This window comes from Castellaniella sp., from assembly GCF_041675725.1.
In the GTDB taxonomy this organism is placed as follows: domain Bacteria; phylum Pseudomonadota; class Gammaproteobacteria; order Burkholderiales; family Burkholderiaceae_B; genus Castellaniella.
Window position 1 is genome coordinate 1 of the sequence record NZ_JBAYTI010000008.1, and the last position, 55,897, is coordinate 55,897.

At 65.3% G+C, this 55,897-nt stretch carries 55 protein-coding genes and 1 pseudogene (1 of these 56 cut by a window edge); 26 read left to right on the forward strand and 30 right to left on the reverse strand.

Annotated elements, in window-relative coordinates; all coding sequences use genetic code 11:
- Window positions 1–484 (forward strand): annotated as a pseudogene (locus tag WCZ84_RS02580) (UDP-N-acetylenolpyruvoylglucosamine reductase); the annotation flags it as partial.
- 42 nt (window positions 485–526) lie between these two features.
- On the opposite strand, the gene dapB reads toward WCZ84_RS02580, so the two are convergent.
- Window positions 527–1,315 carry a 4-hydroxy-tetrahydrodipicolinate reductase gene (gene dapB / locus WCZ84_RS02585; protein WP_372684694.1) on the reverse strand — a complete coding sequence of 263 codons (789 nt, stop codon included), beginning with the start codon at window positions 1,313–1,315 and terminating at the stop codon, window positions 527–529.
- A complete protein-coding gene (locus WCZ84_RS02590) occupies window positions 1,315–1,860 on the reverse strand; it encodes an outer membrane protein assembly factor BamE (RefSeq protein ID WP_372684695.1) in 546 nt (181 codons plus the stop codon). The genes dapB and WCZ84_RS02590 overlap by 1 nt, the downstream gene beginning before the upstream one ends.
- A gap of 123 nt (window positions 1,861–1,983) precedes the next feature.
- On the opposite strand from WCZ84_RS02590, the gene fur reads away from it, so the two are divergent.
- From fur to WCZ84_RS02620, 6 genes are all read left to right on the forward strand, one after another.
- Window positions 1,984–2,409 carry a ferric iron uptake transcriptional regulator gene (fur, locus tag WCZ84_RS02595; RefSeq protein ID WP_372684696.1) on the forward strand — a complete coding sequence of 142 codons (426 nt, stop codon included), beginning with the start codon at window positions 1,984–1,986 and terminating at the stop codon, window positions 2,407–2,409.
- 76 nt (window positions 2,410–2,485) lie between these two features.
- Window positions 2,486–2,713, forward strand: a complete 228-nt coding sequence (locus WCZ84_RS02600) for a hexameric tyrosine-coordinated heme protein (protein ID WP_372684697.1) — start codon at window positions 2,486–2,488, stop codon at window positions 2,711–2,713.
- A gap of 83 nt (window positions 2,714–2,796) precedes the next feature.
- Entirely contained in the window at window positions 2,797–3,384 is a 588-nt protein-coding gene (locus WCZ84_RS02605) for an NUDIX hydrolase (protein ID WP_372684698.1), read from the forward strand.
- 9 nt (window positions 3,385–3,393) lie between these two features.
- A complete protein-coding gene (locus WCZ84_RS02610; RefSeq protein WP_372684699.1) occupies window positions 3,394–4,224 on the forward strand; it encodes a leucyl/phenylalanyl-tRNA--protein transferase in 831 nt (276 codons plus the stop codon).
- Window positions 4,221–4,955 carry an arginyltransferase gene (locus WCZ84_RS02615; RefSeq protein ID WP_372684700.1) on the forward strand — a complete coding sequence of 245 codons (735 nt, stop codon included), beginning with the start codon at window positions 4,221–4,223 and terminating at the stop codon, window positions 4,953–4,955. Before WCZ84_RS02610 ends, WCZ84_RS02615 begins: the two co-directional genes overlap by 4 nt.
- Before the next feature lie 7 nt (window positions 4,956–4,962).
- A complete protein-coding gene (locus WCZ84_RS02620) occupies window positions 4,963–6,030 on the forward strand; it encodes a quinone-dependent dihydroorotate dehydrogenase (RefSeq protein ID WP_372684701.1) in 1,068 nt (355 codons plus the stop codon).
- Here the strand turns inward: WCZ84_RS02620 and WCZ84_RS02625 are convergent.
- From WCZ84_RS02625 to WCZ84_RS02650, 6 genes are all read right to left on the reverse strand, one after another.
- Window positions 5,994–9,134, reverse strand: a complete 3,141-nt coding sequence (locus WCZ84_RS02625; RefSeq protein ID WP_372684702.1) for an efflux RND transporter permease subunit — start codon at window positions 9,132–9,134, stop codon at window positions 5,994–5,996. The two genes, WCZ84_RS02620 and WCZ84_RS02625, sit on opposite strands and share 37 nt — an antisense overlap.
- Entirely contained in the window at window positions 9,131–10,261 is a 1,131-nt protein-coding gene (locus tag WCZ84_RS02630) for an efflux RND transporter periplasmic adaptor subunit (protein ID WP_372684703.1), read from the reverse strand. Before WCZ84_RS02630 ends, WCZ84_RS02625 begins: the two co-directional genes overlap by 4 nt.
- A gap of 177 nt (window positions 10,262–10,438) precedes the next feature.
- Window positions 10,439–11,017, reverse strand: a complete 579-nt coding sequence (gene phaP, locus WCZ84_RS02635; protein WP_372684704.1) for a TIGR01841 family phasin — start codon at window positions 11,015–11,017, stop codon at window positions 10,439–10,441.
- 144 nt (window positions 11,018–11,161) lie between these two features.
- Complete coding sequence (locus WCZ84_RS02640; RefSeq protein ID WP_372684705.1) at window positions 11,162–11,950, reverse strand: IclR family transcriptional regulator; 789 nt, start codon at window positions 11,948–11,950, stop codon at window positions 11,162–11,164.
- Window positions 11,951–12,138: 188 nt separating this feature from the next.
- Window positions 12,139–12,942, reverse strand: a complete 804-nt coding sequence (locus tag WCZ84_RS02645) for a competence/damage-inducible protein A (protein ID WP_372684706.1) — start codon at window positions 12,940–12,942, stop codon at window positions 12,139–12,141.
- Window positions 12,932–13,756: an EI24 domain-containing protein gene (locus tag WCZ84_RS02650; protein WP_372684707.1), complete on the reverse strand. Its 825-nt coding sequence runs from the start codon at window positions 13,754–13,756 to the stop codon at window positions 12,932–12,934. The genes WCZ84_RS02645 and WCZ84_RS02650 overlap by 11 nt, the downstream gene beginning before the upstream one ends.
- Window positions 13,757–13,840: 84 nt before the next feature.
- Here WCZ84_RS02650 and WCZ84_RS02655 point away from each other — a divergent pair, with 84 nt between their 5' ends.
- Window positions 13,841–14,209 (forward strand): thioredoxin family protein, encoded by a 369-nt coding sequence (locus WCZ84_RS02655; RefSeq protein WP_372684708.1) that lies wholly within the window; start codon window positions 13,841–13,843, stop codon window positions 14,207–14,209.
- Here the strand turns inward: WCZ84_RS02655 and WCZ84_RS02660 are convergent, their stop codons facing one another.
- Window positions 14,210–15,586 carry a DEAD/DEAH box helicase gene (locus tag WCZ84_RS02660; RefSeq protein WP_372684709.1) on the reverse strand — a complete coding sequence of 459 codons (1,377 nt, stop codon included), beginning with the start codon at window positions 15,584–15,586 and terminating at the stop codon, window positions 14,210–14,212.
- A gap of 122 nt (window positions 15,587–15,708) precedes the next feature.
- On the opposite strand from WCZ84_RS02660, the gene WCZ84_RS02665 reads away from it, so the two are divergent.
- Together WCZ84_RS02665 and WCZ84_RS02670 are read left to right on the forward strand one after the other, a co-directional pair.
- The gene (locus WCZ84_RS02665) at window positions 15,709–16,629 is read left to right on the forward strand and encodes a branched-chain amino acid transaminase (protein WP_372684710.1); all 921 of its coding nucleotides are present in this window, start codon (window positions 15,709–15,711) and stop codon (window positions 16,627–16,629) included.
- An 11-nt stretch (window positions 16,630–16,640) separates the two neighbouring features.
- On the forward strand, window positions 16,641–16,850 hold the full coding sequence (locus WCZ84_RS02670; protein WP_372684711.1) for a zinc-finger domain-containing protein: 210 nt from the start codon (window positions 16,641–16,643) through the stop codon (window positions 16,848–16,850).
- 51 nt (window positions 16,851–16,901) lie between these two features.
- On the opposite strand, the gene WCZ84_RS02675 is transcribed toward WCZ84_RS02670, so the two are convergent.
- On the reverse strand, window positions 16,902–18,371 hold the full coding sequence (locus WCZ84_RS02675; protein WP_372684712.1) for a M48 family metalloprotease: 1,470 nt from the start codon (window positions 18,369–18,371) through the stop codon (window positions 16,902–16,904).
- 77 nt (window positions 18,372–18,448) lie between these two features.
- Between WCZ84_RS02675 and WCZ84_RS02680 the strand changes: the two genes are divergently transcribed.
- Genes WCZ84_RS02680 through recQ form a run of 7 tightly spaced genes read left to right on the forward strand, consistent with a single transcriptional unit; the run spans window position 18,449 to window position 25,563 of the window.
- Window positions 18,449–19,630: an FAD-dependent monooxygenase gene (locus WCZ84_RS02680; protein ID WP_372684713.1), complete on the forward strand. Its 1,182-nt coding sequence runs from the start codon at window positions 18,449–18,451 to the stop codon at window positions 19,628–19,630.
- A 20-nt stretch (window positions 19,631–19,650) separates the two neighbouring features.
- Window positions 19,651–20,661: a tRNA dihydrouridine synthase DusB gene (gene dusB / locus WCZ84_RS02685; RefSeq protein WP_372684714.1), complete on the forward strand. Its 1,011-nt coding sequence runs from the start codon at window positions 19,651–19,653 to the stop codon at window positions 20,659–20,661.
- A gap of 14 nt (window positions 20,662–20,675) precedes the next feature.
- Window positions 20,676–20,915 carry a helix-turn-helix domain-containing protein gene (locus tag WCZ84_RS02690; protein ID WP_372684715.1) on the forward strand — a complete coding sequence of 80 codons (240 nt, stop codon included), beginning with the start codon at window positions 20,676–20,678 and terminating at the stop codon, window positions 20,913–20,915.
- Window positions 20,916–20,946: 31 nt separating this feature from the next.
- Window positions 20,947–22,539 (forward strand): bifunctional phosphoribosylaminoimidazolecarboxamide formyltransferase/IMP cyclohydrolase, encoded by a 1,593-nt coding sequence (purH, locus tag WCZ84_RS02695; protein WP_372684716.1) that lies wholly within the window; start codon window positions 20,947–20,949, stop codon window positions 22,537–22,539.
- Entirely contained in the window at window positions 22,539–23,087 is a 549-nt protein-coding gene (ruvC, locus tag WCZ84_RS02700; protein WP_372684717.1) for a crossover junction endodeoxyribonuclease RuvC, read from the forward strand. The genes purH and ruvC overlap by 1 nt, the downstream gene beginning before the upstream one ends.
- 17 nt (window positions 23,088–23,104) lie before the next feature.
- On the forward strand, window positions 23,105–23,695 hold the full coding sequence (ruvA, locus tag WCZ84_RS02705) for a Holliday junction branch migration protein RuvA (RefSeq protein ID WP_372684718.1): 591 nt from the start codon (window positions 23,105–23,107) through the stop codon (window positions 23,693–23,695).
- Window positions 23,695–25,563, forward strand: a complete 1,869-nt coding sequence (gene recQ / locus WCZ84_RS02710) for a DNA helicase RecQ (protein WP_372684719.1) — start codon at window positions 23,695–23,697, stop codon at window positions 25,561–25,563. Before ruvA ends, recQ begins: the two co-directional genes overlap by 1 nt.
- Here recQ and ruvB read toward each other — a convergent pair.
- Genes ruvB through WCZ84_RS02725 form a run of 3 tightly spaced genes read right to left on the reverse strand, consistent with a single transcriptional unit; the run spans window position 25,555 to window position 29,038 of the window.
- Window positions 25,555–26,616 carry a Holliday junction branch migration DNA helicase RuvB gene (gene ruvB, locus WCZ84_RS02715; protein WP_372684720.1) on the reverse strand — a complete coding sequence of 354 codons (1,062 nt, stop codon included), beginning with the start codon at window positions 26,614–26,616 and terminating at the stop codon, window positions 25,555–25,557. The genes recQ and ruvB overlap by 9 nt on opposite strands.
- A gap of 38 nt (window positions 26,617–26,654) precedes the next feature.
- Window positions 26,655–27,710 (reverse strand): cytochrome d ubiquinol oxidase subunit II, encoded by a 1,056-nt coding sequence (locus WCZ84_RS02720; RefSeq protein WP_372684721.1) that lies wholly within the window; start codon window positions 27,708–27,710, stop codon window positions 26,655–26,657.
- Window positions 27,707–29,038, reverse strand: coding sequence for a cytochrome ubiquinol oxidase subunit I (locus WCZ84_RS02725; protein WP_372684722.1), 1,332 nt, complete (start codon window positions 29,036–29,038; stop codon window positions 27,707–27,709). Before WCZ84_RS02725 ends, WCZ84_RS02720 begins: the two co-directional genes overlap by 4 nt.
- Before the next feature lie 32 nt (window positions 29,039–29,070).
- On the opposite strand from WCZ84_RS02725, the gene WCZ84_RS02730 reads away from it, so the two are divergent.
- From WCZ84_RS02730 to minE, 4 genes are read left to right on the forward strand one after another with little or no spacing between them, the layout of a single operon-like run.
- Window positions 29,071–30,828, forward strand: coding sequence for a glutamine--tRNA ligase/YqeY domain fusion protein (locus tag WCZ84_RS02730; protein ID WP_372684723.1), 1,758 nt, complete (start codon window positions 29,071–29,073; stop codon window positions 30,826–30,828).
- Window positions 30,825–31,556 (forward strand): septum site-determining protein MinC, encoded by a 732-nt coding sequence (gene minC / locus WCZ84_RS02735; RefSeq protein ID WP_372684724.1) that lies wholly within the window; start codon window positions 30,825–30,827, stop codon window positions 31,554–31,556. The genes WCZ84_RS02730 and minC overlap by 4 nt, the downstream gene beginning before the upstream one ends.
- 40 nt (window positions 31,557–31,596) lie before the next feature.
- Complete coding sequence (gene minD, locus WCZ84_RS02740; RefSeq protein WP_372684725.1) at window positions 31,597–32,412, forward strand: septum site-determining protein MinD; 816 nt, start codon at window positions 31,597–31,599, stop codon at window positions 32,410–32,412.
- 2 nt (window positions 32,413–32,414) lie between these two features.
- Entirely contained in the window at window positions 32,415–32,678 is a 264-nt protein-coding gene (minE, locus tag WCZ84_RS02745; RefSeq protein WP_372684726.1) for a cell division topological specificity factor MinE, read from the forward strand.
- A gap of 87 nt (window positions 32,679–32,765) precedes the next feature.
- Here the strand turns inward: minE and WCZ84_RS02750 are convergent, their stop codons facing one another.
- The 4 genes from WCZ84_RS02750 to ettA form a co-directional block, all read right to left on the reverse strand.
- Window positions 32,766–33,650: an AEC family transporter gene (locus WCZ84_RS02750; RefSeq protein ID WP_372684727.1), complete on the reverse strand. Its 885-nt coding sequence runs from the start codon at window positions 33,648–33,650 to the stop codon at window positions 32,766–32,768.
- Between the two features lie 70 nt (window positions 33,651–33,720).
- Entirely contained in the window at window positions 33,721–35,532 is a 1,812-nt protein-coding gene (locus WCZ84_RS02755) for an acyl-CoA dehydrogenase C-terminal domain-containing protein (protein ID WP_372684728.1), read from the reverse strand.
- 182 nt (window positions 35,533–35,714) lie between these two features.
- The gene (locus WCZ84_RS02760) at window positions 35,715–35,930 is read right to left on the reverse strand and encodes a glycine zipper 2TM domain-containing protein (RefSeq protein WP_372684729.1); all 216 of its coding nucleotides are present in this window, start codon (window positions 35,928–35,930) and stop codon (window positions 35,715–35,717) included.
- Between the two features lie 207 nt (window positions 35,931–36,137).
- Window positions 36,138–37,811: an energy-dependent translational throttle protein EttA gene (gene ettA, locus WCZ84_RS02765; protein WP_372684730.1), complete on the reverse strand. Its 1,674-nt coding sequence runs from the start codon at window positions 37,809–37,811 to the stop codon at window positions 36,138–36,140.
- 124 nt (window positions 37,812–37,935) lie between these two features.
- Between ettA and WCZ84_RS02770 the strand changes: the two genes are divergently transcribed.
- A complete protein-coding gene (locus WCZ84_RS02770; RefSeq protein ID WP_372684731.1) occupies window positions 37,936–38,370 on the forward strand; it encodes a hypothetical protein in 435 nt (144 codons plus the stop codon).
- Between the two features lie 6 nt (window positions 38,371–38,376).
- Here WCZ84_RS02770 and WCZ84_RS02775 read toward each other — a convergent pair whose 3' ends face one another.
- The 3 genes from WCZ84_RS02775 to WCZ84_RS02785 form a co-directional block, all read right to left on the reverse strand.
- Window positions 38,377–39,357 carry a glycosyltransferase family 2 protein gene (locus WCZ84_RS02775; protein ID WP_372684732.1) on the reverse strand — a complete coding sequence of 327 codons (981 nt, stop codon included), beginning with the start codon at window positions 39,355–39,357 and terminating at the stop codon, window positions 38,377–38,379.
- A 174-nt stretch (window positions 39,358–39,531) separates the two neighbouring features.
- Window positions 39,532–39,660 (reverse strand): hypothetical protein, encoded by a 129-nt coding sequence (locus tag WCZ84_RS02780; protein WP_372684733.1) that lies wholly within the window; start codon window positions 39,658–39,660, stop codon window positions 39,532–39,534.
- Between the two features lie 90 nt (window positions 39,661–39,750).
- Complete coding sequence (locus WCZ84_RS02785) at window positions 39,751–40,311, reverse strand: YceI family protein (protein ID WP_372684734.1); 561 nt, start codon at window positions 40,309–40,311, stop codon at window positions 39,751–39,753.
- 171 nt (window positions 40,312–40,482) lie between these two features.
- On the opposite strand from WCZ84_RS02785, the gene uvrA reads away from it, so the two are divergent.
- Complete coding sequence (gene uvrA / locus WCZ84_RS02790) at window positions 40,483–46,140, forward strand: excinuclease ABC subunit UvrA (RefSeq protein ID WP_372684735.1); 5,658 nt, start codon at window positions 40,483–40,485, stop codon at window positions 46,138–46,140.
- On the opposite strand, the gene WCZ84_RS02795 is transcribed toward uvrA, so the two are convergent.
- Window positions 46,141–46,968 (reverse strand): ThiF family adenylyltransferase, encoded by an 828-nt coding sequence (locus tag WCZ84_RS02795; RefSeq protein ID WP_372684736.1) that lies wholly within the window; start codon window positions 46,966–46,968, stop codon window positions 46,141–46,143.
- 98 nt (window positions 46,969–47,066) lie between these two features.
- Here WCZ84_RS02795 and WCZ84_RS02800 point away from each other — a divergent pair, with 98 nt between their 5' ends.
- Genes WCZ84_RS02800 through WCZ84_RS02810 form a run of 3 tightly spaced genes read left to right on the forward strand, consistent with a single transcriptional unit; the run spans window position 47,067 to window position 48,891 of the window.
- Window positions 47,067–47,708: a gamma-glutamylcyclotransferase gene (locus tag WCZ84_RS02800; protein ID WP_372684737.1), complete on the forward strand. Its 642-nt coding sequence runs from the start codon at window positions 47,067–47,069 to the stop codon at window positions 47,706–47,708.
- A 10-nt stretch (window positions 47,709–47,718) separates the two neighbouring features.
- On the forward strand, window positions 47,719–48,363 hold the full coding sequence (pdxH, locus tag WCZ84_RS02805; protein ID WP_372684738.1) for a pyridoxamine 5'-phosphate oxidase: 645 nt from the start codon (window positions 47,719–47,721) through the stop codon (window positions 48,361–48,363).
- 6 nt (window positions 48,364–48,369) lie between these two features.
- A complete protein-coding gene (locus WCZ84_RS02810) occupies window positions 48,370–48,891 on the forward strand; it encodes a flavin reductase family protein (protein WP_372684739.1) in 522 nt (173 codons plus the stop codon).
- A 44-nt stretch (window positions 48,892–48,935) separates the two neighbouring features.
- Here WCZ84_RS02810 and WCZ84_RS02815 read toward each other — a convergent pair whose 3' ends face one another.
- The 9 genes from WCZ84_RS02815 to trpA form a co-directional block, all read right to left on the reverse strand.
- Window positions 48,936–49,370, reverse strand: a complete 435-nt coding sequence (locus tag WCZ84_RS02815; protein ID WP_372684740.1) for a MaoC family dehydratase — start codon at window positions 49,368–49,370, stop codon at window positions 48,936–48,938.
- Window positions 49,371–49,515: 145 nt separating this feature from the next.
- The gene (locus WCZ84_RS02820; protein WP_372684741.1) at window positions 49,516–50,577 is read right to left on the reverse strand and encodes an L-threonylcarbamoyladenylate synthase; all 1,062 of its coding nucleotides are present in this window, start codon (window positions 50,575–50,577) and stop codon (window positions 49,516–49,518) included.
- Window positions 50,570–51,733, reverse strand: a complete 1,164-nt coding sequence (locus tag WCZ84_RS02825) for a 5-(carboxyamino)imidazole ribonucleotide synthase (RefSeq protein WP_372684742.1) — start codon at window positions 51,731–51,733, stop codon at window positions 50,570–50,572. Before WCZ84_RS02825 ends, WCZ84_RS02820 begins: the two co-directional genes overlap by 8 nt.
- Window positions 51,730–52,251 carry a 5-(carboxyamino)imidazole ribonucleotide mutase gene (gene purE / locus WCZ84_RS02830; protein WP_372684743.1) on the reverse strand — a complete coding sequence of 174 codons (522 nt, stop codon included), beginning with the start codon at window positions 52,249–52,251 and terminating at the stop codon, window positions 51,730–51,732. The genes WCZ84_RS02825 and purE overlap by 4 nt, the downstream gene beginning before the upstream one ends.
- Window positions 52,248–53,135, reverse strand: a complete 888-nt coding sequence (locus WCZ84_RS02835) for a phosphoribosylaminoimidazolesuccinocarboxamide synthase (protein ID WP_372684744.1) — start codon at window positions 53,133–53,135, stop codon at window positions 52,248–52,250. Before WCZ84_RS02835 ends, purE begins: the two co-directional genes overlap by 4 nt.
- 5 nt (window positions 53,136–53,140) lie before the next feature.
- Window positions 53,141–54,205 (reverse strand): class II fructose-bisphosphate aldolase, encoded by a 1,065-nt coding sequence (gene fba, locus WCZ84_RS02840; RefSeq protein ID WP_372684745.1) that lies wholly within the window; start codon window positions 54,203–54,205, stop codon window positions 53,141–53,143.
- Window positions 54,206–54,268: 63 nt separating this feature from the next.
- Complete coding sequence (gene mog, locus WCZ84_RS02845; protein WP_372684746.1) at window positions 54,269–54,913, reverse strand: molybdopterin adenylyltransferase; 645 nt, start codon at window positions 54,911–54,913, stop codon at window positions 54,269–54,271.
- On the reverse strand, window positions 54,906–55,811 hold the full coding sequence (accD, locus tag WCZ84_RS02850; RefSeq protein WP_372684747.1) for an acetyl-CoA carboxylase, carboxyltransferase subunit beta: 906 nt from the start codon (window positions 55,809–55,811) through the stop codon (window positions 54,906–54,908). Before accD ends, mog begins: the two co-directional genes overlap by 8 nt.
- Window positions 55,808–55,897, reverse strand: partial view of a tryptophan synthase subunit alpha gene (gene trpA, locus WCZ84_RS02855; RefSeq protein WP_372684748.1) — the end only. It continues 741 nt past the right edge of the window; the window shows 90 of its 831 coding nt (coding positions 742–831); the start codon falls outside the window, past its right edge; the stop codon is at window positions 55,808–55,810. Before trpA ends, accD begins: the two co-directional genes overlap by 4 nt.

The following is a 55,897-nucleotide window of genomic DNA, read 5'->3' on the forward strand; positions in this document are numbered from 1 at the left end:
CCGTTTTGCGTTGCCCAAAGCCTGGCAGGCCCGGCTTTCATACCCCGACCTGCAGGTCTATTTCAAAGACACGCTGGCCTGCCGGCGTACGCCCTCCCCTCAGCAGATATTCGAAGCAATCTGCGAGATCCGCCGCCATAAATTGCCAGATCCCAGCCTGCTGGCCAACGCGGGCAGCTTCTTCAAGAATCCCGTGATCAGCCCGTCAGAGGCCGCGGCACTCCAGACCCGGTTCGATGGTCTGCGCGCGTATCCACAGGCCGATGGATCCGTCAAACTGGCGGCTGGCTGGCTGATCGAGCAAGCAGGTTGGAAAGGCAAGCGCCAGGGCCCGGTGGGCATGCACGCTCGCCAGGCACTGGTGCTGGTCAATTACGGCGGCGCAACAGCGCAAGACGTCTGGGCCCTGGCCGGCGCCGTACAGGCATCCGTTCAGACGCAATTCGGCATTGCACTCGAGGCCGAACCGCTCGCACTTGAATGACCTTCGAATGGTCCTGGGCCGGCCCGCTGGCTGGCCGTGGGCTCAGGCCAATACGTCCTGCATGTCGAACAGGCCGAATTCGCGGCGCGCCAGATACCGGGCCGCCCGAAGGCTGCCCTGGGCGTAGGTGGCGCGGCTGGCCGAGCGGTGAGTGATCTCGATGCGCTCTCCGGTGCCGCAGAAAAAGACGCTGTGATCCCCCACGATGTCCCCACCGCGCAGCACCGAAAACCCGATCCGCCCCGACTGGCGGGGGCCGGTTTCGCCGTGCCGGGCCCAGTCCGCAATGTCGTTCAGGGACTTGCCCCAGGCACTGGCGACGACCTCGCCCATGGCCAGCGCCGTACCGGACGGCGCATCGACCTTGTTGCGGTGATGGGCTTCGAAGATCTCGACGTCGTAGCCGCTGTCGAGCAGCCGGGCCGCCACGTCGAGCAGCTTGAGCGTGGCATTGACGCCCACGCTCATGTTGGGCGCAAAGACGATGGCGGTTTTTTGCGCCGCGCTGCGAATCGCCTGTTTGCCGGCGCCATCAAAGCCCGTGGTGCCGATGACGCACTTGACGCCATGCTCGACACACGCCTGCAAATGCCGCAACGTGCCTTCGGGACGGGTGAAATCAATGAGGCAGTCGGCCCCCGCCAGGGCCGATAGCTGGTCGGTGATGACGACCCCGGTGTCCAGCCCCAGGGCGGCCCCGGCATCTTCTCCGAGGCAGGGGCTGCCCGGCCTGTCCAACGCCACCGTCAAATTCAGGTCGGCCGCTTCGGATACCGCCTGAACCAGCATGCGCCCCATACGTCCGGAAGCGCCCGCAATTGCAATATGCATCAATTTTCAAAACCTTCTTGAATTTGGGGCAGGACTTCGCCTGCCTGGATTTCTGTGTCGACCACTTGACCGAGATCGGGTGATGTGGCGTCTCGGGCCTCTGTGTCGGCACGGCCTTCCTGTGCCACCTCGGCTGCCGTCGCACCACTGTCGGCGCGCTCGAACGGCTGCCGATCCGGCTGCCTGTCGCCCGCCCAGCGCACCAGCTGGTCGTGATCGAACCATACGGTGAATTTGCGCAGCTCGTCCTGCCCATAACCCGGCTGATTGTAGAAGGGGTAATCCCAGCGATCGGCGTGAAAGATGTCCTGCAGCGTCGGAGTGCCCAGCAGGTAACGGACCTGGTCTCGCGTCATGCCGACCTCGAGCCGGGCCACCTGCTCGGCGGTGATCCAGTTGCCCTGTTGTATGGTGGCCTTGTATGGAAAGCCCCAGTTGGTCGAGCCGCAGCCCGCCAGGCCAAGGGCCAGTACCATGGCCGTTGCACACGCCTTCATGCGTGAAAGATGATGCGCGATATGGATATGCACAAGAACCCCCATCATGGTCTCGGCAGTTGCAATGATCTGCCACCAAAACCGCTATCATAAAGGGAATTCGGAATCTCGCGCGATTGGCCGTGACACTGCCGGCTTGCTTTTCCGGACACAACCCGAGATACTTCAGTCATGAAAGACCAGATCGAACTCAAGAGCATGGGCTTGAAGGCGACCTTCCCGCGCCTCAAGATTCTCGATGTGTTTCGCAAAGCCGAGACCCGTCATCATAGCGCCGAAGACGTCTACCGCGCCCTGATTGCCGAAGAAGTCGACATCGGGCTGGCTACCGTCTACCGGGTACTGACCCAATTCGAACAGGCCGGCATCCTGATGCGCAGCCAGTTCGACGGCGGCAAGGCGGTGTTCGAGCTCAACGACGGCGACCACCACGACCACCTCATCTGCACCAACTGCGGCCGTGTGGTCGAGTTCTACGACACCGAAATCGAAAAGCGCCAGCACCGCATCGCCCGGGAAAACGGGTTCACGCTCGAAAGCCACAACATGATGCTCTACGGCATATGCCCGAAATGCTCACAGGAAAAGAAACCATAACAGCCGCATGGGCTCACCGGGCGCTGTCGGCTTTTCCGTGCGATCCTTGCAAGCCTGACATTACGGAGAACTCACCATGGCCGATACCTGGCTCACCACGCTCACGACCGCCACGCCTCAAGAAGGCTTCGAACTCGCTATCAAGCTGGCCCGCATGGGGGTGAAATACACCCAACCCTCGGCCGAGGTGCGCGACAAGCTGCGCCCCGTCTACGGCGAAGACGCCAATGCCCTGATCGCATCCTCGCAGGTCGTCGCCATCAACTTCCAGACGATCGCCGCAGCCAACGGCTACTGGAAATAACAGGCGGGTGCGGCGCGCCCGCCGACAGGCCGGCGCGGTGATGCCGGTGTTCGGACAGGCATGAAACACGGTAAGATTCCGGCATGACCGCCTCCGATACCGCCTTTTATCATCCCGCGCCGCGCACCCAGCGGTATTGCTCACAATGCGGGCACGCGCTGAGCCGCAAGATCCCGCCCGACGACAACCGCATCCGCGACCTGTGCGTCCACTGCGGTGCCGTGCATTACCAAAACCCGCGCAATGTGGTCGGGATCGTGCCCATCCTGGGCGAACAGGTGCTGCTCTGTCGGCGGGCCATCGAGCCACGACATGGCAAATGGACGCTGCCGGCGGGTTTCATGGAACTCGGGGAAACCACCCAGCAGGGCGCCACACGGGAAAACCAGGAAGAATCCGGTGCCGATATTCGCGTGCAGTCCCTATTCACCGTGATCGACGTGCCTTCCGTCAATCAGGTGCACCTGTACTACCTGGCCGAAGTCCTCAGCCCGAAGCTCGCACCCGGGCCCGAAACCCTGGAAGCTGCATTTTTTGATTTCGATGCCATCCCATGGCGCGAACTGGCCTTTCGTACGGTCAGCACCACGCTCGAACACTATCTGAATGACCGGCCAGCGGGGCGGTTTCCTACGCATCACTATGCCATCGACCTGCGTTTTCCGGATTAGCGTTCGGCCATGAAACCGATCTGGGTCGATGTGCACGCACCGCTCCCCGACCCCCTCAAAGAACCCGTGCGGGATCTCGTGGCATTGGGTTTCGACCTGTCCACCGCACGCCTGCGCGAGGCCTACGCCAAGGGCTTGTTTCCATGGTTCGCGCCCGGCGATCCGGTTCTGTGGTGGAGCCCGGACCCACGCATGGTACTGGTCTGCGCAGACCTGCACATCAGCCGCTCGCTGGCCAAGCGCGTACGCCAGTTCGACCGGCCCGACGGCCGTTTGCGGGTGACGCTGAACCTCGCCTGCGAGGCTGTCATGCACCAATGCGCCCGGCGCCTCGGCAACCGGATCGCCCCCGGTGCCGCGCTGCGGGGCCGGCCGCTGCCCACGCAATCGGCCACACGACGCTGGTCAACCACCTCGACCTGGATCACGCCCGACATCATTCAGGCCTATTTGGCGTGGCATCGACAGGGCCACGTGCAGAGTGTCGAAGTCTGGATCGACGAGCAACTCGCAGGCGGCCTGTATGGGGTCAGCCTGGGGCGTTGTTTCTTTGGCGAATCGATGTTCAGCCGGGTGAGCGACACCAGCAAAGTGGCCCTGGCTTACCTGGCAAGACATCTGCAAGTCCTTGGCGTACCATGGGTAGACTGCCAGCAGGAAACCCCGCACCTGGCCCGCATGGGGGCCCGCAGCATACCGCGCCACCAATTCCTGACCGCGCTGGCCGAACTGGGCCCGGCCCCCATGCCGCACTGGGGGCGCGGGCGCCTGCGGGCAGACGGGCAACTGTGCGATGAACCGTGCGATGATCAGCCGACAGGCCCAACACCCCCGCCATGAGTACCCCACACGAGTCCGTCTTCCGCCATCTGCAGTTCTACGTCACGGCGCCCTATCCCTGCAGCTACCTGCCGGGGCGCATGGCGCGATCCGAGGTGGTGGCCCCCGCCCATCTGGTCGACGCCGGCCTGTACGACCGGCTCATCGAACAAGGTTTCCGACGCAGCGGCCTGTTCATCTATCGGCCGGCGTGCCAAACCTGCAAGGCCTGTGTCCCCATCCGGGTGGATGCCCGGCGTTTTGTGCGCAACCGCACACAAGACAAGCTGTGGCGCCGCATGAACGCACAGCTGCAGGTGCGCCTCGGCCCCTTGCACTGGGACGAGGCGCACTTTCGCCTGTATCTCAGGTACCAGCAGGTGCGTCATCGGGGTTCGGGCATGGACGAAGACGACCCGGCGCAATACACCCAGTTCCTGTTGAACAGCCAGGTCCGTTCCAGCCTGGTCGAATTCCACGACCCCGACGGGATCCTGCGCATGGTAGCCATCATGGACCGCCTCGACCAGGGCCTCTCGGCCGTCTATACGTTCTACGATCCCGACGCCCACGGCAGCCTGGGTACGTACGCCATTCTCTGGCAGCTCGAATATTGCCGCCAGCGCCGCCAGCCATGGCTGTATCTGGGCTACTGGATTGCGCAAAGCCCCAAAATGGCCTACAAGGCAGGGTTTCATCCCCACCAGATCCTGCAGGACGGGCGCTGGATCACACCAGGCCCATCCCACTGAACCCGCCATGCCGCTATTGTCCAGAGCCTATCCGCTGGCCCGCGCCGCCCTGTTTTCGATGGACGCCGAGCGCGCCCACGAGCTGACCCTGGCCGCCCTGAAAAAAACCCATGCCTGCCGCGTGGCTCGCCCCCTGATCCAGGCCAGCCGCCCACCGTCCGGTACCGCCTGCACCCTGATGGGCCTGTCGCTGCCCAATGCCGTGGGGCTGGCTGCCGGCCTGGATAAAAATGGCGCCTATATCGATGCCCTGGGCGCCCTGGGCTTCGGCTTCATCGAGGTCGGCACGGTCACGCCCCGGCCGCAGCCCGGCAACCCCAAGCCCCGATTGTTCCGCCTTCCGGCCGCACGCAGCCTGATCAACCGCATGGGCTTCAACAATCACGGCCTGGACGCCTTCCTGGACAACGTGCAGGCCAGCCGCTGGCGCCGCGAGGGTGGCGTGCTGGGCCTGAACATCGGCAAAAATGCCGACACCCCCATCGAGCGGGCCATCGACGACTATCTGCTGTGCCTGGATGGCGTCTATCCCCATGCCGACTACGTCACGCTGAACATCTCCTCGCCCAACACCAGTCAGCTGCGCAGCCTGCAGGGGCATGATGCCCTGGACGCCCTGCTGGCGGCCATACAGGCCCGGCGCCAGCTGCTCGCCGACCGCCACGGCCGCAAGCCGCCGCTGGTCGTAAAAATCGCGCCCGATCTGCAGGCTGAAGAAATCGATGCCGTGGCCGAGCTGGTACCGGCTCATGGCATCGATGGCATCATCGCCACCAACACCACCCTGTCCCGCACAGCCGTGCAGGGCCTGGCCCACGCCAGCGAGCCAGGCGGCCTCTCGGGCCCGCCGGTGCACGAACTTTCGCTCGACGTCATCCGCCGGCTGCGTACGCGCCTGGGCTCCGAGACCGCCATCATCGGCGTCGGGGGCATCGAACAGGCCACACAGGCCATTGAAAAAATCCAGGCGGGGGCGAACGCCGTGCAGCTGTACACCGGCCTGATCTATCGCGGCCCGGTCCTGGTGGCCGAATGCGTTCAGGCGCTGGCAGCCTTGTCGGCCACCACGGCCTGAGGGCTGCGGCTGAAACGCCGATGCACCTGGTCCAGGTAAAGATAGATCACCGGCGTGGTGAACAGCGTCAATGCCTGAGACAACAGCAAACCGCCCACCATGGCATAGCCCAGAGGCTGGCGCAGCTCGGAGCCTGCCCCGCTGCCCAGCATCAGGGGCAGGCCAGCGAACAGCGCGCACAACGTGGTCATCATGATGGGCCTGAAACGCAGCAGGCAGGCCTGATAAATCGCTTCGCGCGGGCTCAGGCCCTGCCTGCGCTCGGCGGCCAGGGCGAAATCGATCAGCATGATGCCGTTCTTCTTGACGATACCGATGAGCAGCAGGATGCCGATGACGGCGATCACGCTCAGGTCGAAGCCGTTGGCCATGAGAATGAGCAAAGCGCCCACCCCCGCCGACGGCAGCGTGGACAGGATGGTGAGCGGGTGGATGTAGCTTTCATACAATAGCCCGAGCACGATGTACACGGCCACCAGGGCCGCGGCGATGAGATAGGGCTGGGAGGCCAGCGACTCTTCGAACACCTGTGCCGTGCCCTGGAATGAGCCCTGCACCGACAGCGGTACGGCCATTTCGCGTTCCGCCGCATAGATTGCGTTCACGGCCTGGCCCAGGGCCACGCCGGGCGCCAGGTTGAACGAGATCGTGACGGCCGGAAACTGGCCCTGGTGGTTGATGGACAGGAACCCCGGACGGCTGGTGTCCACCTGTACCAGGCTGGACAACGGCACCTGCTCGCCCGTGACGGGCGACCGAATGTAGAGCCGCGAGAACACGGCCGGATCCGATTGCCAGCGCGGGTCGATCTCGAGTATGACCTGGTAGCTGTTGATCTGGGTGGAATACTGGGCCACCTGGCGCTGGCCGAGCGCATTGTAGATCGTGCTGTCGATCATGGCCGGCGTGATGCCGAACATCGCGGCACGCTGCCGGTCGATGGTGACCATCACCGTATTGGCGCCGCTTTGCTGGTCGGTGGCCAGGTCCGTGAGCTGCGGCAGCTGGTGAAAGCGCTCGAGCAGCCGCGGCGCCCACGTGTTCAGTTCTTCCAGGTCGGCACTGGTGAGGGTGTACTGGTACTGCGAGCGCGACATGCGGCCGCCCACGTTGATATCCTGCCCCGCCTGCAGGAACAGCTGCACGCCGGGGATTTCCGCCAGCTGCGTGCGCAGGCGCGCGATGACCTGGTCGGCTGAAGCCTTGCGACCCTCGCTGCGCGGGCGCAAGCTGATGAAGAACCGCCCGGTGTTGAAAGTGGGCGCATTGCTGCTCATGCCGAATGCCGCGACGTCCGGATCCTGCCGGATCACCTCGGCCAATGCCATCATGCGCTCGTTCATGGCCTCGAAGGAACTGTCCTGCGAGGTCTCGGCCACGCCGAAGATGGCGCCGGTATCCTGCTGCGGGAAGAACCCCTTGGGGATCACGACGAACAGCACGGCCGAGGCCACGACCGTGGCCAGAAACACCAGCAGGGTCGCAAGGCGGTGGTCGAGCACGAAATCCAGCCCCCGCCGATAACCCGCCAGCAAGTGCTCGAAACCCGCCTCGAAGACCCGATACAACCAACCATGGCGCTGCCCGGACACCTTGCGCAGGTAGCGCGAACACAGCATCGGCGTCAGGCTCAGCGTGATGGCCACCGAAATCATCACGGTCATCGTGACCGTCATGGCGAACTCACGGAACAGCCGCCCCACCATGCCGCTCATGAGCAGCAAGGGGATGAACACCGCCACCAGCGACACTGAAATCGACACGATGGTGAAGCCGATCTCGGCCGAACCCTGGAGCGCCGCCTGCATGGGCGGCTTCCCGTCTTCGACGTGGCGCCAGATGTTTTCCAGCATGACGACCGCATCATCGACAATGAAACCGACCGAAATCGTCAGCGCCATCAGGGACAGGTTGTCCAGGCTGTAGCCCACCAGATACATGAGCGCGAACGTGCCCATCAGCGCCAGCGGCACCGTGGCGCTGGCGATCAGCGTCCCGGCCACATTGCGCAGGAACATGAAGATCACCAGCACGACCAGGGCAATCGAGAGCAGCAGCGTGAATTCGACCTCGAGCACGGAGGCCCGGATGTTCTGTGTGCGGTCCATGAGCGTACTGACATGGATGCTGGCCGGCATCGAGGCCATCAGGCGCGGCAGTTCGGCGCGGATGCGTTCGACCGTGTCGATGACGTTGGCGCCCGGCTGCTTGGTGATGCCCATGACCAGCGAACGGCCATCCAGCGCCGCGTCTTCGGCATCCGCCCCGGCGCCGGCAAAGGCCCATCCCGCCTGCTTCATGTCTTCGGGGCCTGGTACGGCCCGGCCGATGTCACGCACCCGGATCGGCGCACCATTGCGCCAGGCGATGATCACGTCATTCCAGGGCTCGACCTCGAGGATCTGGTCGTTGGTGTAAATGGTATAGCTTTGGCGCGAGCCGTCGATGATCCCCTTGGGCTGGTTCACCGTCGTCGTGGCGATCACGTTGCGGATGGCATCCAGGTCCAGGTCCAGCGCCGCGATTTTTTCGGGGTCGACCTGAATGCGCACGGCCGGCTTCTTTTGCCCCCAGATGACGACCTGGCCCACCCCCTCGATGCGCGACAGCTGCTGCGCCAGGATGTTGTCGGCAAAATCGTTGACTTCGGTGATAGGCAGCACGTCCGACTGCACGGACATGATCAGAATGGAGAAATCCGCCGGATTGATCTTGCGAAACGTGGGCGGGCTGCTGAGATTCGACGGCAGTTGGCGCGAGGCAGCGTTGATGGCGCTTTGCACGTCCAGTGCCGCACCATCGATGTCGCGATCCAGATCGAACTGCAGCGTGATCCGGGTGGAGCCCAGTGCATTCTCGGAGCTCATCTGCTGCAGCCCGGGAATCGTCGAAAATTCGCGCTCCAGTGGCTGGGCGACGCTGGTGGCCATAGTTTCCGGGTTCCCGCCCGGCAGGCGGGCCATCACCTGTATCGTGGGGAAATCCACCTGCGGCAAGGGGGCCACCGGCAGCAGCGGAAACATGGCCAGCCCCACCAGGAAGAGCGCCATGGCCAGCAGGGAGGTCCCTATGGGCCGGCGGATGAACGCGGCAGACACATTCACGACGTCTCCTCGATGGCTTCGATGCTGAGCCCCGGACGCAGCTTGTACTGGCCATCGATCACCACCTGTTCGCCGGCCTGCAGCCCCGCCGACACCAGCGCCATGCCATCCTGAACGACCTCGACCTGGACGGGCTGCAGGCGCACGCGACCGTCGGCCTCGACCACATAGACCTGAAGGTTGTCCACCCCGCGCTGTATGGCCTGCTCAGGCACCACCAGCGCCTGCGGATGGTGCCCGAGGATCAGGCGCACATCCACGGTCTGACCCGGCCAGAGGCGCCGTTCGGGGTTGTCCAGCCGGGCTTTCAGCCGCAAGGTGGCACTGGCCTCGTCGATCTGGTTGTCGACCAGCACCAGCGAGCCCACACCCAGCGATTCACCGCTCGCCCGATCGAATACCTCGACGCGCAGGGCCCGATCCTTGTGCAGGGCTGCCTGGATCCGTGGAAATTCCGTGTCCGGCACCATGAACCGCACGGCCATGGGATCGATCTGACGGATCGTCACCAGCCCCTGCGCATCGGACACCCTGACCTGATTGCCTGGATCGTAATTGATCACCCCGGTTCGCCCACCCAACGGGGCCAGGATGCGTGTGTCGTCGAGCACGGCGCGCGCGCGTTCGACCTCGGCGTTGTCCGCCTGTACGGTCGCTTCCAGCACGGCGACCTGCGCCGCCTGCCGATCGAGCACCTGGCGCTCGATCGCCCCACGCTTGGCCAGCTGCTCATAGCGCCCCAGGTCCGCGCGCGCGTTCTCCAGTTGAACCTGATCACGAGTCAGCTGGGCCTGGGCCAGGTCGAACTGGGCCCGCGGGATCCGGTCATCCAGGCGCGCCAGCAGCTGGCCTTGCTGAACCATATCGCCCTCGTGGAAACCGAGTTCTTCGAGCTGACCATCGATGCGCGGGCGCACGACCACGTTCTGCCAGGCCTCGCCCGTTCCCAGGGCCTGTATGCGCATCGGCACATCGCGGACCTCGACCGTCGCCAGACGCACCAGGACGGGTGCGGGCGCCGCAGGGCCCGGCGCCGCCCGGGACGGATGCTGCTGCCACCAATACAGCCCCCCCAGCCCCAGAAGCAGCGCGGCGGCCAGAAGCAAGATGCGTCGAATTGAACTCATCGCTGAAGTATACGGTCTGACGTGCGGATTGGCTCAATCCGCCACGCGCGCGCAGCACGATTCCATGGCCGGATCCACGAAAATCTGTGGCGACATGTAAACAAAAACGCCCCGGCACGAGTCCGGGGCGGTCAGGGCGGCACCAGCCGCACAGGGCCGGTGCATGGGAATGCCGTATCAGTTGGCGGCGGCGCGGCTGCTGGCCTTGGTGGCCTTGGTGGCGGCCTTGCTGACATCGGTCGCGGCCTTCAGGGTGGCGTTGGTGGCCGCCTGGAAGTTCGACTCGGCGGCACTGGCAGCCTGGCGGGCGGCCTTGGCGGCCGATTCGTAGGCGTTGGTGGCCGTGGCCAGCGACGACTTGATCAGGGCCACGGCGCCTTCCGAACCCGTGGGGGCATTGCGCGCGAACTGCTCGACCGCTTCGGCCACTTGTTGCTGGCCTTGGCTCAGGTGCTCATCGGCCAGTTTGCTCAGGTCGCCGTGAATGTCGGCGAAGATCTCGTAGACGTCCTTGCTGTAGGCTACGGCCTGCTCGGGGCGTACCAGGGCAGACGTGAAGCTGAGCAGTTCCTGGGCATCCTTGAGTTCGATGGCATCCTTGGATTTCTGGGCGATGTCTTCCAGCGCGGCCTTGGTGGCCTTGAGGTTCAGGTCGACCAGCTTTTCGAAACCGTTGAAAAAGGTTTCCTGGACGGCCAGCAGATTTTCGAGGGCCGCCTTCTGGGAAGCCTGCAGGGGTTGTTGGGTTGCGCTCATGATGACTCCTTGTCGTTGGCGAGAAGGACGTCGTCGGTCACAGGCCGCTACCCTTCTCTGGCACAGCACGATTGCTGCATTGCACAAAAGGAATTGTACCTGATTGCACAAGGCTGTCAAGAAATTTTGTTGCGGCGCAACAACTCAGTGTTCGCCGTCGTGACCCAATGCTGACGAGATGCTGGTCGCCGTCTCGGTGAGCAGCGGAATCCAGTCGTCGCGCATGCGTTCGGCAGGTGCCGACAGCGACAAGCCGGCCTGCAGCGCCCCGGCTTCATCGTAGATCCCGGCGGCAATGCAGCGGACGCCCAGCTCCAGCTCTTCGTTGTCGCGGGCATAGCCGTGGCGCCGCACCAGCGCCAGTTCGCGCTCGAGTTGATCCAGTTGCGTAATGCTGTTGCGCGTATTGCCCGCCAGGCCGGTGCGCATGGCATAGCTGCGCACGCTGCGTGCATCCCAGACCGACAGGAACAGTTTGCCGGTGGACGTCAGATGCAGCGGGGCCCGCCCACCGATCGCCCGCACCACCTGCATGCCGGAGCGCTCGCTCCAGGCCCGCTCGACGTAGACGATTTCGTCGCCCTGGGCCAATGACAGGTTCACGGTCTGGCCGGTCTGGCGATGCAGCTCGCGCATCAGGCCGATGGATGCGGTGCGCACGTCCAGCCGGCCCTTGACCAACGAGCCCAGTTCGAGCAGGCGCATGCCCAGCCGGTACAGGCCGCTGTCGACCCGTTCGACATAACGCCCCACACACAGGTCGGCCAATATGCGATGCACCGTGGATGCATGCAGCCCGGTCGCGCCCGAGAGTTCTTTGAGGGTCACAGGGTCGTTGCGTGTGGCCAGCACGTCGAGCAGGCGCATGGCCCGGTCCAGGACCTGGATCGTAATGGACGCGTGCTCGTTGGCGTGTAGAGAGGGATAGGGCATGATCGGCAGCTTGTTTTTTCCATCATATGAAAAATCAAACCACATGACAAGAAACAACGGGCGATAGGGACGAACTAGATGCCCATTCAAGATGCCCGCTCAGATGCCCGTTCGCGCCTGCGCGCATGGCCGCGCGCGAGCCTATGCACGGGCAAAGCCCATGCGCGGGCGAATTCACACGGATGGACTCAGGCGGGCGGGCTCAGGCGACCGCCGGCCGCCAGTACCTGGGCGCGCAGCCACTCGAGCGCCTGCGCGCAGGCCTCGGGCGGGCCTTTCACGCCAAGCTCGGTATGCGGGTGCCCCCCCCGGTCGCCCACGTTGGGCAGGCTGAACACCCGCACGCCCGGCCACTGCGCCTCGAGCTGCTCGAGCGATGGGGTGATGCGGGATTCCGGCAGGCCGAACACCAGAAAGGAGTACTCTGCGCGGCGTTCGCAATGGTGCCAGCGCGCATAGCGCGTATCCAGGGTCCAGGCCATCATGGCATGCGCCATCACCGGAAAACCGGGCATGAAGCTGTGGTTATGAATAAAAAACCCGGGAATGCGATTGAAGGCATTGGGAATGATCTCCGCGCCCTCTGGAAATACCCCCATCTGCAGGCGCTGCTGGTTTTCGGGGTCGTTCATGTCGGCCGTGCCCTGCCCCTTGGCGGCCATTTCGGCGCAGCGCTGCGCAATCAGGCGTTCGGCCTCGGGGTGCAACACCAGCGGGATGCCCAATGCCCGCGCCGCGGCCTGCCGCGTGCGGTCATCGGGCGTGGCCCCGATGCCGCCGCAGCAGAACACCAGGTCATCGGTGGCGAAACTGCGCTGCAGGCAGGCCGTGATGTCATCTTCATCGTCCGAAATGAATTCGGCGGCGTGCAGCCGCATGCCGCGCTTTTGCAGCAGCTCGATCAGCTTCGAGAAATGCTGGTCTTGGCGCCGGCCGGAAAGGATCTCGTCGCCAATGGCGATCAGGCGTACGTGGGGGGGGTCAACTTGCATGAGAGAATTCCTGGGGATCAATCAGTGTCTGTGCGCGCAATTCGCGTAGCGCATCCAGGCAGAAGTGGGCATACGCCAGCGCTGAAAACACAGGCATCACCAGCCAAAACAGCGGGATCAGGTTCAACAGAGACAGGCAGCCGGCCAGGAGCCACAGAAGTCGGCTGTTGCGCCGCCACAACAAACGCCGCTCGGGCGGCGACGCGTGTTCGATCAGGGCATCGACGCGCAACATGCGATTGACGGCAAAAGCCCACCAGAACACGGGCAGGACCAGGGCGAAAGGGGGCAGCAGCCACAAGGGCATGGTCAGCAGCCAGCCCAGGCAAAACAAGGTCCCCACCCAGATGGCATTCCAGGTGCCCAGGACGGTGACATGGCGTCCCTGGCGTTTCAGGCCTGGATAATTGTGGCGCTCCAGGTGCCGCAGCACGATGGGCATCACGAAAATGGCGGCGATCACCAAGCCAAGAATCCCAGCCATGGGCAGCAGAAGCCCAGCCGCCATGACCGGCACCAGCACAGGCAACATCCACAGCTTGAGCGAAAACCAGCCCACGGCGAGCAGCCACTGGTCCAGTGCATCCAGCGGCCCCCAGGCCGAGATGAACTGATCGATCCAGAGGGTCAGAGGAGACCAGAACAGCCACAGCAGGATGATCGCGCCCAGCAGGGCAATGAAAAACGGCAACAGCAGGGCCAGCAGCATGCGCGGATGCAGCTGGCTGACCACGGCCCTGCGAAAGGCTTGCCCAACCTTGGCAAAGCCCGGTTCGGCAGGCGCGTGGTATGAGATGATCTCGGTGGCGGACATGACGTGAAGTTTCCACGAACGGCCGCGCCAACGCAAGCCCCGTACAATCGATCAGACGACGAACGTGGAACCCGCCCGCCCACCATGAGCCTCTACAACCCCCATATCGACAAACCCGCCCTGCTGGCCCGGCTGGCAGCCGACCAGGGCCGGCGCGTGGTCTGCTACTGCGCCGCGTGGTGCCGCACGTGCGACGCCTGGCAAGCCATTTTCGAACGCCTCGCGCAATCGTATCCAGACTGGACCTTCATCTGGGTGGATATCGAAGACAGCCCAGAGTGGCTGGGCGATGAAGATGTGGAAGATTTTCCTACCATGCTGATCCAGGATGCCGCCGGCACCCGTTTCTGGGGCCCCCAGCCGCCATTGGCCGAGGCGCTGCAGCGCCTGCTGCAGCACGCCGGTCAGTTACCCGTGCAGCAAACGGGCCCGGGCCGGATCGAGCGTTTCTGATCAGACTGGCTTGCGCCGCCCGCCCAGCAGCACGCCCACACAGGGCTTGCTGGAGGCCGGACCAACCGCCGCGGGCTCGGCGGGGCCGGCGGGCGCTGCGGCCGAAGGTTCGTAAGGCTTGGTGAAGAACTCGTCCAGGGGCGCCTCAGGCGTGAAACGGCTGGCCCTGCGGCCCGACAGGCGCGCATGGCGGCGCGGTTCGCGAGGGAGTTCGAGCTCGCCGCGCGGGATCGGGGTCTTGATGAGCTTTTCGATGTCGATCAGGTAGCGTTCCTCGTCGGCCGTGTACAGGGCAATGGCATCCCCTTCGGCCCCGGCACGGCCGGTGCGCCCGATACGGTGCACGTAGTCTTCGGGGTTGCGCGGCAGATCGTAGTTGATCACGCAGGGCACACCGGCGACGTCCAGGCCGCGCGCCGCCACGTCGGTGGCCACGAGGACTTCGAGGGCGCCCGACTTGAAGGCTTCGAGGGCTTTCATGCGCTCGATCTGCGACTTGTTGCCGTGGATGGATTCGGCGCGCACGCCATCGAGCTCAAGCTGGCGCGCCAGGCGGCTGCAGCCGATCTTGGTGTTCGAGAAGACGATCACCTGGTTCAGGTGGCGCGACTTGACCAGGTGGGTGACGGCCCGCCGCTTGGCGTCGCTGTCCAGGCGATAGGCGATCTGGGTGACGGTATCGGCCGCCGCGTTGGGGCGCGCCACCTCGATCTCGACCGGGGTGCGCAAGAAGGTGCGCCCCAGCTTGCGGATTTCGGGGCTGAACGTGGCCGAGAACAACAGGCCCTGGCGCCCTTCGGGCAGCAGCCTGATGATGCGATCCAGATCCGGCAGGAAACCCATGTCGAGCATGCGATCGGCCTCGTCCAGCACGAGAATGCCCACCTGGCCCAGGTTGACGTTGCGCTGCTCGACGTGGTCGAGCAGCCGCCCGGGCGTGGCGATCAGGATCTCGCAGCCCTCGCGCAACTGATCGCGCTGCGGGCGGATGTCGACCCCGCCAAACACCACCGCCGTGCGCAAAGGCACATGACGGCTGTACTGCGCCACATTGGCATGCACCTGGTCCGCGAGCTCGCGCGTGGGCGTGAGAATCAGGGCCCGCACCGGATGGCGCGCCGGCGACGCGCTGGTGTTGGCAAAAGGCATCAGGCGGTGCAAGATCGGCAGGGAAAATGCGGCCGTCTTGCCCGTGCCCGTCTGGGCAGCCCCCATGATGTCGCGCCCTGCCATCGCCACGGGAATGGCCTTGGACTGTATGGGCGTCGCAGAAACATAGCCGGTGTCCTGGACGGCCTGCAAAATGCCGGGATGCAAGCCAAACTGACTGAAGGGCAAGGTGGATTCGGTCGAATCGGAGGTGGGGGATTGGGTCATTCGAATAGGAAAGGGTACAGGCAAAACCTTGCCTGCACAGGCATGAACGGACCATTTTAACCCGCATCGCGACTGGCTGGGCAATTGGTACAATATTCGCCTGATCAATTGAGGAGACAGCAATGTCCATGTCTGACCGCGACGGGCTCATCTGGTACGACGGCAAGCTGGTGCCCTGGCGCGATGCCACCACCCACGTGCTGACGCATTCATTGCACTACGGCCTGTCCGTTTTCGAGGGGGTGCGGGCATACAAGACCCAGAACGGCACGGCGATCTTCAGGCTCGAAGAACACACCAGGCGTCTGCTCAATTCCGCCCACATCTACCAAATGAAGATCCCGTACTCGCGCGAAGCCCTGCAAGACGCCCAGATCGAGGTCGTACGCCGCAACGAACTCGAATCCTGCTACATCCGCCCAGTCGCCTTCTACGGTTCCGAGAAAATGGGGGTCTCGCCGCGGGGCGCGTCGGTGCACGTGGCCATCGCAGCCTGGCCCTGGGGCGCCTACCTGGGCGAAGAAGCCCTGCGCCGCGGCATCCGCGTCAAAATCTCCTCCTTTGCCCGCCAGCACGTCAACGTCACCATGCCGCGCGCGAAAATCGCCAGCACCTATGCCAACTCCATCCTGGCCAATGCCGAAGCCATCGATCACGGCTACGACGAGGCGATCCTGCTCGATACCCAGGGGTTCGTGGCCGAAGGTTCGGGCGAAAACCTGTTCATCGTGCGCGACGGCATCCTGTACGAACCCGATATCGCTTGCGCGCTGACCGGCATCACGCGCGCCTCCGTCCACCAGCTGGCGGCCGACCTGGGCCTGCAGGTGGCGTCGCGCCGCCTCACACGCGATGACCTCTACATCGCCGATGAAGCCTTCTTTACCGGTACCGCCGCCGAAGTCACCCCCATCCGCGAGATCGACGGCCGGCAAATCGGCATCGGCGAACGGGGCCCGGTCACCACGCAATTACAAAAAGCCTTCTTCGATGCGGTATCCGGCAAAACGCCCAAATACCACCACTGGCTTACCAAGGTCTGAAAGGAATCACCATGAGCAGCACGCCAGAATCCAGCCAGGACGACATCATCCGGGTCGGGGCCGAAGACCTCCCGGTGTACTGCCCTGGGCCCAAAGCGCCCCTCTGGAGCCAGCACCCGCGCATCTACATCGAAGTCGTCAAGAACGGGGTGGCCCGCTGCCAGTACTGCGGGGCGCGCTATGCCCTGCGCGACGGCGAGACGGTTCACGGGCATCACTAGGCACCATCGTTCAAAAACGGCCTGCAGCGGCCCCGCAGGCCACGCACACCATTACCGCTTAAAGGGCGCCAGCAGCGTCCGCTGCGTATCCAGGCGCTCACGCAACGCACGGATGCGCACGTCGATACGCGATTGCGCGTAAAAATCCCGGCTGTGGTCGCGGGCCTGTTGCAGGTGCTCCACGGCCGTGGACACGGCACCCCGCAGTTCGTAATACGTGGCCATGGCCTCGTGCGCCTCGGTCACATGGCCGGTGCGGTCCAGTTCCAGGGCCAGCATTTTCTGGAACTCGGCCACGTGGGGCCACCTGCGCACCAGTGCCTGCAAGAGCCGCACGGCGTCTTCCGATTTGCCCGCCTGTTGCAGGGCACGCGCCCGCTCATAGGCCACCCCCTGGCTGTCTGGCCAACGGGCAAAGGCCTGCTCAGACACCCGGAGAGCCTCCCCGGGACCATGCGCCGCCGCAAGCTGGATGGCCAGCACGTCGATTTGCGGCGCGGGCTGCAAGGCCCGGGCCTGCTCCAGATCCTTGCGCGCCTGGTCGGGCTGGCCTGCCGCATGGGCCAACAGGGCCAGGCCATACAGTGCAGCGGCCTTGCGAGCCCCCTGCTGCTGGGCCGCCTGGCTGCGCAAGCTCTGTTCGAGCCGCTGCCGGGTCGCATTATCGCGCGCCTGCAGCAATGCCAGCCGAGTCCGCACGAACCAGTATTCGGGGTTCGAGACCACAGCGGCGCCCGGCAGGCGATCCAGCCGATTTTCGATATCGGACAGGCGCTGGATCGACAGCGGGTGCGTCGCCGCATAGCCCCCACCCACGCCTTCGTTCAGGCGCGAGGCCTGCATCAGCCGCCTGAACATCTCGAGCATGCCGCGCGGGTCGAAACCCGCTTGCTGCATCATCTGCAGCCCGACACGATCTGCTTCTTGTTCGGCGCCCCGGGAAAAACCCAGCTGGCGGTCGATGGCCGCCGCCTGGCCGAACGCGGCAACCCCCATGGCCAGATCGCCTTGCCCGGCCATGGCCGCCAGCAGCGCGCCCACCAGGCTGGCCACCATGATCCCCGTGCCCTGCGACTGCTGCTCGAGCCCGCGGGCGATATGCCGCTGCATCACGTGACTGATCTCGTGCGCCAATACACTGGCCAGCTCGGATTCGCTTTCGGTCGCGGTCACCAGGCCGCTGTTCACCCCGATGTACCCGCCCGGCAAGGCAAATGCATTGATGGCGGGATCACGCACGGCAAAAACGGTGATGTCCTGCTCGAGCGGCTGCGGCGCATGCACGGCCAACCGCTGCCCCAGTGCACTCAGGTACTGGTTGATGTCGATGTCGGCCACATAGGTGGGGTCCTGGTAGCCCTGCTCCATGATGGCCTGCCCGAGCAGACGCTCGAGCGCGGGCGAGAGCTCGATCGCCGAAGCGGCGCCCATGGACGGCAGCCCCACGGGCTGGGCATGGATCCCCGGATGACCCGCCAAGAGCGAGGCGGCCAGACACAGGCTCAAACCGGTTTTACGCATGGTGCCGATGGCGCCCGCCCACTGCGAGGCCGGCTGACGCCGGAGAATTTCGATGGCCTAGTGTAAAGCATCCTAAAATGAGCCTTTTGCCCGACCACCAGGACGCCATGACCACACCAAGCTACGACATCGCCATTCTGGGCAGCGGGCCGGTCGGTTGTGCATTGGCGCTGGCGCTGGCGCGCCACGCGCCGGATCCCGGGCGCATCCTGCTGGCCGGCCCGATGCCCGCCCCACGGCCAGCGGGCCAGGCCATCGATCCACGGGCGCTGGCCATGAACCACGGCAGCCACCAGTTTCTCGACAGCCTGAATGCATGGCCCGCCCATGCCGCCGCCATCACCCACGTGCACGTGTCTCAAGCCCACCACGTCGGCCAGACACAGATCGACCATGCCGACCTGGGCGTTGCCGAACTGGGCTGTGTCGTACGCTACGACGAGCTCCTCGAGCGTCTGCACCAGGCGCTCGAGCACAGCGGGGTACAGCGCTTGCTCGAGCGCCCTTCCAGGCCACTGGCGGGCACGCCCGTTCAGCTGCCCCTGAAGACACAGACGTTGACGACCCGCGTCGCGCTGCTGTCCGACGGGGTCGCACCGAGCGGCCTGCGCCGTGAATACGGGCAGCGGGCGGTCCTGGCCACGATACGGGCCAGCCGCCCACGGCCTGGCTGGGCATTCGAACGCTTTACCCGCGAAGGCCCGCTGGCCCTGCTGCCCCACCCGGCCGACCCGGCACTATACAGCCTGGTCTGGTGCGTGCCGCCCGCGCGGGCCGAAGCGCTGCTCGCAAGCCCGGCAGCCGCCTTTGCCCAGGCGCTGCAACAGGCCTTCGGGCAACGCCTGGGCACGCTTCGGCCCGTCGGCGACAGCCATACATTCCCATTGTCCCTGCACGTGGGTCCGCAGTACCTGGGCCCCGGTGTGATGGCATTGGGCAATGCCGCCCAGACCCTGCATCCAGTGGCTGGACAAGGCCTGAATCTGGGGCTGCGCGACGTGGCCCAGCTGGCTCATGCGCTCGGGCCCTGGCTGGCCCGCCCGCAATCCGAGGTTTCATTCCCGCTGCGGCACTACATGCACAAGCGCCGCCTCGACCGCGGTCTGACCGTCGCCATCACGGACACCCTGCCACGCGTCTTTGCCACAAAATGGGCCCCGCTGCGACACGCCTGCAGTCTCGGGCTGATGGCGCTCGAACTCCTGCCGATGCTGCGCAGGCCACTGGCCCGTCATCTCATGCAGGGTCAGCGACGATAAGAACGTCCTAAAATGCCGGCATGATGATAGGATCCTGGACCCTCCCGCATCCGGTCTGCGCCGCCCCTATGGCGGGCGTCACAGACCGGCCCTACAGGCGTTTGTGCAAAGCGCTGGGCGCCGCATACGCGGTCTGCGAAATGGCCGCCAGCAACCCGCGCCTGTGGAACAGCGTCAAAACGGCGCAACGCCTGAACCATCACGGCGAACCAGAGCCACTCGCCGTGCAGATCGCTGGCGCCGACCCCGACATGATGGCCGAGGCGGCCCTGTTCAATGTCCGCAAGGGGGCCTGCATCATCGACATCAACATGGGGTGCCCCGCCAAGAAGGTCTGCAAGGCCGCATCCGGCTCGGCCCTGCTGCGCGACGAGACCCTGGTGGCCCGCATTCTCGAACGGGTGGTGGCGGTCTGCCGACCCCTGGGTATTCCGGTTACACTGAAGACCCGCACCGGCTGGGACCGCCAGAGCCGCAATGCCGTACGCATCGCACGCCTAGCAGAAGACTGCGGTATCGCCGCCCTGGCTCTGCACGGCCGCACGCGCTGCGATCTGTACACGGGTGAAGCCGAATACGACACCCTGCGTGCCGTGCGCAACGCCATACGGATACCGCTGATTGCCAACGGAGACATCGACAGCCCTGAAAAAGCGCGGCAGGTCTTGCTCACCACGGGTGCCGACGCGGTAATGATCGGCCGGGCCGCCCGGGGCCGGCCCTGGATATTCCGGGAAATCGCCCACTACCTGAAGCACGGCAGCCATCTGCCGCCACCCACTTACGGAGAATTGCGCGAACTCCTGCTCGGTCATCTCGAAGACCACTATTCCTTTTATGGCGAACACGTCGGTGTGCGCACCGCGCGCAAGCACATCGGCTGGTATCTCGCCGGCCTGCCCGAAGCCGGGCCGCTGCTCACGCGTATCATGGCGCTGGACAGCACCGATGCGCAGGCCCGCGCCCTGCGCCACTGGCTCGAACAACAGCCCGCCGAGAAGGCGGCCACCCCTGAGACAACCCCGCATTGAAACCGTTCTTGGACATGAGTACCACAACCCCCTTGGAACAAGCCGTACGTGAACAGCTCGAGCGCTACTTTGCCGACCTGGGCGATTCCGCACCCCACGACATGCTCGCCATGGTGAACCGCTGCGTCGAACGCACCGTGCTGCAGGTGGCCATGGAGCGCACCGCGGGCAACCAGACCCGCGCGGCCGACATGTTGGGCATCACCCGCGGCACGCTGCGCAAGAAGCTGCTCGCCCACCAGATCGCCTACTGAATCCTTTTCCTGCCAAACCCACTGCCTCATCATGACCACACAGACTGCCCTGATCTCCGTGTCCGACAAATCCGGCATCGTCGATTTCGCCTCGGCTCTCGCGCAACGCGGGATCGCCCTGCTCTCCACGGGGGGGACGGCTCGCCTGCTGCGCGAGGCCGGTCTCGAAGTCACCGAAGTGGCAGCGCACACCCGATTCCCCGAAATCCTCGATGGCCGCGTCAAGACCCTGCACCCGCGCATTCACGGCGGCCTGCTGGCCCGGCGCGACGATGCCGCCCACCTGCGCACACTGGCAGAGCACGACATCCCGACCATCGACTTGCTGGTGGTCAACCTATACCCCTTCGGGCAAACCGTGGCGCGCCCCGACTGCACCCTGGCCGAAGCAATCGAAAACATCGATATCGGCGGGCCGGCCATGCTGCGCTCGGCCGCCAAGAACCATGGCGGTCCGGGCGGCGGCGTCAGCGTCGTGATCGATCCGGCCGACTATGCACGGGTGCTGGCGGACCTCGATGGCCCCGGCCACCGCGTCTCCTATGCCTTGCGCCTCGAGCTGGCTGCCAAGGCGTTCGCCCACACGGCCGCCTACGACGGCGCCATCGCGAACTGGCTGGCCAGCCTGACCGAGGCCGAACCGGCGCCCGAGCAGGTGCCTGCGCGCGAGCCCTGGCCGCGGGTGCTGTCGTTCCAATGGCAGCGCCAGCAGGTACTGCGTTATGGCGAAAATCCCCACCAAGGGGCCGCCTTCTACCGCGACCCGGCCGTCGGCGCAGGGCTGCTGGCCAGCTACCGCCAGATCCAGGGCAAGGCGCTGTCTTACAACAACATCGCCGATACCGACACCGCCTGGGAAAGCGTGCGCCACTTCGCGACGCCCGCCTGCGTCATCGTCAAACATGCCAATCCCTGCGGCGCCGCCCTGGGCGGCAGCGCTCTGGAGGCCTACGAGAAGGCCTTCAGGACCGATCCCACTTCGGCTTTCGGCGGCATCGTGGCCTTCAACACCACCGTAGACGAAGCTGCGGCACGGGCCGTCAGCGGTCCTTTTCTCGAAGTCCTCGTCGCCCCGGCCTACACGGGCGCCGCCCTGGCGATCCTGTCCGCCAAGAAGAACGTACGCGTGCTCGAAATCCCGCTCGGACCGGCACACAATGACTTCGACGTCAAGCGGGTCGGGGGCGGCTGGCTCGTCCAGGACGGCGATCTGCATACGGCCGATCCGGCCGCCATCCAGGTCGTCACCCGGCAGGCGCCCAGCCCCGAGCAAATGCAGGACCTGCTTTTTGCCTGGCACGTCGCACGTTATGTCAAATCGAATGCCATCGTCTTCTGCGGGGCCCAGGCCACACTGGGCGTTGGCGCGGGCCAAATGAGCCGCGTGGATTCAGCGCGCATCGCGTCCATCAAGGCCACCCAGGCGGGGCTGGACCTGCAGGGCTCGGTGGTGGCATCGGACGCCTTCTTTCCCTTCCGCGACGGGCTCGACGTCGTTGCGGATGCCGGCGCGACCTGCGTGATCCAACCAGGCGGCAGCATCCGCGACGACGAAGTCATTGCAGCCGCCAACGAACGGGGGGTGGCGATGGTCTTTACCGGCTTTCGACATTTCAGGCACTGATGCGAATATTGGGGGTGGATCCAGGATTGCGCCGCACGGGCTTCGGCATCATCGAAACCCAAGGCAGCCAGCTGCGGTACGTGGCCAGCGGCACGATCGTGGTTCCGACCCAATCGCCACTGGCTGAACGCCTGCAGGTGATACTCGACAACCTGCGCGAAGTCGCGCGCGACACCCGACCCGATGTCGCCGCGCTCGAGAAAGTGTTCCTGAATGCCAACCCCGCATCCACGCTGCTGCTGGGGCACGCGCGCGGCGCGGCGGTGTGCGCCCTGGCCGACAGCGGCCTGGGCGTATTCGAGTACACCGCCCTGCAGGTCAAGAAGTCCGTGGTCGGTACGGGCCGAGCGAGCAAGACACAGATCCAGGCCATGGTGCGCCACCTGTTGTCGCTCGATGGCGAGCCGGCCGCTGATGCCGCCGATGCGCTGGCCTGTGCGATCTGCCACGCGCACTGCGCCCCACTGGCCGAGCGCCTGCAGCACCTGGCCCCCGATACGCTGTCCCGGCGCGGCCGCCGGTTGCGCACCGGGCGCCTGATCGCCTGACGTTCACGGAGTCCACGATGATTGGTCGTCTCACGGGTACCCTGGTCGAACTGGCACCACCGAGCCTGTGCGTGCTGGTCGGCGGGGTGGGTTATGAACTCGACGTGCCGATGAGCACGCTCTACAAGCTGCCCGCGGTCGGGCAAAGCGTGAGCCTCTACACCCATCTCGCCATCCGCGACGATGCGCATGTCCTGTATGGGTTCGCCTCGGCTGCCGAACGCAACACGTTCCGGGCCCTGATCAAGGTCACCGGCATCGGCGCGCGCACCGCGCTGGCGCTGCTCTCAGGCCTGAGCGTGGAAGACCTGGTCGACGCCATCCAGCAACAGGAATCCGGCCGGCTCATCAAAGTGCCCGGAATCGGCAAAAAGACCGCGGAGCGGCTGCTCCTCGAACTGCGCGACAAGCTCGATGCGCCCGGAGAGCGGCTGTCAGCCAGCCAGGCCAACCCCACCGCGCCCTCGGCCGATCACGACGTCGTGCATGCCTTGCTGGCCCTGGGGTATTCCGCCCAGGAAGCGCGCAAGGCCGTGGGGGGCCTGGACCGCAGCCTGAGCGTGGCTGAGCGCATTCGGCAGGCCCTGAAAAGCCTGGCACGCGCCTGATGCAGGTCGACACCCCCACCGGCGTGGACGCTGCCCTGCACGTCCTGCGCGATACATTCGGATACGAGCAATTTCGCGGCCAGCAGCACGCCGTCATCGAACACGTCACTCAGGGTGGCCACGCCCTGGTATTGATGCCCACGGGCGGCGGCAAATCGCTCTGCTACCAGGTACCGGCGCTGCTGCGGCCCGGCGCGGGCGTGGTGATATCGCCGCTGATCGCGCTGATGCAGGACCAGGTGGACGCCCTCCAGGAACTCGGTGTGCGCGCGGCCTTTCTGAACTCGACCCAGACCCTGGCCGAGTCGCAGGCGGTGGAGCGCGATTTCCTTCAGGGCCGCCTGGATCTGTTGTACGTTGCGCCTGAACGCCTGCTCACGCCCCGCTGCCTGGACCTGCTCGCCGCCGGGCCAATCGCCTTGTTCGCCATCGATGAAGCGCATTGCGTATCGCAGTGGGGCCACGATTTCCGCCCAGAATATCAGGCGCTGGGCGTTCTGGCCGAGCGCTGGCCGGACGTCCCGCGGATCGCACTCACCGCCACGGCGACGGCTGCGACACGCGCGGACATCGTCCAGTGCCTGGCCCTGCAGAATGCGCCGCAGTATCTGGCCAGTTTCGATCGGCCCAACCTGTACTACACCATCGTCGAAAAGCATGACGTCCGGCGCCAACTGTTCGATTTCATCCGCGAGGCACACCGGGGGGAATGCGGAATCGTCTACGCGCTGTCCCGCACGCGGGTCGAGCAGACCGCACAATACCTGTGCGACCACGGCATGACGGCACTGCCCTACCACGCCGGCCTGAGCGCTGCCGTGCGGGCAACCCATCAGGCGCGTTTCCTGCGCGAAGACGGCGTCATCATGGTCGCCACCATCGCCTTCGGCATGGGGGTGAACAAACCGGACGTACGCTTCGTGGCGCATATCGACATGCCGAAGTCCATCGAAGGCTATTACCAGGAAACCGGGCGCGCGGGCCGGGATGGCTTGCCCGCCGATGCCTGGCTGGCGTATGGCCTGCAGGATGTGGTCCAACAGCGGCGCATGATCGACGAGTCCGAAGGCGACAGCCTGCACCAGCGGCGCCAGGTGCGCCAGCTGGATGCCATGCTGGCCCTGTGTGAAACCGTGCACTGCCGGCGCCAGGCCCTGCTGGCGTATTTCGAAGAAACGATCGAACCCTGCGGGCACTGCGACACCTGCCTGGACCCCCCCACGGCCTGGGACGGGACGGTGGCCATGCAGAAGCTGCTCTCGACCGTATACCGGCTGTGGCGCGAACGCGGGCAACGCTATGGCAGCGGCCACCTGATCGACATCCTGCGTGGGCAGCGCACCGAGCGGGTGCTGCAGCAGGGCCACGATACGCTCAGTGTATTTGGCGTCGGTGCGGCTCTGTCCGTGGACGCCTGGCGCAGCGTATTGCGCCAGGCCCTGGCGCTGGGCCTGCTGTCGGTCGACCTCGAAGGCTACGGCACTCTGGCGCTGACCGAAGCCAGCCGGCCGGTGCTCAAGGGCGAGCGCACGCTGATGCTGCGCCCGGTGGCACGAGCCCCAGCGCGGACGAAACGCACGCAGCGCACCACGACCCGTGCCCAGCTCGAGGACCTGCCCGCCCAGGCGCGCCGGTGCTTCGAACGCCTGCGCCACTGGCGCGCCCAATTGGCCCGAGAACACGGCAAGCCGGCCTATGTGATTTTCAATGATGCCACGCTGCGCGAGATCGCCCTTGCAAAGCCCGAGACACTGGAGGCCCTGAGCCACATCAGTGGTGTGGGCGCCCACAAGCGCACGGCGTATGGCCCGGCGGTACTGGCATGCGTGCGGGAAGCCGACGAGCCAGAGGCCGGCGAATCAGAATAATTGCGCCGCGCCGGGCCCGGCGGACGGCGCCTGCAACCCCAGGTGCTGCCAGCACCGCCGAGTGGCCATGCGCCCGCGCGGCGTACGCTGCAGATACCCGTGCTGGATGAGATAGGGCTCGATCACGTCTTCGATGGTGTCCCGTTCTTCGCCAATGGCCGCGGCCAGGCTGTCGACCCCGACCGGACCGCCATCGAACTTGTGCACCACGGCTTCGAGCAGCTTGCGGTCCATGAGGTCGAGGCCGCTGGGATCGACCTCGAGCAGGGCCAGGGCGGCCTGGGCGACCGGGACGTCGATCTGCCCCTGGGCCCGGACATCGGCATAATCGCGCACGCGGCGCAACAGACGGTTGGCGATGCGTGGCGTGCCGCGCGAACGCCGGGCGATTTCGGCGGCGCCGTCCGGACTGGTCTGTACCCCAAGCAGGCTGGCACTGCGCTGCACGATATGGGTAAGGTCTTCGGGCGAATAGAATTCGAGCCGTGAAACAATGCCGAAGCGGTCGCGCAGGGGATTGGTGAGCATGCCCGCCCGGGTGGTGGCCCCGACCAGCGTGAACGGCTGCAGATCGATTTTGACGCTGCGGGCCGCGGGCCCTTCGCCAATGAGAATGTCGATCTGGAAGTCTTCGAGGGCTGGATAGAGGATTTCTTCGACCACCGGCGACAGGCGGTGGATTTCATCGATGAACAGGACGTCGTTGCGTTCCAGGTTGGTGAGCATGGCGGCCAGGTCGCCGGGGCGTTCGAGCACCGGGCCCGAGGTTTGCCGCAACTGGACCTGCATTTCATGGGCCACGATGTGTGCCAGCGTGGTCTTGCCCAGCCCTGGTGGGCCAAACAGCAGCACGTGATCGAGTGCCTCGCCGCGACCGCGCGCCGCCTGGATGAAGATGTCGAGCTGATCGCAGACCCGGCGCTGACCGACGTAGTCGGCCAGCGCCTTGGGCCGCAGGGCGCGTTCGAGGGAGTCTTCGGCGGGCGAGACCAGGTCGGGGGCCACCAGGCGCGCCTGGGCGGTGGTGGAGAGGGTGTCGGCCTGTATGACCATGGAAAGACTGTATCGATATCCAGTAGATTGAATCTATGCTACCACTTGCCGGAAAAATCGGGAAGATCGGGCGGGCGGGACTGCCCCAGCACCCGCCAATAGACGCGCAAGTTGAAAATGATCGCCACCGGCAGGGCCACTACGGTTGCGCTCAGGGCAAGCTGCAAGATCGCCACCGGCGCGGCCGCATCCCACAGGGTGATCTCGTCGAGCACCAGGTAGGGGAAGAAACTGTATGCCAGCCCGCCCAGCATCAGCACCAGAATGACCAGCACCAGCCCATACGGCAAGGCCGTGGCCCGATAGCTGTGGTTGATCATGCGCTGCAACAGCATCTCTGCCAGCACGAAGCAGGCCAGCAATATCCCCCAGACCAGGCCGACCGCCCCCCAATGCTGGCCATCCCCCCACTTGAGGAACACACCCGCGTTGGAAAAATCGAGCACGACGGAAATCCCCATGACGCCCACGGCCCCCCAACGCAGCGTGCGCCGGGCCCAGCCCACCGCCCGGATCCGCAGCTCGCCCGCCTCGCGCATGATGAGCCAGGCCGCCCCCAGCAGCGCGTAGGTCGCCAGCGAACACACCCCCATGAGCAGGGCGAAGCCGGCCGGGCCCACCCCGGCCTCATAGGCCGATACCACCCGGGCCAACAGGTAGCCATGTGAAAACGCCACCATCACCGCGCCTGCCGCGAACCCGAACGACCAGGGCCCTTGTTGCTCGACCGGCGCCCGCAGGCGGCATTCGAAGCAAACCGAACGCAGCAGGGTACCGATGGCGAGCATGGAGAGGGGCAGATACAACTGGCCCAACGTCCTGGACCAGGCCCCCGGAAAGGCGGCCGCAAACAGCCCCAGGCCCAGCAACAGCCAATATTCGTTCGCGTCGCGCCAGGGGCTGAGCAGCGACAACATGCGCCCCCTGAGACGGGCCGGTGCCACCCAGAGCAGGCACCCGACGCCGATATCGAAACCATCGAGCAGCACGCCGGCCACCACCGTCACCATCAGGACGCCCATGAGCGCCAGGGGCATCCAGAAGGCTGGATCCGTAGCCCCCAGACCCAGCAGACCCGCCAGAGAGTCGATCATGCGTGCCCCCTGTGGCGGACCACCGGCACCACGCCATAGCGTGACGCATGCTGCAGCAGCTGGCGAAAGCCCAGCCCCAGAGCCCCATACACCAGTATCTGCAGTATGAAGACCAGCCACAGCAGGGATTCACTTACGGATGCGGCCGCATCGCGCAGCATCAGGCTGCCCTGCACAGCATAGGGCAGGTTGCCGATCAGCAAATGCCCCCAGCCCACCAGCTGCAGGCCCAGCGCCAACCACACCAGCGCCCGCAGCACACGGCGGTGACCCCGGGACAGGCCATCGGGCTCATAACCAAGCCGGTGGCCCCGCCATAAGGCGGCCACCGCACACAGCAGCAACAGACCAGACAGGATCACCGCCAGGCGCGCCGAAAAAAAAGTCAGCCCCCAGGGGGGCGCCAGGCCGGCCAGATCGTTCAGGCCGGCAATGCTGGCCTGGGGCGTAAACCCCAGCCAGGGCGTCCAGTCGCGCAGGAAAATCCGCGCATAGACGTCGCTGGCGGTGCGGGTCGGCCAAGACCACCACAACACCGGCTCGGGCAGGCCGCTGGACCACTGGGACACCACGGCTGCCAGCCGGGCAGGCTGCACGGCCAACAGGATACGCCCCAGCTGCGCGGCCCACAGCGCCTGCAGGATGATCATCACCGGCAGCCCCCACAGCCCCGCCGCAAAGACGCTGCGGTCGCCTTCGTCGCTGGGGCGCCGGAGCGTGCGCACGGCCGTCAGGGACAGCATCAACGTCAGGGCCAGCAACAGGCCGCCGGCCAGAAACAGCATGAACAGAGTGGGCGCAGCCCCCCCCGTGGACAGGGACCACCAGCCGGCCAGCTGCCACACGCCGTCATCCACACTGGCACCGACGGGCCACTGCAGCCAGGCAAGCAGCACCATCACCCACCAGGCCGTCAGGCTGGATCCCAGGGCCACCATGCCGACCACCAGCACATGGGCGGTATACGACATGCGCCGCTGGCCGTAGAGCATGGCGCCCAAAAAACAAGACTTGAAAAAAAAGGCCGTCAGCACGGCCATGCCTGCCAGAGGCCCGATGACAGCCCCGGCCCGATCCATGAGCCCGGGCCACAAGGCCCCCAACTGCAAGAGCAGCGGCAGGGCCGCCGCAAACCCCATGACCAGGGACAAGGCGAACACCCGTACCCAGAACCGGTACGCGAGCATCGCCGCACCGCCCCGGCGGGCCCGCAGGCGCAAGGCAAACAGTATCCAGGCCAGCCCCAGTTCGAGCGCCAGAAAAAACAGCATGAAGCCAAGGCTCAGGAAAAACTGGGACAGCGACAGAACCCAAGCGGTTTGCGTCATAATGTGCGCTAGTTTAGAGCCAGTTGAGCACCATGACCACAGAAACAGCGCCCAGTACGAATTTTCTACGCAATATCATCGAAAATGACCTGAAATCCGGCCATCTTGAAAACCGTCGCTGGGCGCCCCCGCCTGCCACCGCCGCCCTTCGCCAGGCGGCAGCCCCCGACCCGGCGCGGATCCGCACGCGGTTTCCGCCCGAACCCAATGGCTACCTGCATATTGGCCACGCCAAAAGCATCTGCCTGAACTTCGGCCTGGCCAAAGATTACGCCGGCATCTGCCACCTGCGCTTCGATGACACCAACCCCGAGAAAGAAGAAGACGAATACGTGCGCGCCATCATCGAGATGGTGCACTGGCTGGGCTTCGAATGGTCCGTCGACGGCACCGAGCACTGCTACTATGCCAGCGACTACTTCGAGACCATGTATGCGTTTGCCGAGGCGCTGGTGCAGGCCGGCCACGCCTATGTAGACGAGCAATCCGCCGAACAGATGCGCCAAACGCGCGGTACCCTGACCGAAGCCGGCACCGACTCGCCCTGGCGAAACCGCCCGGCCGCAGAATCCCTGCGCCTGTTGCGCGAGATGCGCGCAGGGCGCCATCCCAACGGGCGCATGGCCTTGCGGGCACGCATCGACATGGCGTCGCCCAACATCAACCTGCGCGACCCGGTGCTCTACCGGATCCGCCACGCAGAGCACCATCGCACGGGCAACACCTGGTGCATCTATCCCATGTACAGCTGGGCCCACCCGGTCGAAGACGCCCTCGAGGGCATCACGCACAGCATCTGCACGCTCGAGTTCGAAGACCAGCGGCCATTCTACGACTGGATCCTGCAACGCCTGGTCGAACTGGGCCAGCTCGCCGAGCCTCTGCCCCATCAATATGAATTTGCCCGCCTGAATCTCGAATATGTCGTGACCAGCAAGCGCAAGCTGCGCCAGCTGGTGCTCGAAGGCCACGTCGCAGGCTGGGACGACCCCCGCCTGCCGACGCTGGCCGGGCTGCGCCGGCGCGGCTACACGCCCGCATCGATCCGGCTCTTCTGCGAGCGCCTGGGGGTCACCAAGGCCGATTCACGCATCGGGTACCACGTGCTCGAGCAGGCCCTGCGCGATGATCTCGACCCAACCGCCGACCGCGCGGTGGCCATTCTCGATCCGATCCGGCTGGTGATCACGAACTTCCCGGCCGACCACGCCGAAACCTGCAGTGCGCCTCTCAACCCGCACGATCCCGATGGCCCCCGACGGCACTTTCCGTTCACCCGAGAACTCTACATCGAGCGCGACGACTTCCGCGAAGACCCGCCGAAGAAATACTTCCGGCTGTTCCCGGGCAACCTGGTGCGCCTGAAGTACGCCTGGGTGGTACGGTGCACCGGCTGCACACGAAACGAACACGGCGAAGTCATCGAGGTTCAAGCCGAGTACCTTCCGGACACCCGCAGCGGCACCCCGGGCGCCGATGCCGTCAAGGTCAAGGGCACCATGACGTGGATCAGCGCGGCACACGCCATTGCGGCCGAATTCCGCCTCTACGACCGGCTGTTCCTGGATGCGCACCCCGACGCCGGCCAGCGCGACTTCCTGCAGCTCATCAACCCCGATTCCTATCGCGTCGTCCAGGGCCTGCTAGAGCCGGGTGTACGCGCCACGCCAGGCGCCGCCTGGCAGTTCGAGCGTCTGGGCTATTTCGTGGCCGACCGCGAACTGTCCACCCCCGAGCAGCCGATCCTGAACCGTTCCGTCACCCTGCGCGACACCTGGGCCCGCACATGAACAAAACCGCAACCGCACTGGACTTCAAAAGCGCCACCCTGCACACGCTGCGCGCCGTCCTGCATACTTCCGACACCGTCGAACTGATCGCCGCCCTGAACCAGCGCATGCGTGAAGCCGGCAGCTTCTATGAGCACGAATCCGTGGTCCTGGATGCCACGACGCTCACCCAGGCGCCCAACTGGGCTGCGCTGGTGGCGGCCATGCGCGCCGCACAGCTGCATCCGATCGGCGTGCACGCCGCTGCCAACCTGCAAGACGACGCCTGGCAAACCGCTGGCCTGGCACCGCTCGAACTGTCGGCGTCACGCACGGCCGCACCCGCCGCCACACCCGACCCGACCGATACCGGCAAGACCGGCCAGCCCCGGGCGGCCGACCCCGGCACAGCCGCCGAGACCCTCATCGTGCGCCAGCCGCTGCGTTCGGGGCAGCGCATCTATGCCCGCGGCTGCGACCTCATCGTGCTGGGCATGGTCAGCCAGGGGGCCGAAGTCATCGCCGATGGCCACATCCACGTCTACGGGCCGCTGCGGGGCAAGGCCATGGCAGGGGCGCGGGGCAACGCACAGGCCATGATCCTGACCACCTGCTTCGAACCCGAACTGCTGGCCATTGCCGGGGTATACCGGGTCTTCGAGACCCAGACGCCCGATTCACTGCACAAGCAGGGGGCCCGCATCGAACTGGATGGCGAGACCCTGCGGATCCGCGCCCTGACCGGCTGATTTTCCTTTACCATATAAAATTTTCACTACGGGGTATTCCATGTCGCGCATCGTCGTTGTCACATCCGGCAAGGGAGGGGTGGGAAAAACCACCACCAGCGCCAGTTTCTCGGCCGGCCTCGCGCTACGCGGCCACAAGACTGTCGTCATCGACTTCGACGTCGGCCTGCGCAACCTGGACCTGATCATGGGCTGTGAACGGCGGGTCGTGTACGACTTCGTCAACGTCATCCAGGGCGACGCCACCCTCAATCAGGCGCTGATCCGCGACAAGCAGCTCGACAACCTGTACATTCTGCCGGCCTCGCAAACGCGCGACAAAGACGCCCTCACGCGCGAAGGGGTGGAAAAAGTCCTCGAAGACCTGGCAGCCATGGATTTCGAGTACATCGTCTGTGATTCACCGGCCGGCATAGAAACCGGCGCCATCATGGCGGCCTACTTCGCCGACGATGCGCTGGTGGTCACCAACCCCGAAGTCTCCTCGGTGCGCGACTCCGATCGCATCCTGGGCATCCTGTCAGCCAAGTCCCGCCGAGCCGAACGGGGCGAGCAGCCGGTGCAAGAGCACTTGCTGCTCACGCGCTACAACCCGAAACGGGTGTCCGAAGGCGAAATGCTGTCGCTGCGCGACATCGAAGACATCCTGCGCATTCGCCTGATCGGCGTCATCCCCGAATCCGAATCCGTACTGCAGGCGTCCAACCAGGGCATCCCGGCCATTCACCTGAAAGACTCCGACGTCGCCCAGGCCTACGCCGACGTGGTGGCGCGCTACCTGGGTGAAGAAAAGCCCTTGCGATTCGTCGACTACGAAAAGCCGGGCCTGTTCAAACGCCTGTTCGGGAGCAAATGAGCATGTCCTTTTTCGATTTTTTTCGCGGGCAGAAAAAGGCCTCGGCCAGCATCGCCAAAGACCGCCTGCAGCTCATCCTCATCAACGAGCGCAGCGGGCGCAACGGCCCCGATTTCCTGGCCGACCTGCAAAAAGAACTGATCGCCGTCATCTCGAAATACGTGCACATCAACCCCGAGGACATCACGGTCAACCTCGAGCGCCAGGACGCCCTCGAGGTACTCGAAGTCAAGATCGAGATGCCGCAACAGGCCGAAGCCCGCTGACGGCGGGGCACGCCCCGCAGCGGCACGATAAGGCCCGGCCCGCGGCGGCACCGCGCCAGCAGCCGCGCCTTGGGTGGCCGCCTTGGGTCATATACAGGTCAGGGTCACCCAGACCACCAGCGGGATCGTGACCACCGACATCACGTTGCCCAGCAATACCACGCTTGCCACCACGCCGGGATCGGCCTGATACTGTTCCGCCAGCAGATAATTGAGCACGGCCGGCGGCAGCATGATGCACAAGACCAGCAGACGGGTCCATTCGGGCGTCAGGGGCAGCAGCAGCAGAATGACCGGCAGCGACAGCAGGCTGGCCACCAGATACAGCACGTTGACGTACAAGGCCAGCCGGATGTGCTGGATCCGGTCTTGCGCCAGGCGGACCCCCAGGCCGAACAACATCAGCGGGATGGCGATCTGCCCCGTCAGGTCGACGGTGGTGACGAAGAACCCCGGCAGCCAGTCTTTCAGGGGCGCTGCGGCAATGCCGGCCAGAGCCGCCCAGATATTCGGATTGCGCAGCCACATCCAGCGGCTGCGGCCGCGCGAAAGCAGGTACAGGCCGATCGAAAAATTGACCAGGTTCGACAGCACGAACAAGATGACGATATCGCCCAGCATGTGCCGGCCGTAGGCCAGCATCATCAGCGGAATCCCGATGTTGCCTGTGTTGCGGAACATGCCCGGCACCAGGAAGGCGGGCCGGCTCATGCCGCGCACGCGAATGAACGCCAGCAGCAAGCCGGGCAGCAGAATGATCAGCACCCCGGCCACGATGAGCGGCCAGCCCCGCGTGAGGTCCATGGGATTGTCCAGCAATGCGCTAAACACCAGCGCCGGGCAGAACACCATGACATTGGCATGATTGATGAATGCCATGTCGGGCTTGCGGGCCGGCTTGCGGCCAAACAAAAAGCCCAGCGTTGCCACGGCGAACACGGGCAATACGATATTGAGCAGGGTGAGCAGCATGGTTCGGAAACAGGGTCGGATAGCGGCAGTGTACCCGTACCAGCGGCTGGCCGGCGCCGGTGGCCGGCGGTTACAGATCCGCCCCGAGCGCGAAAGATGCTTCGGGCAGGCCCATCAGCGGTGCCGGCCCGGCGAGCATGGCGGCCGCGTGGGCGCGCGTGCGCGGCAGGATGCGCGCGTAATAAAAATGGGCCGTGTCCACCTTGGCTTGGTAGAACACAGGCTCTTCGGTACCAGCGGCCAGCCGGGCGGCCGCCTCGCGGGCCATGTCGGCCCAGAAATACGCCAGCACCGCATAGCCCGAGTACATCAGATAATCATAGGCGGCCGCACCCACGGCTTCCCGGTCGGCCAGCGCCGACATCCCGATCTGCTGCGTGAGCTCGCCCCACTCCTTGTTCAGATCGGCCAGCGGCGCGATAAGCCCCGACAACGCCGGGTTGCCCGCCTGTGACTGGCAGAACTTGTGCACGATGCGGGTGAACAGGCGCAAGGATTCCCCCTGCGAGAGCAGCACCTTGCGGCCGAGCAAATCGAGTGCCTGCACCCCGGTCGTGCCCTCATAGAGGCAGGATATGCGGCTGTCGCGCACGTTCTGTTCCATGCCATTTTCGGTGATGTAGCCATGCCCGCCCCAGACCTGCAGCCCCAGATTGGCGGCTTCGAAGCCAGTCTCGGTCATGAAGGCCTTGGCGATGGGCGTGAGAAAGCCCAGCAGCGTTCCAGCCTGCTCGCGCTGCGCTGCATCCGCGCAGAAGCGCTGGAGGTCGACCTGTTGCGCCGCAAAATACAACAAGGCCCGGTTGCCTTCGGCAAAGGCGCGGATGGTCAACAGCATGCGACGCACGTCTGGGTGCACGATGATGAGGTCGGCCGGTTCGTCGGGTTGCGCCGGACCACCCAACGCACGCCCCTGGCGGCGCTGCAGGGCATAGGCGCGCGCCCCCTGCCAGGCGACCTCGGCGTGAGCCAGGCCCTGCAGTGCCGTGCCCAGCCGCGCCATGTTCATGAAAGTGAACATGGCATGCAGGCCCCGGTTGGGCTCGCCGATGAGAAACCCCGTGGCCCCGTCGAAATTCATCACGCACGTGGCGTTGCCATGGATGCCCATCTTATGTTCGATCGCGCCGCAGGTGACCCGATTGCGCTCCCCTGGACGGCCCTGGGCATCGGGCAAGTGCTTGGGCACGATGAACAGCGAAATCCCCTGCGTTCCGGCCGGCGCATCCGGCAAGCGCGCCAGCACGATATGGACGATGTTTTCAGCCAGATCGTGCTCGCCCGCCGAAATGAAGATCTTGCCCCCCGTTACCCGATAACTGCCGTCGGCCTGAGGCTCGGCGCGCGTGCGCAGCAACCCCAGGTCCGTGCCGCACTGCGGCTCGGTCAGGCACATGGTCGCGGTCCAGCGCCCCGCCACCAGCGGTTCGAGATAGGTTTTCTGCTGCTCGGGCGTACCATGTGCCTTGAGGGTGTTCATGGCGCCCTGCGACAGGCCCGGATACATGCCCCAGGCCCAATTGGCCTCTCCGATGAGTTCGCGCACCGCCATGTCGAGCGAATCGGGCAGGCCTTGTCCGCCATGGACGGTCTCGTGCGAGAGCGACGGCCAACCCCCGGCCACGTACTGCTCGAAAGCCGCCCTGAACCCGGCCGGGGTCTGCACCCCGTCGGCCGACCAGGTGCAGCCTTCGCGATCTCCCACGGCATTCAACGGCGCCAGCACCTCTTGGGCGAAGCGCGCGCACTCGGCCAGGATGGCGTCGACCATCTCCGGGCTGGCTTCTTCGCAACCGGGCAGTTGCCGATAGTGCTCGGCATAGCCCAGCAGTTCATCGCGCACGAAACGGATGTCGCGCAAAGGGGCTTTGTAGTCGGGCATATGGGGTCTCCTGGTAGCGTCCGGTGCCGTGCGGCGCATCGCCACCCCAGCGCCGGACCGATGCTCCATTATGCGCCTTCCGGCGAGGCCCCAATACCCATGCGACGACCCCCACCATCCGCTGCGCCAGCCGATCGGCCTTGCGGCGGACCGCCAGGCTGACAACCCGTCGCACCTTGCGGCTATTTCCCGATCTGGTCGCCAATCACGCCGCCGATGGCAGCGCCCCCCAGAGTGCCAAGGACCCCGCCATCCGAGACCACCGCCCCGGCGACGCCACCGATGCCGGCCCCCGTGACGGCCGACTTCTGCCGGCGACTCATGCTGTCCCAGGACGAGCAGCCGGCCATGGCCACCACCAGCAAGAAGCCCACGCCCCATTTCATCCATTGGGTCATGCCATTCTCCTTATCGAATACACGCTTTGAATACACACTTTCTTTATAAGGCTTTATGACACACAAAGCTGTGAGGCATGCTGTCCAAATCAGACATTTGTAACAACAGACTCAAAGCGCTTTCACCCAAGCGAGAATTTCTCGAAAGGCTGGATGCGCCGGGGTCTCGAGCCATTCGTAGAGCACCATCTCTATCGTATACGCCTTCTATCTCAGTGCCTTGTACCGAATGCGCCGTGGGCGGGCGCCATCCTCCCCGAGCCGGCGCTTCTTGTCGGCCTCGTATTCCTGATAGTTTCCATCGAAGAACACCACCTGGGAATCGCCCTCGAAGGCCAGTATGTGCGTGGCGATCCGATCCAGAAACCAGCGGTCATGACTGATGACCAGCACACTGCCGGCGAACTCGAGCAGCGCGTCTTCGAGCGCGCGCAAGGTTTCCACGTCCAGGTCGTTCGAGGGTTCATCCAGCAGCAGTACGTTGCCGCCCGTCAGCAGGGTCTTGGCCAGGTGCAGGCGCCCGCGCTCGCCGCCCGACAGCTTGCCGACCTGCTTGTTCTGGTCGCCGCCCCTGAAATTGAAGCGGCCCAGATAGGCCCGAGCCGGCATTTCGAACCGCCCGACCGTCAGCAGGTCGGCGCCATCGGAAATGGCCTCGAAAACGGTCTTTTCATCAGGCAGGGACTCGCGCGACTGATCCACGTAAGCCAACTTGACCGTCTGCCCGAGCGACACCTCGCCCGAATCCGGCGCTTCCTGGCCCGCAATCAGGCGAAACAGCGTCGACTTGCCCGCGCCGTTGGGGCCGATGATACCCACGATGGCGCCGGGCGGAATGCGAAAACTGAGGTCTTCGAACAACAAGCGGTCGCCAAACGACTTGGAGACGTTCTTGAACTCGATGGCCTCGTTGCCCAGGCGCTCGGCCACCGGAATGAAGATTTCCTGCGTTTCATTGCGCTTCTGGTATTCGTGAGATGAAAGTTCCTCGAAACGCGCCAGACGCGCCTTGGCCTTGGCCTGGCGCCCCTTGGGATTTTGCCGCACCCATTCGAGTTCTTTGCGGATGGTGCGCTGGCGCGCCGATTCGGACGCTTCTTCGTGCCGGAGACGGTCTTCTTTTTGTTCGAGCCAGGAAGTGTAATTGCCCTTCCAGGGAATCCCATGCCCGCGATCCAGTTCGAGAATCCACTCGGCGGCATTGTCCAGAAAATAGCGATCGTGGGTCACGGCCACGACCGTGCCTGGAAACTGGCGCAAAAAGACCTCGAGCCACTCGACCGATTCGGCATCCAGGTGGTTGGTGGGTTCGTCGAGCAGCAGCATGTCGGGCTTGGACAGCAGCAAGCGACACAGTGCGACACGCCGTTTCTCGCCGCCCGACAGATGGGCCACCTTGGCGTCCCAGGGCGGCAGCCGCAAGGCATCGGCCGCGATCTCCATCTGGGTCTCCAGATCGTCCGCGCCGCTGCTGGCCGCAGCGGCGATTACAGCCTCCAGCCTGGCCTGCTCGGTCGCCAGGGCATCGAAATCGGCATCGGGATCCGCGTAGGCGGCATACACGTCATCGAGCCGCCGGCGGGCTTCGAATACCTCGCCCAGCCCTTCTTCCACCGACTGGCGCACGGTATGCGCCGGATCCAGGCGCGGTTCCTGGGGCAAATACCCGATGCGCAGACCGGGCATGGGAATCGCCTCGCCCTCGATCTCTTTGTCTTCGCCGGCCATGATGCGTAGCAGCGTGGACTTGCCGGCCCCGTTCAGGCCCAGCACGCCAATCTTGGCGCCCGGAAAGAAAGACAAGGAAATATCACGCAAGATCTGGCGCTTGGGGGGTACGATCTTACCCACCCGATTCATCGAATAAACATACTGTGCCATCGTGCAACCCTGCAAAAATGAACGCAGCCCCGATTGTAGGCCGAGCCCGAAAAATCGGCCCGAAGACGCCCCCGCCGCAGCGTACAATGGGGCGACCGCCATCCTGAGCCAACCGATATTTCACATGCTGGGATTCACCGCCGCCGACGCCGACCTCCTGGGCCGCACTGCCGATGCCCTGACCGCCTGGATGGGCAAACCCGTCATCGCCGAGATCATTACCGAAACCGAGGCCGGCTACGAATGGGCGCTGTTCGCCATTCCGCTCCAGCCGGGCGAAGCGCCCGAGGCACCCGTCCAGGTGGGCGGCCCGGGCGCGCACTTTGCGGGCAGCTGCGGCGGGCTCGACCTGACCGACGGCCAGATGATCGAATGCACGCTTCTGTGGGCGATACAACGCTGCGACTACAGCGAGATCCGCTACATCAAGGTCAGCGCCCAGGGCGAGGAAACCGGCTGGTCGGACAACCTGGCCAGCCTGCTGCCATTCGCCGTCGCCGAACCCGAAACCGAACCCGAGACCCCAGAAGACCCGGACGACGCCGACGACCTGGCCTGAGCAGCGTCACGGCCTGCCCGGATGGCGCGGCCTGGATCGCATCCCATATCGCGGCGCCTGGTCGCGCAGAAACAACCCCAAGCCCAGCGGCCAGGCCAGCGCCACCAGCAGGCGCGCCGCCGGTCGGGTCAGGCGACAATCCAGCGGCCGGGGCAGGCCCAGGCTGCGCCAGTGCAAACCAAAGCGCGTATAGCGCGCGGCCGCAGAAAAAAATGCCCAGGGGCGCTGATAAAACCAGCCCAGGCACTGGTCCAGGGTGTCGTGCGCCAGCAACCAGAGCCCCGGCGCGAGAACACGCATGTCGCCCGCCGTCGTCTGCCGTGTCAGGCTGTCGGGGCTGTCGTGGTAGACCCTGAACACCTGGTTGACGAAACGTGTCTGGTAGCCGGCCCGGGCCATGGCGCGCCAGACCAGGCTTTCGGGCACGAAACCGGCCACGCCCTCTGGAAATGGAAAGCCGCGCACGATATCGGTACGCAGGCAGCCGAATTTCTCGCCGCGGACGCGATGGCGAAAATACATCTCCAGGGGGGTGGCATCCATGACGTCGAGCGGATAGGGATCGCCCACGACCTGGCCGTCAGGCCGCGCGCACAAGCCGGTAATACCCACAAACAGCGCGCGCCGATCCAACGGGATTTCCTCCCAGGCCCGCGCCATGTGGCACAGGGCGCTGGAGTCCAGCTCGTCATCACTGTCGAGCAGGACCACCCACTCGCCGCGCGCCTGACGGATACCCGTATTCAGCGCCGTTTTTTTGTGTTGCTGCGCCTGCCAGACGTAGCGAATGGGAAAACCCGCTTCGGCCTGCCACGCCTCGACACGCTGCCGCGTGCCGTCGGTGGAGCCATCATCGACCACCACCCACTCGAAATCCTGATAGGACTGCTCTTGCAGCGAACGGTAGACCCGCTCTAGCGTATGTGCACGATTGTAGGTGGGCGTGACGATGGAAAACAAATGGCGCCATGTGGTGTCGCTACCCATGATACCCCTGCTGTAGACCCAAGCGGCCTGCGGTCCAGAAAACGGCAGCGGCTGGGCGAACCAGCCGATCCGTATCATGATAGCCATAAAAAAACCACGAATCTCGCGATTCGTGGCGTGTGGCAGGGCTGAATTGTATGCAAACCATACGCCCCTGCGGGCACGGAGAAGGGATCAGGCGCGCTTGACCTTTTCGAGCATCTTGAAGACCCCTTTGGGCGAACCGACGAACAGGCGTTTGAAGGACTTGCCCAGACACCGGCGTTCGAGGGTATTGCGCCGGTTGCGTTTGATTTCTGCCATGAATTGACTCCTGAATGATGGGCGGGCACAAAGACGACACCCGCCATTTTAGCAAAATGGCGGAAATACCCCCGCATGCACCCCGAACCCTCAACCCTGGCGCACCCCTTCGATCTCGATCTGGAGGCGCACGGTATCCGGAATCCCGGGCAAGCCGAACCCCATGCCCCACTGGCTGCGCTGCAGATCGACCTGGAAATCGCCGCCACAGACTTCGCGCTGGATACGTGCGTTCTGGTAACAATTGAAACGCACTGCTTGCAGGGTGACGGGATGCGCCTGGCCCAGCAAGCGAAGAGAGCCCTCGACCGCGCTCAGGGTGTCGCCATCGAACACGAACGCGGTCGACTCGAACACCGCCGTGGGGTACTGCGCCACATTGAAGAAGTCGGGGCCCTGGAGATGCTGGTCGAACCCGGCCGAGCCCGAATTGATGGAGGCCATGTCGATCTGGATCGCCGCATGGCCGGCCCGGGCCTGGCGATCGAACTGGATCTGGCCATCGATGGCGTCGAAGCGCCCACGCACCGTGGACGTGCCATGGTGCAACACTTCGAACGTGACATACGTATGGTCTGGATCAACGGCGTAGTCGGCCGCCTGAGCGTAACCCGCCAGGCAGAGCAGTGGAATCAGGCAAAGACGTTTCATAGTGAGCTCCTGTGGGATCATGCCGCCTGTTCATTGTAGGGACGCCACCGTACGCCCGGACCCCACTCTCTTCACAGGGTCTGATGCAAATCAAAGAACCTGTTCATGACGATCCTTCTGCCGGCAGGGCCTTGGCGCGCGAACGCGACAGGGCCAGATTATGATGACGCCATGAACGCACCGATACGCATCACTGGCGCGCGCCAGAACAACCTGAAAAACCTCGACCTGACCATCCAAACCGGTCAATTGCTGGTCATCACCGGGGTATCCGGCTCGGGCAAGAGCTCGTTGGCCTTCGATACGCTCTACGCAGAAGGACAGCGACGTTACGTCGAAACATTTTCACCCTACGCCCGGCAGTTTCTCGATCGCATGGACAAGCCCCAGGTAGAGCGCATCGAAGGCATCCTGCCGGCCATCGCCATCGACCAGGTCAACCCCGTGCGCAATTCGCGCAGTACGGTGGGGACCATGACCGAACTCAACGATCACCTGAAGCTGCTCTTTGCACGGGCGGGGCATCTGCACTGCGCACAGTGCGCCCGCCCAGTGGTGCAAGACAATCCGGCCAGCATCCGACGTCAGCTCGACGCCTGGTGCGCAAATCGCAACCCGCGGCTGGTCGTCACGTTTCCGGTAAAGGTGCCGGCCAACTTCACAACCGAAGAAATCCGCGGTTATCTCGAGCAGCAGGGTTATACCCGCACCCACCCACCCGCCGATGAACGGACCGCACCCGACACGCCGAAAGCCGCTACCGCCAGTGCGGGCAAGGCGCGCCGCCAGGCGGGCGAACCGATGCCCGAGCGGGTGCTGCACGTAGTGCAGGATCGCTTTCGCCCGGCCACGGCAGAACCCGCGCGCTTCCAGGAAGCCCTGGAGATCGCCCTGCAGCAAGGCAAGGGCCACATCACGGTGTACGCTCTGTTCGACGACGCCCCCGAGGAAACCTGGCGCTTCAGCAACCGCCTGCACTGCGCACAGTGCGACTTGGCATACAAGGCCGCCACGCCCAGCACCTTCTCGTTCAATTCTCCCCTGGGGGCGTGCGAGCACTGCCGGGGATTCGGCCGGGTCATGGGGATAGACTACGGCCTGGTGGTACCCGACGAATCGCTCAGCCTGCGCGATGGCGCCATCAAACCCTGGCAGAGCGCCAGCTACAAAGAATGTCAGGATGACCTGGAACGCTACGGACGCAAAGCCGGGATCCGGCTCGACGTGCCCTGGCATGATCTCAACGCAGCGGAAAAAAGCTGGATCATCGACGGCGCGCCCGACTGGAAAGGGGGATCCTCCGCCTGGAAGCACCAGTGGTACGGAATACAGCGGTTTTTCGACTGGCTGGAAACCAGGGCTTACCGCATGCACGTGCGGGTCCTGCTGTCGCGCTACCGCAGCTACAGCCCCTGCCCACATTGTCGTGGGGCCCGCCTCAAGCCCGCAGCCACTCTCTGGCGGCTCGGGCAGGACACGCAGGCCATCGCGCACCACCCCCGCTTCATGCCCGCCCAGGTCCGCTGGAGCCCGGAACAGCTCGCCGCCCTGCCTGGCCTGGGCCTGCACGACCTCATGATTCTGCCGCTGGACATCGTGCGTGACTGGTTCAGTCAGCTGCAGACCGGCACCGCCATCGATGCCGCCCTGCAGGAACTGCTCGACGAAATCCGTGGCCGGCTGCGATTCCTGTGCGACGTGGGCCTGGGCTATCTGTCCCTGGACCGGCAGAGCCGTACGCTTTCCGGTGGTGAAGTGCAGCGCATCAACCTGACGACGGCACTGGGCACGTCACTGGTCAACACCCTGTTCGTGCTCGATGAGCCCTCCATCGGGCTGCATCCGCGCGACATCCACCGCATCGTGCAGGTCATGCACCGCCTGCGCGACCATGGCAACACGCTCGTCGTGGTCGAACATGATCCCCAGGTCATGCAGGCCGCCGACCGTATTCTCGACATCGGCCCCGGGCCTGGCGAGCGGGGCGGCCGGATCCTGTTCGACGGCACACCAGCCGAACTGGCCCAGGCCGATACGCTCACCAGCCGGTACTTCAGCGGCCGCCTGCGCATCGAGGCGCCACGCCCGCAGGCCGTCGAGGCAGGCACCCCGCGCCTGCTGCTGCAGGGGGTGCGCGCACACAACCTGAAAGGGATCGATTTCGCCCTGCCGCTCGGGCGCCTGGTGTGCCTGACCGGCGTGTCGGGGTCCGGCAAGTCGACGTTGGTCCAGGACGTGCTGTATCCCGCGCTGCGCAAGCACTTCGGCCAGGCGACAGAAGCACCAGGCGCCCACGACGCGCTTCTGGGCGCCGAGCAGATCGAAGACGCGGTACTGGTCGACCAAAGCCCGATCGGGCGCACCACCCGCTCGAATCCCGCCAGCTATGTCGGCGCGTTCGACGCCATACGCAAGCTGTTTGCCGCCGCCGACCGTTCGCGCGAGCGAGGCTATACCGCAGGCACCTTCAGCTTCAACACGGGCGACGGCCGCTGCCCGACCTGTGGCGGCACGGGCTTCGAGCACATCGAAATGCAATTCCTGTCCGATGTCTATCTGCGCTGCCCAGACTGCCAGGGCCGCCGCTATCGGCCCGAAATCCTCGAGGTGCGCATCGAGCACCTGGGCCAGAGCGCCTCGATCGACGAAGTGCTCGACATGACGGTGCATCAGGCGCTCGAATTCTTCAAGGGGTTGCGCGACGTGCAGTGGGGGCTGGCGCCGCTGGCCGACGTGGGCCTGGACTACGTGCGGCTGGGCCAGCCAGTGCCGACGCTCTCGGGGGGCGAAGCCCAGCGCCTGAAGCTGGCCGGCCATCTCGCCGAGGCGGCGCGCTCGAAGCCATCGAAAAAGCCGCACAAAGGAAAGCTGCTGCTCTTCGACGAACCCACCACCGGCCTGCACTTCGACGACATCGCCCGGCTCATGCAGGCGTTTCGCAAACTGCTCGCCGCCGGGCATTCATTGCTGGTCATCGAGCATAACCTGGACGTGATCCGCGCCAGCGACTGGGTGGTCGACCTGGGCCCCGAAGGGGGCGACCGGGGGGGATGCATCGTCGCCCAAGGCAGCCCCGACGAGATCATGCGCCAGGGCGATACGCACACCGCGCAGGCGCTGGCCGACTACGACCGCTGGTACCAGGGCCAGGGGCTGCAGCTGCAGGAGACCGGCCCCCGGACCCTGGCGACGGCATCCAGCCCGGACATCCACATCGTGAACGCGCGCGAACACAACCTGAAAGGGATCGACGTGCACATCCCGCGCGACGCCTTCACTGTCATCACCGGGGTATCGGGCTCGGGCAAGTCCACGCTGGCCTTCGACATTTTGTTCAACGAAGGGCAGCGGCGCTACCTCGAATCCCTGAACGCCTACGCCCGCGCCATCGTGCAGCCGGCGGGCAAGCCGGACGTCGACGCGATCTATGGGATTCCACCCACTGTGGCCATCGAACAACGCACCAGCCGCGGCGGCCGCAAGTCGACCGTGGCGACGATGACGGAAATCCACCATTTCCTGCGTCTGCTGTACGTGCGCCTGGGCACCCAGATGTGCCCGAACTGCCACGTACCGGTCCGCCCCCAGACGGCGGAACAGATCGTGGCCCAGATCATGCACGATCTGAAACACGAACACATTGGGCTACTGGCGCCGCTGGTGGTGGCCCGCAAAGGGTATTACACCGACCTGGCCAAGTGGGCGGCGGGGCATGGCCACACGCACCTGCGTGTGGATGGCGCATTCGTGGCGACCCACCCGTGGCCGCGGCTGGACCGCTACCGGGAACACACCATCGAACTGCCCATCCGCGACGTGCTGGTCGTGCCCGATCAGGAAGCGGCACTGCGCGAAGCCGTGCACGCCGCTCTGGCGCAGGGGCACGGCACCATCCGGGTGTTGGCTGGCCTGACGCGCCCGGGGCCCGACACCCTCGAAGCCCGGCGCGCCAAGGGGCTGGCCCCGGCGCCGCGCGAATTGACCTTTTCCGTGAAGCGGGCCTGCCCCGGCTGCGGCACCAGTTTTCCGGAACCGGATCCACGGCTCTTTTCATACAACTCGCGCCACGGCTGGTGCCCCACCTGCTTTGGGACGGGGCTGGAACTGCCGGGCTTCGACGCCCAGCAAACGGGCGAAGAGGCCGCCTGGCAGGACGATCCGGAACATGCGTCCCGGCCTTGCCCCGACTGCCATGGCCAGCGCCTGAACGCCGTGGCGCGGGCCTTTCTGTGGCAAGGCCGCTCCATCGCGGAACTGGCGGCCCTGGCGGTGGATGACGCCCGCCCATTCTTCGCCCACCTCGAATTGAGCGGGCGCGACGCCGACATCGCACGCGACATCCTGTCCGAGATCCGGGCCCGGCTGGATTTCATGGCCGACGTGGGGCTGGGCTATCTCGCACTCGACCGCGCAGCCCCCACTTTGTCCGGGGGGGAAGCCCAGCGCATCCGCCTGGCCGCCCAGCTGGGATCCAACCTGCAGGGTGTCTGCTACGTACTGGACGAGCCCACCATCGGCCTGCACCCACACGACAATCGCATCCTGCTCGATGCCCTGGGCCGCCTGGAAGGCCACGGCAACACGCTGGTGGTGGTCGAACACGACGAAGACACGATACGCCGGGCGGATCACGTCATCGACATGGGCCCCGGTGCCGGGATACGGGGTGGTCGCATCATTGCCCAGGGCACCGTGCAGGAAATCGCCCGGCACCCGGACTCGATCACGGGCCGCTATCTTCGCCAGCCGCTGGTCCACCCCATGCACGGCTACCGAACGGTCAGCGAGGCCCACGACTCACTCCACGTCATCGGTGCAAACAAACACAATCTGAATCATATCCAGGTGCGTATCCCGCTGGCCCGGTTGTCGGTCGTCACAGGGGTGTCGGGTTCCGGCAAGTCCACCCTGGCCCGCGACGTGCTGCTCGAGAACCTGGCCCGCAGGCGAGCCGATCCATCCAGTCCGTGGCTGGGCTGCACAAAAATCCGCGGCTGGGAAGCCATCGACCGGGTCCTGGAAGTCGACCAGACCCCGATCGGCAAGACGCCGCGCTCCTGCCCGGCTACGTATGCCGGCTTCTGGGACGACATCCGCAAGCTGTATGCCAGTACCCACGAAGCCCGCGTGCGCGGCTGGAACGCATCGCGCTTTTCTTTCAATACGGGTGCCGGGCGTTGCCCCGAATGCCAGGGCCAAGGCATGCGCACCGTGGAAATGAATTTTCTGCCGGACGTCAAAATCCCCTGCGAGACGTGCCATGGTGCCCGCTTCAATGAAGAAACGCTCGAAGTCCTCTGGAACGGCCACACCATCGGCGACGTGCTGCGCATGGAAGTCGATGACGCCCTGCCCCATTTTTCCGCGCATCGCAAGATCGCCCATGCGCTACAGCTGATGCAGGACGTCGGGCTCGGCTATCTCACGCTGGGCCAGGCCTCGCCCACGCTATCCGGCGGCGAGGCCCAGCGCCTGAAGCTGGTGGCCGAACTGTCCAAGGCCCGGCTCGACGAAGGCCTGCTGCGCAGCGGGCGCGCATCACGAACCGCGCGCACCCTGTACGTGCTGGATGAACCATCGGTGGGCCTGTCCACGGCCGACGTCGAGAAACTCATTGGGGTGCTGCATCGCCTGGTGGATGCAGGCCACACCGTCGTGGTCATCGAGCACAACCTGGACATCATGGCCGAAGCCGACTGGCTCATCGACCTGGGGCCCGAAGGCGGCGCCGGCGGTGGCCAGGTCGTCGCCCAGGGCGACCCGCAAACGATCGCCCGGCAGCACAGCCATACCGGTCGCATCCTGGGCGAATTTCTTCAGCGCCGGTAATCAGGGGGCTGCGGCCAGAGCATGCTGCAGCGCCCAGTTGGCCGCTGCCAGCCCCATGGTGGCCGTGATGGCCACCGCCGAACCATAGCCGGCGCACGACAGACCCGCCGCGCTGCCCGGCCCCCATTGCGCCGGCAGGAGGGTCTGCTGGCCAAACCACAAGCAGGGCACGCCCATGCGCGGCACCCGCCTGCGGCTGCGTCCAGATCCGGCCAGCGCCGACGGCCAGCCATGGCGCTTGCGCAACTGCTGGCGAACCCGGGCCAGCAAAGCGTCGTGCGTGGCAAGAGACAGATCCCCCGCCTGCAGTGCCAATGGGTCCGTTTTGCCGCCCGCCCCGCCGCACACCAGCAACGGCACGCCTTGCGCGCGCGCCTGGAGGACCATGGCCACCTTGGCCGCCACCTGATCCGTGCAGTCGATCCAGACCCCTGGATACTGCTGCATCAGGGCCGCCACGTTCTCCGGCGACACGAAATCATCCACCGGCTGCACCGCGCAGGCGGGATGGATGTCGCGGATCCGGGCGGACATGGCCTCGATCTTGGCCTGGCCCAGCGTACGGCTGCTGGCCTGGACCTGCCGGTTCACATTCGATTCTGCCACGTGATCCAGATCGACCAGTGTCAGGCGGCCCACCCCCGAGCGGGCCAGGGCCTCGAGCGCCCACGATCCGACGCCGCCCACCCCAGCCACCACCACGTGCTGAAGGGCCAGCCGGTCAACGGTCCCCGTACCATAGAGGCGATCCAAACCCCCGAAACGGCGCCCAGGGTCGAAAACATCCGGCGACGAGGCCGGCACGGGCGAGGAAACAGGTGAGGACATGGATGGGCCCTGATGGCTTGAGAGCCCTCATTTTAATGAAACGACGGCAAGTCTTTTACAATGGAGGGTCTCACTCTGTTTTGACGCCCTCCAAGAACATGCCGACTGGTCGATTCCCTGCCCCCCCCACACCCGAGACCTTGCATCTGCGCGACGCGGCCTGGCACGAGCGCTCCATCGCCCAGGCGCTGGATCACTGGGACGGGCGTACGGATCTTTGGGTCTTCGGTTACGGGTCCCTGGTCTGGCGCCCCGAATTCGAATACCTCGAAGCCCGCCTGGCTCAGATCCACGGATACCATCGGGCGCTGTGTATGTGGTCACGCGTCAACCGTGGCACGCCAGAGCACCCCGGCCTGGTGTTCAGCCTGGATCACGGTGGCCTGTGCCGCGGGCGCGCCTATCGCATCGCGGCCGACCACGTGCCGCAGACCATGCGCGCGCTGTGGGCCCGGGAAATGCCCAGCGGCTCATACATCCCCCGCTGGCTGCCCTGCAAAACCCCCAACGGGCCGCTATCGGCCCTGGTCTTTACCATGGACCGCAGCGACCCCAGTTACGTCCCGGGCCTGTCCATCGAACAGATCCTGGGCATCGTACGCACCAGCCGGGGCCGGTATGGTCCCTGCAGCGAATACGTGTTGCAAACGGCACAGGCCCTGGAAGCCGCCGGCATCCTCGATCCAGAACTGGACGCGATCGCACGCGCGCTGCAGGCCCCCTCTTCCGAAACCCTCTGAACCGTTCCCCATGTCTCTTGCCGATATCCGCCAGACGTACCAGAAGTTCGAACTGCTCGAATCCGCCGTACTTCCCGATCCGTTTCAGCAGTTCAACCAATGGCTCGAACAGGCCTTGCACAGCGAAGTCCGCGAACCCACGGCCATGGCGCTGGCCACCGTCGACGCCGACGGCCAGCCTGCGGCGCGCATCGTCCTGCTCAAAGAGGTCAGTGCCAGCGGGTTTGTTTTCTACACCAACTACGAATCCCGCAAAGGTCTCGCACTGACGGCACATCCACAGGCGAGCCTGCTGTTTTTCTGGCCCGAGCTCGAGCGCCAGGTGCGCATCGAGGGGCGGGTCACCCCGCTCAGCCCCGAAGAATCCGATGCCTATTATCAAAGCCGTCCTCTGGGTTCGCGCATCGGCGCCTGGGCCTCGCCGCAGAGTCGGCCCATGACCCACGAAGCCCTGGCTGAACAGGTCCAGGCGCTGACCCGCCGCCTGGGCACGGATCCCGAACGCCCCCCCTTCTGGGGCGGCTACTGCCTGTGCCCGCAGCGCTTCGAATTCTGGCAAGGGCGCCCTTCCCGCCTGCACGATCGCCTGGTCTATACGCACGACGCCGAGGCCAAGGCCGTGGCGTCGTGGCACATCACGCGTATTGCCCCCTGAAACGGTATGGCCCGACGCCCGCGCCCAGCCGACTTTTCCGCCGCCGATTTCCGCAAGGCCCTGGGGCGCTTCCCAACCGGGGTCACCGTCATTACGGCTGAAAACCCTGTCACGACCCAGCCCATCGGCCTGACCATCAGCTCGTTCAGTTCGGTTTCACTGGCGCCGCCCATGGTGCTCTGGACGCTGACCGACAACGCCGCCTCGCTGGCTGCCTTCAGGCAACTGGATCGCTACGTGATTCATGTGCTGTCGGCCAGCCAAGCCGCGCTGGCCCGCCGATTCGCCCATGGGCCGCAGCCGGCCCGTTTCGGTGGTGTTTCCCTGGCGCGCGCCCCTTCAGGCACGCTGAGGCTGGGCGATGGCCATTGTGCGGCGTGGTTCGAATGCTTCAATGTCCGCCAGCACCGGGCGGGAGACCACTGGATATTCATCGGCCAGGTCGAGCACTGCGGCCACCGCCAGATCGCCCCGCTCATTTATCATGCCGGCGACTTCGACCTGACCCCCACCGGCACCCCTTTGTAACAGCCAGCCGGCCTGCGCGACCGGCCCCAAACGGTGCAAAGGGCTTAGCGTTCGAGTTCGAACAGATTGGTGACTTCGATCTCGAGCACCTGTTCATCGGACTGGTTGAACAGGCGCCACGTCCAGCGCATGATGCCCAGGTCATCGCGCGACGAGGAGACGCGCTTCGAATCGATGGTGGCCTCGAGGCGCAGGGCGTCGCCCGCGCGCACCGGTGTCATCCAGCGGATCCGATCCAGCCCCGGCGAACCGAAGCATTCAGACCCTTCGAGGGACTCGGCCGCCAGGCGCATGGCCAGCCCGCAGGTAAGCCAGCCGCTGGCGATCAGGCCCCCCCAGCGCCCCTTCTTGGCGCGTTCTTCATCGACATGAAACCACTGTGGATCGTACGCGCGAGCAAATTCGAGCATGGTGGTCTTATCCACGACGATCGGACCATATTTGAGAACCATGCCGGGTTCGAATTCCTTGAATTTCATGAGTTGTATTCCTGACAACGGGCGCCTTGCAGCAAGCCGTACGAGATAAATTGGACAATCGCCTAGTGTAACGACATATGGCTATATTTCAAGCCCTGCACAGCGCTGCGGCCGCGTCCCCTGACACCTGGCGGCGGGCGCTGGATCAGGAAAACGCCGCCGCCGCACGGGTGATGCGGTCATTCACGCCCTGCCAACGCGCATCGTCGGGCGGCGCCTGCAACACAATCTGCTGCAGCCCGGCGTCGTCGAGTTCGCGCAGCAAGGCATAGAGGCGGTGGGCGTACACCGCTGGATCGGACGGCAGCGTCACCCACTGCACCCCGGCCGGCAGGGGCGCCGGCGTCGGCCCGAGGCCGATAACGGCCACCCGCGGTGGATCCGCCAGCCCGCCAGATAGCGCCTGGCCCGATCGCGGCGCATCCGGATCGGACCAGGCCTCGAGCCAGCGCTGCAGCGCGGTACGCGACCAGATGCGCACCGGGGTACGCGGCGCATAATGTGCCCTGAGCGACCCGGACACCCGCGGCGCATCGCGGTCCGGCTGGGCTGGCAACTCACCCAGCACTTCTGCCAGTTGCAGGCTGCTGATCTGGCCAGGCCGCAGCAGCACGGGCGGGTGTCCCGACGCCATGCGGGACACGTCCAGAATGGTCGATTCAATGCCGACTTCGGCGTCACCCCCGTCCAGGATCATCAAAGCCTGTTCATCGAGGTCGGAAAATTCACGCCGTACGTGTTCTGCCCGGGTGGGGGACACCCGGCCGAACCGGTTGGCGGACGGCGCCGCCACCCCCCCCTGGCCATGGGGCTTGAGCCCCGCAAAGGCATGCAGCAGCATCTGTGCGACCGGGTGCGAGGGACACCGCAGGCCGACGCTGTCCTGCCCACCGCTGACGACGTCCGGCACGTGCCCGGCACGCGGCAGGATCAGTGTCAGGGGGCCTGGCCAGAAAGCTGAAATCAGGCGCTGGGCCACCGGGGACAGGTGGGTGACCCAATAGGCGGGATCCGCCTCGGGCGACAAGTGCACGATGACCGGATGGTTGGCGGGCCGGCCCTTGACTGCAAATAGACGGGCCACCGCCTGCGGATTTTCGGCATCCGCCCCCAGACCGTAGACGGTTTCTGTCGGGAAGGCGACCAGGCGCCCCTGCTGCAGGCGCTGCGCCGCTTCGAGTATGCGCATGGAGTCGACTTCAGGCATTCGGCAAGCCCAATATGTCGACCACCCGGGCCACCCGCTCGCGCAGGCGGGCGGCCGTGGGCGCAAGAACGTTCACGTGGCCCATCTTGCGCCCTGGACGGGCTTCGTCCTTGCCATACAAATGCAGGCGGGTGCCTGGAACCCGCAACAAGGCCGCCCAATCCGGTTCGCTGGGCTGGCCGGCAGCATCCTGCCAGAGGTCGCCCAGCACGTTGACCATGGCAGCCGGGCACAGCAGGCGGGCATCCCCCAGCGGCAAACCGGCGAGTACCCGAGCCTGTTGCTCGAACTGCCCCACCAGGCAGGCATCCTGCGTCAGGTGCCCGCTATTGTGAGGCCTGGGCGCCATTTCGTTGGCCAGCAGACGGCCATCCTCCAGTACGAAGAATTCGATGCAGAGGACCCCGTGATAGTCGAGGTGTCTGGCCACCTGCAGGGCCAGGCGTTCGGCCTCGCCCGCCTGCGCGGGCGGCACCGAGCCATCACAGATCGAGACCGCCAGGATCCCATTGCGATGCCGGTTTTGCATGGGAGGATAGGCGACCGTCTGGCCGTCCCGGCCACGCGCCACGATGACCGAGATTTCATGATCGAGTGGCTGCAGTGCCTCGAGGACACAAGGGACCCGCCGCAACGCCTGGAACGCGGCGCGGGCTGCTTCGATCTCTTGTACGTGGATCTGGCCCTTGCCATCGTAGCCCAGGCGACGGGTCTTGAGGATGCCGGGAAACAGCGTTGCGGGACAGGACGCCAGGTCTGCGTCGGCCCCAATGGCTGCGTGCTCGGCCACCGCGAGCCCTGCCGCCCGCAGCCAGGTCTTTTCCTGGACGCGATCCTGGGCAATCGCCACGGCCTGTGCAGACGGTGCGGTGACGCGCGCCTGGGCCAGATACTGCAGGCTTGTAGCGGGCACGTTCTCGAATTCGGTGGTCAGGGCCGCACAGCGTTCGGCCAGCTGCCGCAGCGCGCCCACGTCATCATAGGCCGCCTGCAAATGCAGATCGGCCACCCGCGCGGCAGGCCCGTCCGGTGCCGGATCGAGTACCGCGACACGGTACCCCAGCGCCTGGGCCGCCTGGCAGAACATGCGACCCAGTTGCCCCCCGCCCAATACGCCCAGCCAGCTGCCAGGCGGCAACGGCACGAGAGGGCTCATACCGGCTCCGGCGGCACGCGCATGGCCCGGGCCTGCTCTGTCTGGCGTGCCCGATAGGCTTGCAGCCGCTGCATCAGGCCGGCATCATGAACCGCCAGGTTGGCGACCACGTGCAGGGCGGCATTGGCCGCACCGGCATCGCCGATGGCGAAGGTGGCAACCGGGACACCGCGCGGCATTTGCACGATGGACAGCAGGGAGTCTTCACCGCGCAGATGCCGCGAGGCGACCGGCACCCCGAAGACCGGCACGGGCGTCAGGGCCGCCAGCATACCCGGCAAGTGGGCGGCTCCCCCCGCCCCCGCCACGATCGCCCGCAGGCCCCGTGCCAGCGCCTGCCGGCCGTATTCGACCATGTCGAAGGGCATGCGGTGGGCGGAAACCACTTGAGCCTCATAGGGGATGAAAAATTCATCGAACACCGCAGCGGCGTGCCGCATGGTGTCCCAATCGCTGGAGGACCCCATGACCAGGCCCACCACGGCCGGCAGGCCCGCGGGCCCGACAGGGTCGTTCATGCCGCAGCCCCGCTGAGGCGCTCGAGGGCTTCATGGTACTTGGCGGCCGTCCGTGCAATAACGTCCGCCGGCAGACGCGGCGCCGGCGCGGTTTTGTCCCAGCTCTGGGCTTCGAGCCAATCCCGGACGAACTGCTTGTCGAACGAGGGTGGGCTCGACCCCGGCTGCCAGGCATCGGCCGGCCAGAAACGGGATGAATCCGGCGTCAGGACCTCATCCATCAGGTGCAAGGTACCGCCGGCATCCACGCCGAATTCGAATTTGGTGTCTGCGATCAGGATGCCGCGCGTCAGCGCATGACGCGCTGCCTCGGCGTACAGGGCCAGGGTGACCCGGCGGATTTCGTGGGCCAGCACGTGGCCGACCTGCGCCACCACATAGGCAAAGTCGACATTTTCATCGTGCTGGCCGAACTCTGCCTTGGCGGCGGGCGTGAAGATGGGCTCGGGCAGCGTGTCGGCCAGGCGCAGACCGGGCGGAAGCGCCACGCCGCATACGGCCCCGTGTGCCAGGTAATCTTTGTAGCCGGAACCGGCCAGATAGCCGCGCGCCACGGCCTCGACCAGGATGGGCTGCAAGCGCTTGACCACCATTGCCCGGCCTGCCACCTGATCGCGTTCGTCGGCCGCCACGACCGATTCAGGCGCGATCCCCGTGGCATGCGTGGGTACCAGGTGCCCCAGGCGCTGCAGCCAGAATTCGGTAAGGGCCGTGAGCACATGCCCCTTGCCGGGGATCGGATCATCCAGAATGACATCGAAGGCCGAGATGCGATCGGTGGCGACGATCAGCAAATGATCATCGCCCACGGCATACATGTCGCGCACCTTGCCGCGCCCCAGCAACGGCAAGGAGCGGATTTCGGACTGCAGCAAGGCGGGCATGGCGCTTATTTCACCAACTGGTGCAGTTCGCCCGAGGCATACCGGGCAGCCATGTCGGACAGCGGAATCGGTTTGATACGGGATGCGTGGCCTGCCGTACCGAATTGCTCGTAGCGCGCCAGGCAGACTTTCTTGGCCGCCTCGCGGGCCGGCTTGAGGTATTCGCGCGGATCGAACTTGGAGGGGTTTTCGAACAGGAAGCGACGGATCGCCCCCGTCATGGCCAAGCGGATATCGGTATCGATGTTGACCTTGCGCACCCCGTGGCGAATGGCTTCTTGCAGTTCTTCGACCGGCACGCCATAGGTTTCCTTCATGTCGCCCCCGAACTGCCGAATCTCTGCCAGCAGCTCTTGCGGAACGCTGGAGCTGCCATGCATGACCAGGTGGGTATTGGGCAGGCGTGCGTGAATCTCTTTGACGCGCTGTATGGACAGAATGTCGCCCGTGGGCTTGCGTGTGAACTTGTAGGCGCCATGGCTGGTACCCACTGCGATCGCCAGGGCATCGAGCTGGGTCTGCTGGACGAAGTCGGCGGCCTGTTCGGGATCGGTGAGCAGCTGCTCGCGCGTCATCGTGCCTTCGGCCCCGTGGCCGTCTTCTTTGTCGCCCTTCATGGTCTCGAGCGAGCCCAGACAGCCGAGCTCGCCTTCGACCGTGATGCCCAGGGGATGCGCCATCTGCACCACCTTGCGGGTGACGTCGAGATTGTATTCGTACGAAGAGATAGTCTTGCCGTCGGCCATCAGCGAGCCGTCCATCATCACGCTGGAGAAGCCCAGATCGATGGCGCCCCGGCAGACATCGGGCGATTGGCCGTGGTCTTGGTGCATGACCACCGGAATGTGCGGATAGGATTCTACCGCGGCCTGGATCAGGTATTTCAGGAAACCTTCCCCGGCATATTTGCGCGCACCGGCCGAGGCCTGCATGATCACAGGGCTGTCCGTCTCGGCTGCGGCCTCCATGATGGCTTGAACCTGCTCCAGATTGTTGACGTTGAATGCCGGGATCCCGTAGCTGTGTTCAGCCGCGTGATCGAGCAATTGGCGCATGGAAACCAGGGCCATGATCAGACCTCCAGATAATGGTGTAAGAAAAATGCTTGGGGTGATTTTAAGATGGAATAGGAATCACTGCTGGCGGCGCGCGGACTTGGGCCGGAAGGCCTGCACCCGATCGGGGCGTGTTTCCACATAGGGCCCACCGATGAGATCCAGGCAATAAGGCACGGCGGCAAACACGCCGGGCACGCCGGCCGACTGCCCATCGGCGCGCACCCCTTCGAGGGTTTCTCGAATGGCGCGCGGCTGGCCCGGCAGGTTGAGAATCAAGGCGGCATGCCCATCCGGGCATTCGCGCAGCACGGCCACCTGGCGCGACAGGATGGCCGTAGGAACGAAATGCAGGCTCACCTGGCGCATTTGTTCCGCAAAACCCGGCAATTCACGCGTGGCGACGTCGAGCGTTGCATCGGGCGTGACGTCGCGCCGCGCCGGGCCGGTGCCACCGGTGGTCAGAACCAGGTCGCAGCCACGCTCATCGACCAGCGCACGCAAGGCATCGGCAATTTGCGCCCGTTCATCTGGCAGCAGGCAGGTGAGCACCTGCATCGGCCCCGCGATGGTGTCCTGCAGCCACGCCTGCAACGCCGGAATACCCTGATCCACATACTGGCCCGTGCTCGCGCGGTCGGATACCGACACCAGGCCCACCAGCAGCTCGTCGGGGTGGCGCCGGACCAGCCGCTGCGGCGGACTGCCAACGCGATCAGGCACGGGGCTGCCGCTGCTGGGCGGCCGAACGGTTGACCACGTCGATGGGCTGCCGCGTCAGCAAGGCCAACAAGTGCGCGACCTCGGCCTGAAGTTCGCGCCGGTCCACGACCCGGTCGATGGCCCCTTTTTCGAGCAGGAATTCGGCCCGCTGGAAGCCTTCGGGCAGTTTTTCGCGCACGGTCTGTTCGATGACTCGCGGCCCCGCGAAACCGATGAGCGCATTGGGCTCGGCCAGCACCACGTCGCCCATAAAGGCGAACGAGGCCGACACGCCCCCCATGGTGGGGTCGGTCAGGATACTGATGAAAGGCAGGCCCGCCTCGGATAGCTGCTGCAGCATGGCGGTGGTCTTGGCCATCTGCATCAGGGAGAAAAGGGATTCCTGCATACGTGCGCCGCCCGAGGCGGACACGCAGATGAAAGGCAGGCGCCGGCGAATGGCTTGCTGAACCCCCAGGGCAAAGCGCTCGCCCACCACGGAGCCCATCGAGCCCCCCATGAAGGCAAACTCGAAACACGCGAGAATGGTCGGCACGGACAGGATGGTGCCCCCGACCACGACCAGCGCCTCGGATTCGCCCGTCTGTTTCACCGCCTCTGAGACCCGGTCCGGATATTTATGCGTATCGCGAAACTTGAGCGGATCGGTTGGACGGATACGGTCGCCGATTTCTTCGCGGCCGTCGGGATCGAGCAGCGAATCGATGCGCGCCCGGGCGCCGAGCCGCATATGATGGCCGCATTTGGGGCAGACGTTCAGTGTCGCCTGCAAGTCTTCTTTGTAGAGGACCGATTCGCAGGACGGGCACTTGACCCACAACCCTTCAGGCACCCGCTTGGTACCCGAATCGGTGCTGCGGTTGATGCGCGGCGGCAGGATTTTCTCGAACCAGCTCATGCCTCGCCCCTGGTGACGCCGGCCATGGCCTGATGCACTTGCCCCAGCCAGTGCGCGGCGGCCTCGATGGCGGCCTGCGGGCCGGC

Bases quoted from the DNA above. Each gene is read 5' to 3' on its own strand.
- purH (WP_372684716.1), top strand. From the start codon at position 20,947: ATGACCACACAGACTGCCCTGATCTCCGTGTCCGACAAATCCGGCATC.
- WCZ84_RS02675 (WP_372684712.1), bottom strand. From the start codon at position 18,371: ATGCGTAAAACCGGTTTGAGCCTGTGTCTGGCCGCCTCGCTCTTGGCG.
- WCZ84_RS02785 (WP_372684734.1), bottom strand. From the start codon at position 40,311: ATGAAACGTCTTTGCCTGATTCCACTGCTCTGCCTGGCGGGTTACGCT.
- fba (WP_372684745.1), bottom strand. From the start codon at position 54,205: ATGGCCCTGGTTTCCATGCGCCAATTGCTCGATCACGCGGCTGAACAC.
- ruvB (WP_372684720.1), bottom strand. From the start codon at position 26,616: ATGGTCATACAGGCCGACACCCTCTCCACCACCGCCCAGGCGCGCCTG.
- WCZ84_RS02815 (WP_372684740.1), bottom strand. From the start codon at position 49,370: ATGAAATTCAAGGAATTCGAACCCGGCATGGTTCTCAAATATGGTCCG.
- WCZ84_RS02730 (WP_372684723.1), top strand. From the start codon at position 29,071: ATGACCACAGAAACAGCGCCCAGTACGAATTTTCTACGCAATATCATC.
- WCZ84_RS02755 (WP_372684728.1), bottom strand. From the start codon at position 35,532: ATGCCCGACTACAAAGCCCCTTTGCGCGACATCCGTTTCGTGCGCGAT.
- WCZ84_RS02590 (WP_372684695.1), bottom strand. From the start codon at position 1,860: ATGATGGGGGTTCTTGTGCATATCCATATCGCGCATCATCTTTCACGC.
- ettA (WP_372684730.1), bottom strand. From the start codon at position 37,811: ATGGCACAGTATGTTTATTCGATGAATCGGGTGGGTAAGATCGTACCC.
- WCZ84_RS02655 (WP_372684708.1), top strand. From the start codon at position 13,841: ATGAGCCTCTACAACCCCCATATCGACAAACCCGCCCTGCTGGCCCGG.
- WCZ84_RS02690 (WP_372684715.1), top strand. From the start codon at position 20,676: ATGAGTACCACAACCCCCTTGGAACAAGCCGTACGTGAACAGCTCGAG.
- minC (WP_372684724.1), top strand. From the start codon at position 30,825: ATGAACAAAACCGCAACCGCACTGGACTTCAAAAGCGCCACCCTGCAC.
- WCZ84_RS02680 (WP_372684713.1), top strand. From the start codon at position 18,449: ATGAGCCTTTTGCCCGACCACCAGGACGCCATGACCACACCAAGCTAC.
- WCZ84_RS02800 (WP_372684737.1), top strand. From the start codon at position 47,067: ATGCCGACTGGTCGATTCCCTGCCCCCCCCACACCCGAGACCTTGCAT.
- WCZ84_RS02770 (WP_372684731.1), top strand. From the start codon at position 37,936: ATGCTGGGATTCACCGCCGCCGACGCCGACCTCCTGGGCCGCACTGCC.
- dapB (WP_372684694.1), bottom strand. From the start codon at position 1,315: ATGCATATTGCAATTGCGGGCGCTTCCGGACGTATGGGGCGCATGCTG.
- fur (WP_372684696.1), top strand. From the start codon at position 1,984: ATGAAAGACCAGATCGAACTCAAGAGCATGGGCTTGAAGGCGACCTTC.
- WCZ84_RS02640 (WP_372684705.1), bottom strand. From the start codon at position 11,950: ATGCCCTATCCCTCTCTACACGCCAACGAGCACGCGTCCATTACGATC.
- WCZ84_RS02775 (WP_372684732.1), bottom strand. From the start codon at position 39,357: ATGGGTAGCGACACCACATGGCGCCATTTGTTTTCCATCGTCACGCCC.
- WCZ84_RS02620 (WP_372684701.1), top strand. From the start codon at position 4,963: ATGCCGCTATTGTCCAGAGCCTATCCGCTGGCCCGCGCCGCCCTGTTT.
- WCZ84_RS02645 (WP_372684706.1), bottom strand. From the start codon at position 12,942: ATGCAAGTTGACCCCCCCCACGTACGCCTGATCGCCATTGGCGACGAG.
- WCZ84_RS02650 (WP_372684707.1), bottom strand. From the start codon at position 13,756: ATGTCCGCCACCGAGATCATCTCATACCACGCGCCTGCCGAACCGGGC.
- WCZ84_RS02630 (WP_372684703.1), bottom strand. From the start codon at position 10,261: ATGAGTTCAATTCGACGCATCTTGCTTCTGGCCGCCGCGCTGCTTCTG.
- dusB (WP_372684714.1), top strand. From the start codon at position 19,651: ATGATGATAGGATCCTGGACCCTCCCGCATCCGGTCTGCGCCGCCCCT.
- WCZ84_RS02610 (WP_372684699.1), top strand. From the start codon at position 3,394: ATGAAACCGATCTGGGTCGATGTGCACGCACCGCTCCCCGACCCCCTC.
- WCZ84_RS02660 (WP_372684709.1), bottom strand. From the start codon at position 15,586: ATGACCCAATCCCCCACCTCCGATTCGACCGAATCCACCTTGCCCTTC.
- WCZ84_RS02670 (WP_372684711.1), top strand. From the start codon at position 16,641: ATGAGCAGCACGCCAGAATCCAGCCAGGACGACATCATCCGGGTCGGG.
- ruvC (WP_372684717.1), top strand. From the start codon at position 22,539: ATGCGAATATTGGGGGTGGATCCAGGATTGCGCCGCACGGGCTTCGGC.
- WCZ84_RS02605 (WP_372684698.1), top strand. From the start codon at position 2,797: ATGACCGCCTCCGATACCGCCTTTTATCATCCCGCGCCGCGCACCCAG.
- ruvA (WP_372684718.1), top strand. From the start codon at position 23,105: ATGATTGGTCGTCTCACGGGTACCCTGGTCGAACTGGCACCACCGAGC.
- WCZ84_RS02615 (WP_372684700.1), top strand. From the start codon at position 4,221: ATGAGTACCCCACACGAGTCCGTCTTCCGCCATCTGCAGTTCTACGTC.
- WCZ84_RS02760 (WP_372684729.1), bottom strand. From the start codon at position 35,930: ATGACCCAATGGATGAAATGGGGCGTGGGCTTCTTGCTGGTGGTGGCC.
- WCZ84_RS02820 (WP_372684741.1), bottom strand. From the start codon at position 50,577: ATGCCTGAAGTCGACTCCATGCGCATACTCGAAGCGGCGCAGCGCCTG.
- WCZ84_RS02725 (WP_372684722.1), bottom strand. From the start codon at position 29,038: ATGACGCAAACCGCTTGGGTTCTGTCGCTGTCCCAGTTTTTCCTGAGC.
- WCZ84_RS02795 (WP_372684736.1), bottom strand. From the start codon at position 46,968: ATGTCCTCACCTGTTTCCTCGCCCGTGCCGGCCTCGTCGCCGGATGTT.
- WCZ84_RS02665 (WP_372684710.1), top strand. From the start codon at position 15,709: ATGTCCATGTCTGACCGCGACGGGCTCATCTGGTACGACGGCAAGCTG.
- WCZ84_RS02600 (WP_372684697.1), top strand. From the start codon at position 2,486: ATGGCCGATACCTGGCTCACCACGCTCACGACCGCCACGCCTCAAGAA.
- WCZ84_RS02810 (WP_372684739.1), top strand. From the start codon at position 48,370: ATGGCCCGACGCCCGCGCCCAGCCGACTTTTCCGCCGCCGATTTCCGC.
- phaP (WP_372684704.1), bottom strand. From the start codon at position 11,017: ATGAGCGCAACCCAACAACCCCTGCAGGCTTCCCAGAAGGCGGCCCTC.
- WCZ84_RS02750 (WP_372684727.1), bottom strand. From the start codon at position 33,650: ATGCTGCTCACCCTGCTCAATATCGTATTGCCCGTGTTCGCCGTGGCA.
- WCZ84_RS02780 (WP_372684733.1), bottom strand. From the start codon at position 39,660: ATGGCAGAAATCAAACGCAACCGGCGCAATACCCTCGAACGCCGGTGT.
- WCZ84_RS02835 (WP_372684744.1), bottom strand. From the start codon at position 53,135: ATGCCCGCCTTGCTGCAGTCCGAAATCCGCTCCTTGCCGTTGCTGGGG.
- minE (WP_372684726.1), top strand. From the start codon at position 32,415: ATGTCCTTTTTCGATTTTTTTCGCGGGCAGAAAAAGGCCTCGGCCAGC.
- uvrA (WP_372684735.1), top strand. From the start codon at position 40,483: ATGAACGCACCGATACGCATCACTGGCGCGCGCCAGAACAACCTGAAA.
- purE (WP_372684743.1), bottom strand. From the start codon at position 52,251: ATGAACGACCCTGTCGGGCCCGCGGGCCTGCCGGCCGTGGTGGGCCTG.
- recQ (WP_372684719.1), top strand. From the start codon at position 23,695: ATGCAGGTCGACACCCCCACCGGCGTGGACGCTGCCCTGCACGTCCTG.
- WCZ84_RS02825 (WP_372684742.1), bottom strand. From the start codon at position 51,733: ATGAGCCCTCTCGTGCCGTTGCCGCCTGGCAGCTGGCTGGGCGTATTG.
- accD (WP_372684747.1), bottom strand. From the start codon at position 55,811: ATGAGCTGGTTCGAGAAAATCCTGCCGCCGCGCATCAACCGCAGCACC.
- pdxH (WP_372684738.1), top strand. From the start codon at position 47,719: ATGTCTCTTGCCGATATCCGCCAGACGTACCAGAAGTTCGAACTGCTC.
- WCZ84_RS02720 (WP_372684721.1), bottom strand. From the start codon at position 27,710: ATGATCGACTCTCTGGCGGGTCTGCTGGGTCTGGGGGCTACGGATCCA.
- minD (WP_372684725.1), top strand. From the start codon at position 31,597: ATGTCGCGCATCGTCGTTGTCACATCCGGCAAGGGAGGGGTGGGAAAA.